The sequence below is a fragment of the Phocaeicola barnesiae DSM 18169 = JCM 13652 genome (assembly GCF_000374585.1).
In the GTDB taxonomy this organism is placed as follows: Bacteria; Bacteroidota; Bacteroidia; order Bacteroidales; family Bacteroidaceae; genus Phocaeicola; species Phocaeicola barnesiae.
Genome location: NZ_KB894643.1, coordinates 372,801 through 430,471, shown reverse-complemented (window position 1 = coordinate 430,471; position 57,671 = coordinate 372,801). Strand labels below are relative to the sequence as shown.

Annotated in this window: 34 protein-coding genes (2 of these 34 cut by a window edge); 28 read left to right on the top strand and 6 right to left on the bottom strand. The window is 45.3% G+C overall.

Annotated elements, in window-relative coordinates:
- From C510_RS0101745 to C510_RS15965, 15 genes are all read left to right on the top strand, one after another.
- A protein-coding gene (locus C510_RS0101745; protein WP_026320065.1) for a hypothetical protein crosses the window boundary here: on the top strand, nucleotides 1-606 show its 3' end. It extends 636 nt beyond the left edge of the window; only the last 606 of its 1,242 coding nucleotides appear in the window; its start codon lies off the left edge, out of view; it ends in the stop codon at nucleotides 604-606.
- A 299-nt stretch (nucleotides 607-905) separates the two neighbouring features.
- Nucleotides 906-2,018 carry a PDDEXK nuclease domain-containing protein gene (locus C510_RS0101735; protein ID WP_018709615.1) on the top strand — a complete coding sequence of 371 codons (1,113 nt, stop codon included), beginning with the start codon at nucleotides 906-908 and terminating at the stop codon, nucleotides 2,016-2,018.
- A gap of 732 nt (nucleotides 2,019-2,750) precedes the next feature.
- Nucleotides 2,751-6,134 carry a SusC/RagA family TonB-linked outer membrane protein gene (locus tag C510_RS0101730; protein WP_025892100.1) on the top strand — a complete coding sequence of 1,128 codons (3,384 nt, stop codon included), beginning with the start codon at nucleotides 2,751-2,753 and terminating at the stop codon, nucleotides 6,132-6,134.
- Nucleotides 6,135-6,155: 21 nt separating this feature from the next.
- Nucleotides 6,156-8,096 (top strand): SusD/RagB family nutrient-binding outer membrane lipoprotein, encoded by a 1,941-nt coding sequence (locus C510_RS0101725; RefSeq protein WP_026320064.1) that lies wholly within the window; start codon nucleotides 6,156-6,158, stop codon nucleotides 8,094-8,096.
- Nucleotides 8,097-8,353: 257 nt separating this feature from the next.
- Nucleotides 8,354-8,863, top strand: a complete 510-nt coding sequence (locus tag C510_RS15970) for a hypothetical protein (RefSeq protein ID WP_018709612.1) — start codon at nucleotides 8,354-8,356, stop codon at nucleotides 8,861-8,863.
- Nucleotides 8,864-9,212: 349 nt separating this feature from the next.
- Entirely contained in the window at nucleotides 9,213-11,111 is a 1,899-nt protein-coding gene (locus C510_RS0101715) for an SUMF1/EgtB/PvdO family nonheme iron enzyme (protein WP_018709611.1), read from the top strand.
- A 20-nt stretch (nucleotides 11,112-11,131) separates the two neighbouring features.
- Nucleotides 11,132-12,511 carry an alpha-L-fucosidase gene (locus C510_RS0101710; protein WP_018709610.1) on the top strand — a complete coding sequence of 460 codons (1,380 nt, stop codon included), beginning with the start codon at nucleotides 11,132-11,134 and terminating at the stop codon, nucleotides 12,509-12,511.
- A gap of 18 nt (nucleotides 12,512-12,529) precedes the next feature.
- Complete coding sequence (locus tag C510_RS0101705; RefSeq protein WP_018709609.1) at nucleotides 12,530-13,924, top strand: alpha-L-fucosidase; 1,395 nt, start codon at nucleotides 12,530-12,532, stop codon at nucleotides 13,922-13,924.
- A 12-nt stretch (nucleotides 13,925-13,936) separates the two neighbouring features.
- Nucleotides 13,937-16,291: a glycoside hydrolase family 3 N-terminal domain-containing protein gene (locus tag C510_RS0101700; protein ID WP_018709608.1), complete on the top strand. Its 2,355-nt coding sequence runs from the start codon at nucleotides 13,937-13,939 to the stop codon at nucleotides 16,289-16,291.
- Nucleotides 16,292-16,654: 363 nt separating this feature from the next.
- Nucleotides 16,655-19,894: a SusC/RagA family TonB-linked outer membrane protein gene (locus tag C510_RS0101695; RefSeq protein ID WP_026320063.1), complete on the top strand. Its 3,240-nt coding sequence runs from the start codon at nucleotides 16,655-16,657 to the stop codon at nucleotides 19,892-19,894.
- Nucleotides 19,895-19,908: 14 nt separating this feature from the next.
- Nucleotides 19,909-21,675, top strand: coding sequence for a RagB/SusD family nutrient uptake outer membrane protein (locus C510_RS0101690; protein WP_022340374.1), 1,767 nt, complete (start codon nucleotides 19,909-19,911; stop codon nucleotides 21,673-21,675).
- A gap of 252 nt (nucleotides 21,676-21,927) precedes the next feature.
- On the top strand, nucleotides 21,928-24,141 hold the full coding sequence (locus C510_RS0101685; protein ID WP_018709605.1) for a GH92 family glycosyl hydrolase: 2,214 nt from the start codon (nucleotides 21,928-21,930) through the stop codon (nucleotides 24,139-24,141).
- 23 nt (nucleotides 24,142-24,164) lie between these two features.
- Complete coding sequence (locus tag C510_RS0101680) at nucleotides 24,165-26,480, top strand: GH92 family glycosyl hydrolase (protein ID WP_018709604.1); 2,316 nt, start codon at nucleotides 24,165-24,167, stop codon at nucleotides 26,478-26,480.
- Nucleotides 26,481-26,492: 12 nt separating this feature from the next.
- Entirely contained in the window at nucleotides 26,493-28,775 is a 2,283-nt protein-coding gene (locus tag C510_RS0101675) for a GH92 family glycosyl hydrolase (protein ID WP_025892102.1), read from the top strand.
- Nucleotides 28,776-29,062: 287 nt separating this feature from the next.
- A complete protein-coding gene (locus C510_RS15965) occupies nucleotides 29,063-29,845 on the top strand; it encodes a DUF3858 domain-containing protein (protein WP_018709602.1) in 783 nt (260 codons plus the stop codon).
- 289 nt (nucleotides 29,846-30,134) lie between these two features.
- On the opposite strand, the gene C510_RS0101665 is transcribed toward C510_RS15965, so the two are convergent.
- The 3 genes from C510_RS0101665 to C510_RS0101655 all read right to left on the bottom strand — a co-directional run bounded on the left by C510_RS0101665 (nucleotide 30,135) and on the right by C510_RS0101655 (nucleotide 34,063).
- Nucleotides 30,135-31,088: an Rpn family recombination-promoting nuclease/putative transposase gene (locus C510_RS0101665; RefSeq protein ID WP_018709601.1), complete on the bottom strand. Its 954-nt coding sequence runs from the start codon at nucleotides 31,086-31,088 to the stop codon at nucleotides 30,135-30,137.
- A gap of 168 nt (nucleotides 31,089-31,256) precedes the next feature.
- Nucleotides 31,257-32,513, bottom strand: a complete 1,257-nt coding sequence (locus tag C510_RS0101660; protein ID WP_018709600.1) for a phosphoglycerate kinase — start codon at nucleotides 32,511-32,513, stop codon at nucleotides 31,257-31,259.
- 206 nt (nucleotides 32,514-32,719) lie between these two features.
- Nucleotides 32,720-34,063 (bottom strand): OmpP1/FadL family transporter, encoded by a 1,344-nt coding sequence (locus C510_RS0101655; protein WP_025892105.1) that lies wholly within the window; start codon nucleotides 34,061-34,063, stop codon nucleotides 32,720-32,722.
- Nucleotides 34,064-34,304: 241 nt separating this feature from the next.
- On the opposite strand from C510_RS0101655, the gene C510_RS0101650 reads away from it, so the two are divergent.
- Nucleotides 34,305-35,627 (top strand): MATE family efflux transporter, encoded by a 1,323-nt coding sequence (locus C510_RS0101650; protein ID WP_025892106.1) that lies wholly within the window; start codon nucleotides 34,305-34,307, stop codon nucleotides 35,625-35,627.
- Nucleotides 35,628-35,713: 86 nt separating this feature from the next.
- Nucleotides 35,714-37,039, top strand: a complete 1,326-nt coding sequence (gene ffh, locus C510_RS0101645) for a signal recognition particle protein (protein WP_018709597.1) — start codon at nucleotides 35,714-35,716, stop codon at nucleotides 37,037-37,039.
- A gap of 53 nt (nucleotides 37,040-37,092) precedes the next feature.
- On the opposite strand, the gene C510_RS0101640 is transcribed toward ffh, so the two are convergent.
- The gene (locus C510_RS0101640; RefSeq protein WP_235300931.1) at nucleotides 37,093-38,655 is read right to left on the bottom strand and encodes a DUF6377 domain-containing protein; all 1,563 of its coding nucleotides are present in this window, start codon (nucleotides 38,653-38,655) and stop codon (nucleotides 37,093-37,095) included.
- 514 nt (nucleotides 38,656-39,169) lie between these two features.
- Between C510_RS0101640 and C510_RS0101635 the strand changes: the two genes are divergently transcribed.
- From C510_RS0101635 to C510_RS0101600, 8 genes are all read left to right on the top strand, one after another.
- Nucleotides 39,170-39,394: a Sec-independent protein translocase subunit TatA/TatB gene (locus C510_RS0101635; RefSeq protein WP_018709595.1), complete on the top strand. Its 225-nt coding sequence runs from the start codon at nucleotides 39,170-39,172 to the stop codon at nucleotides 39,392-39,394.
- A gap of 5 nt (nucleotides 39,395-39,399) precedes the next feature.
- Nucleotides 39,400-40,209: a twin-arginine translocase subunit TatC gene (tatC, locus tag C510_RS0101630; RefSeq protein WP_018709594.1), complete on the top strand. Its 810-nt coding sequence runs from the start codon at nucleotides 39,400-39,402 to the stop codon at nucleotides 40,207-40,209.
- Nucleotides 40,210-40,239: 30 nt separating this feature from the next.
- Complete coding sequence (locus C510_RS0101625) at nucleotides 40,240-41,322, top strand: Gfo/Idh/MocA family protein (RefSeq protein WP_018709593.1); 1,083 nt, start codon at nucleotides 40,240-40,242, stop codon at nucleotides 41,320-41,322.
- Between the two features lie 34 nt (nucleotides 41,323-41,356).
- Nucleotides 41,357-42,832 carry a Gfo/Idh/MocA family oxidoreductase gene (locus tag C510_RS0101620; protein WP_022340358.1) on the top strand — a complete coding sequence of 492 codons (1,476 nt, stop codon included), beginning with the start codon at nucleotides 41,357-41,359 and terminating at the stop codon, nucleotides 42,830-42,832.
- Between the two features lie 52 nt (nucleotides 42,833-42,884).
- Nucleotides 42,885-43,775: a 3-keto-disaccharide hydrolase gene (locus C510_RS0101615; RefSeq protein WP_022340357.1), complete on the top strand. Its 891-nt coding sequence runs from the start codon at nucleotides 42,885-42,887 to the stop codon at nucleotides 43,773-43,775.
- 88 nt (nucleotides 43,776-43,863) lie between these two features.
- A complete protein-coding gene (locus C510_RS0101610) occupies nucleotides 43,864-44,772 on the top strand; it encodes a sugar phosphate isomerase/epimerase family protein (RefSeq protein WP_026320059.1) in 909 nt (302 codons plus the stop codon).
- Nucleotides 44,773-44,981: 209 nt separating this feature from the next.
- Nucleotides 44,982-47,852, top strand: coding sequence for a SusC/RagA family TonB-linked outer membrane protein (locus tag C510_RS0101605; protein ID WP_018709589.1), 2,871 nt, complete (start codon nucleotides 44,982-44,984; stop codon nucleotides 47,850-47,852).
- Between the two features lie 49 nt (nucleotides 47,853-47,901).
- Entirely contained in the window at nucleotides 47,902-49,617 is a 1,716-nt protein-coding gene (locus C510_RS0101600; protein WP_018709588.1) for a RagB/SusD family nutrient uptake outer membrane protein, read from the top strand.
- A 73-nt stretch (nucleotides 49,618-49,690) separates the two neighbouring features.
- Here the strand turns inward: C510_RS0101600 and C510_RS0101595 are convergent, their stop codons facing one another.
- On the bottom strand, nucleotides 49,691-50,890 hold the full coding sequence (locus C510_RS0101595) for an exo-beta-N-acetylmuramidase NamZ family protein (protein ID WP_018709587.1): 1,200 nt from the start codon (nucleotides 50,888-50,890) through the stop codon (nucleotides 49,691-49,693).
- A gap of 236 nt (nucleotides 50,891-51,126) precedes the next feature.
- Between C510_RS0101595 and C510_RS0101590 the strand changes: the two genes are divergently transcribed.
- A complete protein-coding gene (locus C510_RS0101590; RefSeq protein WP_018709586.1) occupies nucleotides 51,127-51,663 on the top strand; it encodes an HDIG domain-containing metalloprotein in 537 nt (178 codons plus the stop codon).
- Nucleotides 51,664-51,751: 88 nt separating this feature from the next.
- The gene (locus C510_RS0101585; protein ID WP_025892108.1) at nucleotides 51,752-54,505 is read left to right on the top strand and encodes a putative LPS assembly protein LptD; all 2,754 of its coding nucleotides are present in this window, start codon (nucleotides 51,752-51,754) and stop codon (nucleotides 54,503-54,505) included.
- A 134-nt stretch (nucleotides 54,506-54,639) separates the two neighbouring features.
- Here the strand turns inward: C510_RS0101585 and C510_RS0101580 are convergent, their stop codons facing one another.
- Nucleotides 54,640-57,195: an adenosylcobalamin-dependent ribonucleoside-diphosphate reductase gene (locus tag C510_RS0101580; protein WP_018709584.1), complete on the bottom strand. Its 2,556-nt coding sequence runs from the start codon at nucleotides 57,193-57,195 to the stop codon at nucleotides 54,640-54,642.
- Nucleotides 57,196-57,616: 421 nt separating this feature from the next.
- Between C510_RS0101580 and C510_RS0101575 the strand changes: the two genes are divergently transcribed.
- A protein-coding gene (locus C510_RS0101575) for a nitroreductase family protein (RefSeq protein WP_018709583.1) crosses the window boundary here: on the top strand, nucleotides 57,617-57,671 show its 5' portion. 686 nt of this gene lie beyond the right edge of the window; the window shows 55 of its 741 coding nt (coding positions 1-55); it begins with the start codon at nucleotides 57,617-57,619; its stop codon lies beyond the right edge, outside the window.

Sequence of the window (57,671 nt, the reverse complement as noted above, 5' to 3'; positions counted from 1 at the left end):
CTGGTACCTGAGTTCTATGTGGGATTGGATTATAAGGCAACGGGGCTGATAGCCGGTGTAGGAGCGCACTTGTCGTCTATGACACCCCGTACACAGTCTGTTTACAATGATAAGACTTATGAGGTGAACGAACGTGTCACCGGCGTTTCGGCCGAAGCACATGTCAAGTATACGCATGATTTGTGGCTGGTGGCAGCCAAGAGTGTTTTAGGCTCCAATTTGACCCAAACCAGTACTGTAGGTGGTTATGGAATCACAGCTACTGATGCACGGACCGGGGAGCAGGAGTATACTCCGTTGAGGGTTTCTCATACCTGGTTGAATGTGATGTACGGACGGAAATGGCGGGGAGGTATCTTTGGCGGTTATTTGAAGAACTTGGGGGCCAAGGAAAATGTTTCCGGATTGATTGGCACGGGAACGAATATCGACCAGTTGACTACGGCTACTGCCGAGCTGACTTATAATCTGCCGAACTGGAAGTTCGGAGCTGAATATTCTTGGATAGCGGCCTGGTATGGAAGTAACGATGCGAAAGGAAAGGTCATTGATACACATCAGGTAGACAATCACCGCATTGTTCTGACAGCTTTGTTCCAGTTCTGACAAGCGATACAACATTTTCTGATATTGAATCGTCATAACTTTCTCCTTAAGTGGAGAAGTTATGGCGATTTTCTGTATTTGAAAGTAACCGAAAAATACATTTTTGCGCAAGTCTTTTGTAACCTGCATCAGAATGCCACAGAAGAACAACCTCTTCAAAGCCGTCAAGCTGCTATGGAAATACAGTGTCAAGAGTATCTTAGATTATATTGAAAGTAGCTTTATCATAACTGATATTGTATGAATTTCATGTACAATCGAATAAAAAACGTAACTTTGTGAATATAACATTGGTGGTTATGGTTAAAAATACAGATAAACAAACAATTGATAAATTGTCAGATAACTTTCGTGGCTATGCGACATTGCTTCGCAAAATCAAGCAACGGGTACTGATAGCCCAACAACGGGCGATTTATGCAGCCAATGAAGAAATGCTTAGGATGTATTGGGATATTGGTGGCATGTTGCAGCAAAGCCAGGATGCAGACGGATGGGGCAAGAAAACCTTGCAACGGCTGGCAGGGGATTTGAAGAACGATTATTCCGAGATAAAAGGATTTTCAGTCCGCAATATGCAGTGTATGATGCAGTTCTTCAACGAGTATAATCAGGAACTTACGATGATAAAAGGGGATGCTACTTCAATTGCGCAACCACCGGTTGCGCAATTGGGGAAGTATAACTTTACTCTTCCCATCAAACATCTGGATTGGACGCACAACTTGATTATTATGCAACAAGTTAAGGATATTCGTGCCCGTTATTGGTACATGGTGCAGAGTATCACATCCCATTGGTCAAAGCGCTATCTGCAAGAAGCCATCAAACTTGATGATTACAGCAAGCACGGAGCGTTGGCTAACAATTTCACGGAAACCCTGCCTGTTCCGGAGGCAAATGATGTGAAATCAATGCTCAAAGACCCATATATATTTGATATGCTGACTTTTACAGACCAATACAATGAGCGCGATGTAGAAATCGGCTTGGTGAAGCATGTGGAGAAATTCCTTGTAGAAATGGGGGCAGGTTTTGCTTTCATGGGACGACAGTATCATATAGAGGTGTCTGGCGATGATTATTATATTGACATATTGATGTATAACGCCTTTCTGCACCGCTACTTGGTAATCGAATTGAAAGATACAGAGTTCATGCCAGAATATATCGGTAAATTGAATTTTTACTGCTCTGCCGTAGATGATATTCTTTGTCGGGAGGGCGATAATCGAACCATTGGATTACTCCTTTGTAAGAGCAAAGACCGTATCAAAGCAGAATATGCCTTGCGTGATATTCAGAAACCAATCGGAATTTCTGATTATGAATTAGGGCAAGCCTTGCCGAAAGACTTTCGGGGAAGTTTGCCTACGGTTGAAGAAATCGAAAAAGAATTGGAATCTGAATAGGCGGTAAACAAAAAATCTGCTATTTTCAAAAGTTTATGGCAGCTTGAAAAACGATTGTTCGTTTCAGATAAAATGAACGGACATTTTACATAAAATGAACGGACGTTTCAGATAAAATGAACGTTCGTTTTACATAAAATGAACGGACGTATTGGACAATTTGTCCGTTCGTTTTTTGCGGTTTTGTGATTAGGGTCTATCATGACTCCGCAGAACATCTGATAGTGTATGTTGCCGTTGAGATGTTCCACCAGGTACCTGTCGGAGAATCTCTTTGTTGGGATATTTCCCCCGTTTTGGCTGCTAAACCTTATTTTCGGGGGAATATCTAAAGATACAAAAAAGCCAACTAATTCGCAATACTTTGTGTATGAATTAGTTGGCCAATTTTGTTGTATTTACTGAATCTCCCTATGTAGTCTTGAAAGGTTATTTTTTTGCTTTTTTTTGCTGTAATATGGATTTATTTCATATATTTGCACTGAATACTTCTCTTCATAAGAAAAATAAATAAATTCAAAAAGTAGAATAAAAGATTTATATGAAAAATATAGAAGAGAAATAAGAAAAAGTTTATCTGCTTACATCTGTTTTTTAAATAAATATAAAAAGGTGTCTACAGGTTTTTATGGAATGGAAGGGACCAGGTAAAAGGTTCATTTATAGATGTTTGTAATAAATTTGATGAAATAGAACGAATGCTATTGAATCTCTAACTTAAAATATCAAACTATGTTAAAACGAATCAAGTCAGTCAGTATGTTGTTGGCTCTGGCGGGAGTTTCTTCTACAGGAGCAGCGTATGCAGTAGCTGTACCTGAAGTGGACGCTACTAAGAGTGTACAGCAAGAATCAACATGTACTGGAGTTGTGAAGGATGCAACCGGGGAAACCGTCATTGGCGCATCGGTTGTAGTGAAAGGTACTACTAACGGTACGATTACAGGTCTGGATGGTGATTTTTCTTTGTCTGGTGTAAAGAAAGGGGACATCATTCAGATTTCTTTCGTGGGTTATCAGACAATGGAGGTTCCTTTTAATGGACAGCCTCTCAATGTAACATTGAAAGATGACACTCAGACACTGGAAGAAGTCGTAGTTACTGCTTTGGGTATGAAACGTGCAACCAAGGCGTTGGGTTATGCAGTAACAGAAATGAAGGGTGAAGATTTGAACACCAACGTGGTGAACCCCGTTTCAGCTCTGCAAGGTAAAGTTGCAGGTGTAGATATCTCAGCAGGTGATGGTGGCCTTTTCGGTTCATCTAAAATTTTGATCCGTGGTGCTTCCACATTGGGTACAAACAACCAGCCTATCTACGTTGTGGACGGTGTGATTCTGGACAATGCGGTTAAGGTGGGTGATGCAGACTGGAGTACCAGTGATACCGACTGGGGTAATGAGTTGAAGAACTTGAACCCGGACGACTTTGAATCTGTATCTGTATTGAAAGGTGCTGCCGCAACCGCACTTTACGGTTCCCGTGGTTTGAACGGTGCTGTTGTTATTACTACCAAGAGTGGTAAAGGAAAGAAAGGTTTGGGTATCAATGTTACCCAAACATTTGGTATTGATCACGTTTATGGTGGACCGACGTTCCAGAATGTTCGTGGTGATGGTTACATGGCCGGATATTCAGATTATAAATCATCTGGTAATATGCAGGATACCGATTCATTCTATTTGAATTCGAATGGTATGCCATCTTTGACTCCTAATGTAGGACTCTCTTGGGGACCGAAATTCGATGGACGTGATATCGAATTCTATGATTATACTACGGTTCCTTATTCTCCGTATGAAGATAACTTTACGGACGCTTATGACAACGGTTTCAATACCAATACTAACATCTCTATCCAGGGATCTAATGATACCTCTTCATTCTATACTTCTTTGTCTTATAAACATGCCGATGGTAATACTCCGAACAACTCGTTCGAACGTATCTCTTTTTTGGCAAAAGCTTCTCACAAAATATCCAAAGATGTAGAAATTGAAGCAGGCATCTCTTTTGCTAATTCAACTCCGAAGCAGGGTGGTGAAACCAACTTTGGTGAAAGATTCATCGACGGTACTTTCAGTCGTCTATATGATACCCGTTATTGGAGAACCCGTTACAAAGGTTCACACGGAGGTCTGGCTGATAACGCATACAACGATGAATACGGTAATGCCCCGGGTAAATCAGTTTGGTGGTCTGTATACGAAAACGAATATACCCAGAAAGAAACTTCTGTACGTCCGAACATTCGTTTGACTGCTGATTTGAACAGCTGGTTGAAGTTTACTGCTGAAGCTAACTATAACTACTACTACAAACGTAACGAATCCAAAGAATTAGGTAGCGGTTATGCCAATGAAGGTGGTATGTACAAGTTAGGTCAGTATTCTAAAGAACAGACTAACTTGAATGCCAACTTGTCTTGGAACAAGGCTGTGAAGGATTTCAACATCAGCGGTTTCCTCCGTGGTGAATATTATCATAACTTCCAGCAGGAATTGCAGATGCAGACAAACGGTGGTCTGGTTGTACCGGGTCAGTTCTTTATCGGTAACTCTAAGAACGCTTTGACTTCTACAGGAACTATCTCTGGAACAAAGACTATTCTGTCTGTAGCCGGACAGCTGGCTGTCAGCTGGAAAGATCAGGTGTTCGTGGATGTAACCGGACGTAACGACTGGTCTTCTTCATTGGTTTATGCCGACCAGCACGGTAACTACTCATACTTCTATCCGTCTATTTCCGGATCTTGGTTGATTCATGAAACATTCCGTGGCAAGATGCCGGAATGGTTCTCATTCGCAAAGGTTCGTGCATCATGGGCACAGGTAGGTAACGATACGGATGCGTATACCATCAATACAGCCTATAACCTGTATGGTATCGACAATACCGTAGGTCTGCAGGTTCCGGATACTTACTATTCTACAGACTTGAAGCCTGAACGTAAGAGTTCTTGGGAAATTGGTGTTGACTTCCGTTTCTTGAGCAACCGTATCGGTATCGATGCTACTTACTATAAGGAAAATACCAAGAACCAGATCATGAAGATCAGTGTTCCGAGTGAATCAGGTTTGTCTTATCAGTTGATCAATGCCGGTAACATCCAGAACCAGGGTGTGGAATTGGCTTTGAATACAACTCCGATTGAAACGAAAGACTGGACTTGGGATTTGAACTTCACTTATACGAAGAATACATCTAAGATTGTAGAACTTCACCCGAACGTAGCCAACTACATTACTTTGGTAGGTGACGCTGCTTACGGTAACTACCGTATAGCATCAGTAGCCGAAGTAGGTGGTGAATACGGTTTGTTGAAATCAGATGCTGTTCCAAACTACGATGAAAAGACAGGTCTTCCTATTCTGGAACTTGCTTCTTATAACACTCGTCACTCTGTATACTATAGCCGTTCAGGTGTTGTACAGACTGTAGGTTCTATCCAGCCGGATTTCTTGGGTTCTGTAAATACCAGCTTGCGTTACAAGAACTGGACGTTACGTGCTTCTATGGATATGCGCTTCGGCGGTATGGTAGCTATCTATGGTTCTCACTATGGTACAGCATACGGCTTCTTGGAATCTTCATTGAACGGTACGGATCCTGAACACGGAGGTATTACCTTTACTTCTATCTGGGACGGAAAGGAATATACCGATGGTATCATCCCGGAAGCTATCATGCCGGGTGGACAGACTATCGACACTCCGAACGGTCCATATACCATTGCTGAAGGTGGTGAATTGTATGCCGATTTGGTTGACCGTAAGATTGTAGATCCGCAGCACGCTTCTTCTTGGAACTATTGGAATAACTCTTGGGGCCGTGCAGCTGTATGGAAAAACAACGACTGGTTCCATGAATTGAACTACATCGCTTTGCGTGAAGTTTCATTGAGCTATCGTATGCCGAACAGCATCGCAAGTAAGATCGGTGCTTCCAGCATTAACTTGACTGTAGCAGGACGTAACTTGGGTTATCTGCTGAACTCACTGCCGAACAACTTCAATCCTGAATCTATGCGTGGTACTCAGTCCGGTCAGTTCATGATTCGTTCAGTAAGTCCGTACACTGCAAGTTATACGTTTACTATTAATGCATCATTCTAACTATTGGAAAATTTAATGAATATGAAATCACATAAATTATTATTGGCAGCTCTTGCTTTCGGATCTGCCCTGATGACAACAGGATGCCGTGACGATTTCTCGGAGATGAACCAGGATCCATCTGCTGTGACCACAGGTAATATCTCTTTCTTGTTCGCAGAAGCTGTTAACCGTTTCGATCCGCAACCTTACCTGGAGTATTACTACAATGCTCCGATGAAATATGCTTGGGCCGGTATGGGTCTTTCTACCAGTGGTGCTTCTGAAAGTATCCTGACATTGACTATCGATGGCGACCAGGCAAGACAGTATATCAGTGTACTGCGTGTATTGCGTGCTATGGAAGCTGAATACGAAAAGTTGAGTGATGAAGACAAAGCCCTCAACGATGTGTATATGTCGGCAGCCAATATCATGAGTATCTATATGGGTATTTTCGCAACCGATATGTATGGAGCCATTCCTTACGTAGAAGCATGTAATGCTGCATACGGTGGCTCGTTGACTCCAGGTTTCGACAGCGTTGAAAGTCTTTATAACTTGTGGTTGGAACAGTTGAATAGCAGCATTTCTACATTTACCAGTAGTGAAGCTGTCATGAAGGCTGACCAGGATGTGGTTTATGGTGGCGATAAAGCTAAATGGGCTAAATTTGCCAACTCGTTGAAACTGCGTATCGCTGTCCGTCTGCTGTCTCAAAATGAAGCAAAGGCAAAACAGATTGCTTCTGAAGTGGAAAGCGCTTCTTGCGGTTATCTGAATTCTTTGGATGAAGACGTAAGATTCCATAAAGGTGATGTACGCCTGACAGGTGACCAAGGTTATGTAAATGACCGTATCTATCACTGGAGTAACGGATTTACAGGATGTGCCGGTACTGAATCAGTCATCAATTTCATGGTTGACAACAGAGACCCGCGTGTACGTTTCTTCTACAAGAAGAATTACTGGAACTCCAAGATCGTACAGGGATATTACGATGCAGGTCTGGCAATTCCTGACTTTATCGAAAAAGATGTGGTTTACGAAGTTGGAGCCGATGGCAAGAAAGACTTCGTACGTTGGGGAGGTCCGGGTGAACCTTGGGTACGTTATCATGGAATCACCGAAGCATGGATGGCTAGTACAGACAATACCGGTAAATACAAATGGTTCTTCCCGTCATCATATCCGAATGCTGATAAGGAATTGTATCTGCACAATTCAGACGGTGGTAATGCGACAGGTTATACTGTATATTCAACTCTGAACCAGATGATGATTATCGGTCGTCAGTATACTTCTGCTTCTGAAGTTTCTACCGCTACTTTGCCGGATGATACCTATACTTATACCACTAATGACCGTCCTTGGTACGGTATGTATCTGAGTGCAGCTGAAGTGAACTTGTATTTGGCCGAATTCGCTATGCTGAACGGTGATGAAAATAAGGCTAAGACTCACTATGACAGAGCTCTGTCATTCTCTGTTCAGTCATACGACGCATTGGCTGAAGCCAACCAGGTTACTTACTACAGTACTGTTCAGGGTTCATTCGGCTATGATCCGAACGAAGGTGCCATTGACCTGAAAGACGGTGAAATAGACGAAATGATGAGCCATGATGCGTATGCATTTACAGGTACAGCTCAGGAAAAGTTGGAAAAGATTTACTTGCAGGAAATGATTCACTTCACTCTCTATCCGAATGAAGTTTATGTAACTGCCCGTCGTTCCGGTTATCCGAGCTATAATTCAACTATTCTGCCGCGTGCACAGTACTCTGAAGTTCCGGCTACCAGCATTCCACGTCGTTTCCCGACAGGTGCTATCACAGACGATGACTTGTCAGGTGATGTGAAGAGAGCTGCATACGCTGAACAGGGTCTGACAGTGACTTCATCAGGTTTGTATAATACAGTTCTTGCTTCTGAACGCCTGTGGCAAGACAACGGTGCTCCTCAGTGGGGTGCAGGACGTTAATCGGTATTTAATTGATTAACTCTGAGATATGGAGGGGAGGAAGGTTTTCTTCCTCCCCTTTTTCTTATTTATCAAATCATGCAACTATGAAATACTTCACATGCTTGACTATACTGTACCTATGTACTCTGTTTACTGTTTCTGCCCAGCAGTTTAAAAGAATTTTTCTGCTCGATGATTTTACAGAAGCTCAGATAAAGTTTCGGAACGGGTCACAAACTGTTGTCTCATTGAATTATGACGCTTCAAACAAGACGATGCTTTTTAAACAAGGAGAGGACTTGATGGAAGTGACCAATGCTTCTACTATCGATACAGTATTTGTAGGTGATAGACGATTTATCCCGGCAGATAAAGGACTTTATGAAGTTGTATTCTTGAATAATGGAGTGGTGTTTGTCGATTGGCTATTGAAAGATGTGAATGTCGGTTCCAAAGGAGCACTTGGAGCAGTAACTCAAGGCAGTGTCCATAATCTGCAGATGAGTAATTTCGGATTGAGTGGTACGGAAATGTATACACCCTATAAACAGCAGAAATTGGGAAGCACCGATGTCTATCGCCGGAAAAGTGATAATACCTATTATATTAATAAGGAGAACAAATTGGTAAGACTAAAGACTTTGAAGCAAGTACTCAAGGTATTTCCTGCATATAAAGACGAAATCAATGCTTTTGTGAAAGAGAATGATATTGATATGAAGGAAACCCACGATGTGCTGGTGGTTCTGGACTATTGTCTAGGACTTCCGGTCAAGGAGAAATGATGCTTCTGCTGAGATAGTATCTTTAATCTGGATCTGTAATGATATCATTTCGGTACATACCTGCCTGAACAGGGTATGTACCGTTTTTTATTTGTCGCCGGACAGGATTATTCCCTAGGTTTGTGCATTATGCAATGATAGTTACCTTGTAAGGTCCCATGAATTTTGAGGATAACTGTTATGTCATTCTCTTACTTTTTTCTAAAAAAATCCACAAGTATTTAATAATTGAACGCATTTTTAACTTCAAATTTAAGTTGTTTCATTAATATGCGTATATTTGTCTAATAAATCTTTCTGATAATTAAAATCGGCTATGAAAAATATACAAACAAGCATCTGGTTGGTTATGGGAATGTTAGGTGTATGTCCCGGCTTTTCATACGCACAGTCATTGGTTGAAACTGTAGAAATTCCTGCGGGTACTTTCTATATGGGCAGTATCGGTGAAGGGGAGGATTTCGACGAGGCACCGGTACATCGGGTTACTATTTCACAGGCCTTCAGGATGGGAAAGACAGAAGTAACCAATGCGCAGTTTGAACTGTTCCGCCCGGAACACCGTGCATTGCGGGGAAAGGATGGTATTTCTACGGGAGACGATGAGGCGGTAGTGAATGTCACTTATCAGGATGCGGTGGATTTCTGTAATTGGCTGAGTGAAAAAGAAGGGAAGCCCTACCGTCTGCCTACCGAAGCGGAATGGGAATATGCATGTAGGGCAGGTACCTATACCGATTATTATACAGGCGATTATCTGCCGGAATCCACGTGCCGGAATCAGGTGATAGCAAGAAATTATAAACCTGTTTCTTTAAAAGTGGGACAGACTCCACCGAATGCTTTTGGGCTTTATGACATGCACGGCAATGTAGAAGAATGGTGTCTGGACTGGTATGCACCTTATACAGCTGATAATCAGACAGACCCGAATGGACCTGATACCGGAATGTATCGTGTAACCCGTGGTGGAAGTCATCATACGCCTGTCCAGTATTTGCGGAGTGCGAACCGAATGGCCATGCTTCCTGATGACAAGCATTCATTGACAGGTTTCCGGGTGGTTCAGTCTGAACTTTCTTTCCCGGTTAAGGACCGAAAAGGTTTTTTCCGTGAACCGATTCCTTTTGTCATTGAACCGGTGCTTCCTGGTGTTCCTTTTTATCGGCATAATCATCAGCCGTCTATTACATGGTGCGATAACGGTGATATGCTGGCAGTCTGGTTCTCTGCCAATCAAGAGAACGGTCGGGAAATGGTGGTACTGCAATCGCGTCTGAAGGCAGGAGCATCCGCATGGGAACCTGCAACGATGTTTTTCAAAGTTCCTGACCGGAACATGACCGGTAGTTCAGTATTCAATGATGGAAAGGGGACACTGTATCATTTCAATGGTGTAGAAGCTGCCGGTGACTGGCAAAATCTGATGGTTGTGATGCGGACAAGTCGTGATAACGGATATACGTGGACCGCTCCTCGGATTATAGCGCCTGAACATACCAAACGTCATCAGGTGATTTCCGGAACTATCCGAACATCGAAAGGGTGGATGGTACAGGCTTGTGATGCCGGACCGGAAGGAAATGATGGTGCAGCTGTGCTGGTGAGTAAAGATGGAGGAAAGACGTGGGCAGACCCGTGGAATGGAGCTCCGAAACCAGAGTTTGCTGAAGGAACAACAGGAAGTACCATTGCCGGTATACATGCCGGAGTGGTGGAGTTGAAGGACGGACGTTGGATGGCGCTGGGACGTGGCAATACGATTGTTGCTGCAGACGGTACCAGGCACATGCCGATGAGCATTTCATCGGATGGAGGAAAGACGTGGACCTATGCGGCTTCTCCTTTCCCGCCGATTGATGGTGGACAACGTCTGGTGTTGTTACGTCTGCGCGAAGGGCCGCTTTTATTGGTATCATTTACTGATCATCCGCAGCGTACCCCGGAAAAGGATAGAGGGATGATTTTTCAACGGGCTGACGGCACTACATTCCGTGGCTACGGTCTTTATGCAGCGGTTTCCTACGATGAAGGCAAGACTTGGCCGGTCAGAAAACTTTTGACCGATGGAAAATGTCGTTTCTTGAACGGAGGAGCATGGACGGGTAATTTCATGATGGATGCCACACATGCCGAGCCACGTGGCTATATGGCCGGTGTGCAGGCTCCCGATTCTACCATTCATATTGTGAGCAGTCGGTTGCATTATCAGTTCGATTTGACTTGGTTGGAACAGAAACCAGAATAATACCATAAAAAAACAGGAATATGAGAAAGTTTAAACAATTTGCAGCCTGCCTGATGGGGTTGGCTTTATCGTTGGGTGCTTATGCCCAGGACGATGCAAACAGTTTTGTGCATGAGCAGTCAGACGGTTATGAATGGCCGACAGATGCTGCAGTACTTAAAAAACTGGACCAGTGGCAGGATTTGAAATTCGGTGTATTGTTTCATTGGGGATTATACTCCGTTCCAGGCATTTGTGAGTCATGGCCTCTGTGTTCGGAAGATTGGATTACCCGTCCGATAGATTCATATTACGATTATAAGCGTTGGTACTGGGGATTCAGTGAAAAGTTCAATCCGACTGATTTCAATCCGGATCAATGGGCTGATATCATGCAGGCTGCCGGTATGAAGTATATGATTTTCACCACAAAACATCACGACGGATTCTGTATGTTCGATTCTAAATATACAGACTTTTCTATTGCTAAAGGACCTTTTGCAAACAATCCGAAGAAAGATGTGGCCCGTTATGTATTTGATGCATTCCGTCAGAAGGAGTTTATGATCGGATGTTATTTCTCGAAACCGGACTGGCATTGTAAATGGTTCTGGCATCCGTATTATGATACGGCTGGCCGTATGCAGAACTACAAACGTGAACGTCATCCGGATTGGTGGAAGAACTATCAGGACTTTACTTACAATCAGTTGATGGAACTGACTTCCAATTATGGAAAATTTGATATCCTATGGTTGGATGGCGGTTGGGTAACCGGTGATGAAGTAAGACTGGATGAGGTATTGGCTCATGCACGGACACATGGACATGAAGGACTGATTTCGGTAGACCGTACCATCAAAGGCAAGAATGAAAACTATCAGACTCCGGAGCGGAGCATTCCGGAAAAACAGTTGGATCACCCATGGGAAAGTTGTATCACCTTGTCACATAGCTGGGGATGGGTACCCGATGTCAAATTCAAGTCTCCGAATGAAGTACTTGCCTTGTTGGCAGAGATTACAGCAAAAGGTGGATGTCTGTTGCTGGGAGTTGGCCCTACACCGCAAGGATTGATTCAACCCGAAGTTGAGACTTGTTTGCGTCAGGTAGGTAAATGGTTGAAGAAGAACGGACAGGCTATTTATAATACCCGCATCACTCCGGATTATAATGATGGAAATACCTGGTTTACGGCTGATAAGGATGGTAAGACCCTCTATGCCGTTTATACAGTGAAGGATGGCGAGGAAATGCCGGCTGCCATTGAGTGGGAAGGAAATATCCCGACCGGTACTATGAAACTGTTGAACAAGAACGTATCGGTACGTTACCAATGTGACGGTAACAAAGTAAAAGTGACACTTCCGAAAGGATTGGCTAATGAACCGTTGGCTTTCCGTTTCACAGTTAAGAAATAATCTAATAACCGCTATATTATGAAAGGTATCAAACAATTGATTTTGTCTTGTATGCTGGGAGTAGGGGCTGTAACTCCTATGCAAGCCCAGCAGGTACAGGGATTTGTTCATGAACAGTCGAAAGCAACCGATTATGTCTGGCCTACCGACCAGCAGGTATTGGATAAACTGGATAAATGGCAGGATCAGAAATTCGGTGTATTGTTCCATTGGGGATTATACTCCGTTCCAGGTATTGTGGAATCATGGTCTATCTGCTCGGAAGATGTGGATTGGATTCCGAGAGATACAACCATGACTTATGAGGATTACAAGAAATGGTACTTCGGTTTGAAGGATAAATTCAATCCGGTGAATTTCAATCCGGAACAATGGGCAGATGTCATGCAGGATGCCGGTATGAAATACATGATTTTCACTACGAAGCATCACGATGGTTTCTGTATGTTCGATTCGAAATATACAGATTTCTCTATCGCTAACGGAGCATTTAAAGACAATCCACGGAAAAATGTGGCATATCACGTGTTCGACGCTTTCCGTAAGAAAGGATTCATGATGGGATGTTATTTCTCAAAACCGGACTGGCATTGTGAATGGTTCTGGAATCCGTATTATGCTACCCCGAACCGCCGGCAGAATTATAAAATCGAACAGCATCCGGATTGGTGGAAGAATTACCAGCAGTTTACGGAGAATCAGTTGAATGAACTGATGACTGATTATGGAAGTTTTGATATCCTTTGGCTGGATGGCGGTTGGGTGACCGGTGATGATGTGAATCTGGACCGCATTCTGGAAAAAGCCCGTCAGACACATCCGGGACTGATTGCGGTAGACCGCAGTATACGTGGAAAGAATGAAAACTATCAGACTCCGGAACGTGGAATACCGGAAACTCAGTTGAATTATCCGTGGGAAAGCTGTATTACTCTGAGCAATGACTGGGGATGGGTGCCGAATGCTCCGTATAAATCTCCGGAGAAGGTTATAGCTCTCTTGTCTGAAATTGTGGCTAAAGGAGGTTGTTTCCTGCTGGGAGTAGGTCCTACACCAGATGGTATTATCGAGCAGCCGGTAGTGGAACGTTTACATAAAGTCGGTGAATGGTTACGGAAAAATGGCGAGGCTATTTATAATACGCGTATTACTCCGGTCTATAACGATGGTAAGACTTGGTTCACCGCCAATAAAGATGGAAAGACGCTATATGCAATCTATACGCCCGCCGATGGTGAAACATTACCGGAGACTATTACCTGGAAAGGTAATCTGCCGAAAGGTAAAATGGTCTTGTTGGCCAATGGAAAGAAAGTAAAATATCGTACGGAAGGTGACCTGGTAACCGTTACGCTCCCGAAAGGGTTGGAAGACGGGCCATTGGCATTCCGTTTTGAATTGAAAAACAAATAAATCTTCTACTTTATGAAAAAACATACTTTATGGATGGTGGCTGCTTGCTGGATGTTGGGGTTGGCACCCCTTCAGGCACAGAAGCCTTTGTACAAGCAGGCTGATGCACCCATTGAGGATCGTGTAAAGGATTTGGTAGGGCGGATGACCCTGGAAGAAAAGGTTGGTCAGATTTGCTGTCCTTTAGGTTGGGAAATGTATACCAAGACCGGAAAGAACAGTGTGACTATATCCGAAAAGTATAAACAGCAGATGGACAAAGCTCCTATCGGTTCCTATTGGGCTGTACTGCGTGCAGATCCTTGGACACAGAAGACGTTGGAGACCGGATTGAATCCGGAACTGGCGGCAAAGGCTTTGAATGCCATGCAGAAATATGCAGTGGAGAATACCCGTCTGGGTATTCCGGTACTTTTTGCTGAGGAATGTCCGCATGGCCACATGGCGATAGGTGCTACCACTTTCCCGACTTCTATTGGTCAGGCTTCTACTTGGAACGAAGATTTGATTCGTCGGATGGGTGAAGTTATCGGTTTGGAAGCTCGTTTGCAGGGAGCAAACGTGGGATACGGTCCGGTCTTGGATATAGCCCGTGAACCGAGATGGTCGCGTGTAGAAGAAACCTTCGGAGAGGATCTTTATCTGACCGGTATTCTGGGTACGGCTTTTGTGCAAGGAATGCAGGGTACAGATGCAAAAGACGGCCGTCATGTCTATGCTACTTTGAAGCACATGGCAGCATACGGTGTACCTAGAGGTGGACATAACGGTAATCCGGCAGATATCAGTCTGCGTGCTTTATTGGATGAATATCTTCCTGGATTCCAGCGTGCTGTTGAAGTAGGAAAGGCGGCTACGGTAATGACTTCTTATAATTCGATTGACGGTGTGCCTTGTACCGGAAATCCTTATCTGCTGGATACAATTTTGCGTAAACGTTGGGGGTTTGATGGATTTGTTTATTCGGATTTGGTAAGTATTGATGGTATTGCAGGTACACATCATGTGGCAGCAACTGTACAGGATGCGGCTATCCAAGCAATTGAAGCTGGAACAGATATGGATTTGGGTGCCAGTGCTTATAGTAAATTGGTTGAGGCTGTGAAGAACGGTAAGGTGAAAGAATCTTATATAGATCGTGCCGTTTCGAATGTTTTGCGTCTGAAGTTTAAGATGGGCTTGTTTGAAAATCCATATGTCTCTCCGGAGCAGGCCAAGATGATTGTAAACTCAGAAGAACATAAGCAGGTAGCTCGTGAGGTTGCTCGAGAAGGAACAGTGCTACTGAAGAATACAGGAGTACTTCCGTTGAGTAAAGAACTGAAAAGTGTAGCGGTTATCGGGCCGAATGCAGATGTCATCTATAATTATTTGGGCGATTATACAGCTCCTCAGGAGCGTTCCAAAGTAGTGACTCTGCTTGATGCAATGCGTGAACGCTTACCGAATGCTACGGTCTACTATGAAAAAGGTTGTGCTATCCGTGATACTACAACCAGTGATATTCAGGCTGCCGTAGAAGCTGCTAGAAAAGCAGATGTGGTGGTGGTAGCTGTAGGAGGATCCAGTGCCCGGGATTTCAAAACGAAATACATTGAAACAGGTGCAGCTACTGTTTCTTCTGACGGGAACGAAGTGGTTTCAGATATGGAATGTGGAGAAGGTTTCGACCGTTCAACCTTGAACCTTTTAGGTGACCAGGAAAAACTGATCAAGGCTTTGGCTGCTACTGGTAAACCGTTGGTGATTGTTTATATTGCCGGTCGTCCATTATTGATGAATCTGGCTTCCGAAGTCGGCGATGCTTTGTTGATGGCCTGGTATCCTGGGGAACAGGGTGGTAATGGTATTGCAGATGTGTTGTTTGGTGACTATAATCCAAGTGGTCGTTTGCCGATGTCTGTTCCACGCAATGTTGGTCAGCTTCCGATTCATTATTCACAGGGAGTTCAGCGTGATTACATGGATGGTCCGGGTACTCCGTTGTATGCGTTCGGTTATGGATTGAGCTATACTACTTTTGCCTATAGTAATCTGAAACTGACTCCAGGTGACGGTAAAAACGTACTTCAGAAAGTGACCTGTACGGTAACGAATACTGGTAACTGCGATGGAACGGAAATTGCTCAGCTGTATATCAACGATGAAGTAAGTTCTGTGGTTACTCCTCCTGTTCGTTTGAAAGGTTTCCAGCGTATTGAACTAAAGAAAGGCGAAAGCCGCGAAGTTACATTCGAACTGACAGCAAAGGACCTGTCTATTTATGATCGGAACATGAACTTTGTAGTAGAACCAGGTAAGTTTAATGTTATGGTAGGATCTGCCTCAGACAATTTACCTTTGAAAGGAAGTTTTGAAGTGGAATGAATGACAGGTTAATGATGATTTGATTAAATTAAAAAGATAGTAAAAGGTCGGTATCTTATTAATCTTTATAAGGTATCGACCTTTTTGCGATAATAAAAAGAATCGAGTTGAGAAGATAAGATTTCCAATTGCTATTTTCTTTTCTATATAATTTATTGAAAAAAATTATTTTCTTGTGGTCGTTTTATCAGAAAAAGAATAAATACGTGTGCACAAATCAAAAAAATACATATCTTTGTTTCATGCAAAAATAAAAAATGAGAAAAATTTGCATTTTTAATATAAAAGGAAGGGGAAATTTAAGTTTTCTATGACTTATTCCTTATCTGGTATGACTGAATCTCTAACTTAAAATATCAAACTATGTTAAAACGAATCAAATCAGTCAGTATGTTGTTGGCTCTGGCAGGTGTTTCTTCTACAGGAGCTGCCTATGCAGTAGCTGTACCTGAGGTTGATGCAACCAGAGGTATGCAACAACAGTCAACTTGTACAGGTGTTGTAAAGGATGCTACGGGTGAAACTGTTATCGGTGCTTCGGTTGTAGTGAAAGGTACTACCAACGGTACAATCACGGGCTTGGATGGTGATTTCTCTTTGTCAGGTGTAAAGAAGGGAGATATTATTCAAATTTCTTTTGTGGGATACAAAACACAGGAAATTGCTTGGAATGGTTCACCTATTAATATCACTTTGCAAGATGATTCACAGGCTTTGGAAGAAGTCGTTGTTGTTGGTTATGGTACTCAGAAGAAGGTTAACTTGACTGGTGCTGTTGCCATGACCGAAGGAGACATGTTGGAAGATCGACCGATTGCAAATTTGGCACAAGGTCTGCAAGGTGCTATTCCTAACTTGAACATTACCATGCCGAGTGGTAACCCGAATGCAACGGCTACTTTCAACGTGCGTGGTATCACTTCTTTGAATGGTGGTTCTGCATTGATTCTGGTAGATGGAGTAGAAACCAATGACATTTCTTTGTTGAATCCTCAAGACATTGAAAGTGTTTCTGTGTTAAAGGATGCTTCATCGGCAGCTGTATATGGTGCTCGTGCAGCCTTTGGTGTGGTTCTTATCACGACAAAGAAAGGTAGTAAAGGACAGAAAGTAACCATAAATTATAACAATAACTTCTCATGGTCTGCTCCGTCACGTCTCCCGGATGGTATTTCTTCTGATAAATGGATTGATGCTGTACAGTTGGCTAATACGAATACGAATGGTAGCGGGTATTTCAGTCAGGCTTTGGTGGATGCTGTTCATGCATATTGTCAGGATCCGAGCCGTCCGTCAGCTTTCTTGGATGAAACAGGAGAATTTACAGCCAAAGGCCAGTGGGCTTATGCCGGAAATACCGATTGGTTCGATGAATTCTATAAGAGTGCTGCATTCATGCAACAGCATAATGCAAGTATTCAGGGAGGTACTGAGAAGAATACCTATTATGGTTCTATCGGTTATAAGGGTCAGGACGGTTTGTTAGCATTTGGTACAGATACTTATAAACGTATCAACATGTCGTTCAACTTCACGACTCAGGTGACAGATTGGTTGGAAATCGGTTTCCGTGCTAAATATAATCGTAGTGAATCAGATGAACCTAATACACAGGCTTATATGGGTAGTTCACCGTATTATGAAGTGTATCGTTCATTCCCATTTATTCCTATCTATTTACCGGATGGTGAACATTTTGCGGCTATGGAAGGTAGTAATTTTAACTACAACTATGCTGGTATCTTGGCAGAAGCAGGCCGTATTACCAATAATTACGATGATATCTGGTATACCGGTTCGTTCAACCTTACTCCGATAAAAGGTCTTTCTATCAAGGGAGATTATACAGGAAACCGTTACTTCCGTACGCAGCGTGAACACTTGAAGACAATTTATCAGTTGAATCCGGATGGCTCCCAAACAGCTAAGATGCCTACGAATAAGGCTGGATTGCGGAAATATGATGATACATACGAAGCCTTGAACGTGTGGGCTGAATACAAAGCTCAGATAAAGGATCACTCATTCTCAGTAATGGCCGGTTATAACCAGGAACGTAAGAATACCAGCAATATGTATGGTGTAGCTGCCAACCTGTATATGAATGATTTCCCGATTATCGATATGGCTAAAGATAAGGAAACATTGAGTGAGGCAGCTACTGTTTGGGCTGTTCAAGGTGCATTCTTCCGTTTGAATTATGATTATAAAGGCAAATATCTGGTAGAGTTGAATGGACGTTATGACGGTTCTTCCAAATATGCATCGGGTAGTCAGTGGGGATTCTTCCCGTCAGCATCATTAGGATGGAGACTTTCTGAAGAGAAATTCTTTGATCCTGCACGTGATTTGTTCCAGAATGTGAAAATTCGTGCTTCAATCGGTTCGTTGGGTAATCAGGTAACTAACGGTAACTTCGATTATATTGGAACTGTTGGTAGTGAGAACTTGAACTATATTCTGTCTGGTAGTATACCTACAGGTATTACGCCGGCTACATTGGCCTACAATAATGTAACATGGGAAAAGGTTACAACCGCTAACTTCGGTCTTGATTTGGGATTATTGAATAACCGTTTGACTGCATCTTTCGATTACTATGTACGTTATACGACAGATATGGTCGTGTCAAAAGCTTATCCTAATACAATGGGTACAAGTGGTGGTAAGGAGAATTTGGCCAGTATGCGTACCAATGGATGGGAGTTGACAATCAATTGGAATGATCAGATTGCCGATGTTGCCGGTAGTCCATTGAAGTATAATGTTGGAATCGGTCTTTCAGATAGTTATTCTACTATTACTAAATATGATAATCCGACAGGAACTTTGAATGATTTGTATGAGGGCAAGCGTTTGGGTGAAATCTGGGGATATACTACAGATGGTTTCATTATGACAGAGGCTGAGGCCGCAGAACAGGCTAAACGTCAGGCTTATATTTCAAATACTTGGATTCCGGGTGATATCCGTTATGCTGACCTGAATGGTGATGGTGTTGTAAATACAGGTGATAGCAATAAGGGACCTATCAATACATTGGATAATCATGGCGACTTGACAGTAATCGGTAACCAGACTCCTCGTTATCGTTTCAATATCAATCTGGGTTTGAGTTGGAAGAACTTTGATGTACGTGCCTTGTTTGAAGGTGTCTTGAAACGTGATTTGTGGCTTAGCAATGAAGTTTTCTGGGGATTCAGCGGTGTATGGAACAGCGCTATCAATGATTACCATGTTGATAATTCTTGGTCAGAAAGTAATCCTAACGCTTATTATCCGGTTCCGACATGGAGTAGTCGCAGTAGACAGACTCAGACAAAGTATCTGCAGAATGCATCTTATATCCGTCTGCGTGATTTGACTATCGGATATACACTTCCGAAGAAATGGCTGGAACCTGTCGGTATTTCTCAGTTGAAGGTCTTCTTCAGTGGACAGAACTTGTGGGAAGCTACAGGTTTGTATAAATATGTAGATCCGGATATGACTGGTAATACTTATCAGAAATCGTCAGATGGTATGGTCGGAACATTGAATTCAGATATGAAGAGTTATCCGTTCTGCCGTTCTTATTCATTCGGTATCAACTTAACATTCTAAAAAGATTTACGATTATGAAGAAAATAACTATATTGACAGGATGTCTGTTTACGATGGCATTGGCTAGTTGTGATTTCTTGGACAGAGAACCATTGGATGCCATCGGTAAGGACCAGTTCTTTACTACAGCCAATGCTACTGCACTGGAGCAATACTGTAACGATTTCTATCCGAAATTGATTGTTGGATATGGAGCCCCTAAGAGTTATGACTGGGGTATGCTGGGTGATGATTTTACAGGTGATGATGTTTTACCATGGGAACGTAATACTACCAGCTTTGGTTTGGCTACGGTTCCTTCAAGTGCCAGCGATACTCAGTGGAAATGGGAGAATATCCGTGCATGCAATGATTTTCTAGCTAATTATGAACAATCTCCGGAAAGTGATGAAGTAAAGCATAAATATGCCGGAATGATTCTTTTCTTCAAGACACTGGATTATTTTAACAAGGTTAAGGCTTATGGCGATGTACCTTGGTTTGAGAATGTGATGAATCCTGGGGATGAAGAAATGTACAAGGCCCGTGATTCTCGTGTATTGGTAATGGACAATATGCTTCGTGATATCAATCAGGCTATTGAATGGTTGCCTAAAAAGACAGATGTTACATTGATTAGTAAAGATGCAGCATTGGCCTTGAAAGCACGTATGTGTCTGTTTGAAGGTACTTGGCGTAAATATCACGGCATCGAGAATCCTGAGAAATTCTTGCAGGAAGCATACAGTGCTGCTTGTGAATTGATGAAAGCTGAATACGGTTATTCCTTGTATCAGGGAAGTAAGCCAGGTACGGCTTATCATGAACTGTTCTGTCTGGCAGACCAGGCTAACAATCCGGAAGTTATTTTGTCAAAAGCATACGATCCGGGAATTGATAAAGGTAACAATCTTACCCGTCAGATTTTTGTAGGTGAAACTCCACTTGGTATGAGTAAGAACTGTGCAGATTCTTATTTGTGTGCTACTACAGGCCTTCCTATTTCTCTGTGTAATTGCGAAGGACATACGAAACATACAACATTGATTGCCGAGTTGGCCAACCGTGATCCGCGTATGTTGCAGACTACAGCAACTCCAGATGTAACGGATACAGATCATTGTTATTATATGGATGGCAAGGCTCCTAATATTGCTTCTGTTACTGCTACTGGTAATCCGAGCAGATGCTCTACCGGTTATCCGATTGTAAAATTTTATAATGCGGCAGAGTACAGTGCTTCTCACTATCAGGGAACAGAAGATGCTCCTGTGTTCCGTTTGGGTGAAATCATGCTGATCCGTGCAGAAGCTGCTGCCGAATTGGGAACCATTACTCAGACTGATTTGGATGAGACTATCAACAAACTTCGTGCACGTGTAGGATTCAATCATCCGCTCACACTGAATGTCGGATTTGATGATCCGGTTATTGCCGCTGCATATCCTAATGTGCAGGGAAGCAATCCTAAGCTGATTCGTGAAATCCGTCGTGAACGTCGGATTGAAATGTTCGCGGAAGGTGTACGCTATGACGATATCCGTCGTTGGGCTTGCGGTAATTTGTTAACTGCTCCTCGTTTGGGTATTATCATTGAAGGTGCCGGATATTCAGAGGAAGAAATACAAGCACTGAAGGAAACTGTGGGTGTTAACGAAGATGGTGCTTTGACTATTTACGAAAAACGTTATGCCGGTCAGAGTCCGACTCCTGTTTTTGAAGATCCGAAACATTACTTGTCTCCTATTCCTACAGACGAAATCGGTAAAGCACCGAATTTGAAACAGAATCCAGGATGGTGATGTAGCAGATAAATAAATTTGATAGAAAAGATGTCCTAGCAAAAAATGTTGGGACATCTTTTTTTATGTAGCTAAGTTTCGTATCATTAGAATCTAAAATAGTAAAATATGATTATTTCTATCTTGGATTTTTATATTTAATTTGTAAATAAACAGCTATTTACTGACAATTCTTTATACGATGTTTGGCGGTATTTGTCAGTTTTCCTATCTTTGTTTCCAAACATCTAAAATTTTAATTTATCTTTTATTATGAAAGGACACATCGTTTCGTCTTTCTTCTTGATGGGGATTTTTGCCGCATGTACTACCACAGTGAAACAGACTACCGAGCCTGTAGATTATGCGGCAATGGTTAATCCTTTTATCGGTACGGATTTTACGGGAAATACTTACCCGGGGGCACAGGCTCCTTTCGGTATGGTGCAATTGAGCCCAGACAATGGACTGGGTGGATGGAACCGGATTTCCGGATATTATTATCCGGACAGTACGATTGCCAGCTTCAGTCATACACATCTTTCTGGAACTGGCGCAGGCGATTTATATGATATTCCTTTTATGCCTGTAACATTGCCTTACAAAGAAGACAAGGAGAGTGGGTTGGGCATTTATTCCAAATTCTCTCACGCAGAAGAAAAAGCCAGTGCCGGTTATTATCAGGTGAAATTGCAGGATTATGATATCAATGTAGAGTTGACCGCTACGGAACGATGCGGTATCCAACGTTATACTTTCCCGAAAGCACAGGCTGCTGTTATCTTGAACCTGAAACGGGCATTGAATTGGGATTTTACCAATTGTTCTTCCGTTCAGGTAGTAGACTCTTGTACCATCGAAGGCTATCGTTTCTCTGAAGGATGGGCGAGAGACCAGCATGTCTATTTCCGTACCCGTTTCTCCAAACCGTTCAAATCTGTTCAGATGGACAGTACGGAAGTGAAGCTGAAAGGCCAGAAAATCGGTATGGCATACGTGGCTCAGTTCAATTTCGATACGCAGGCTGGCGAGCAGCTAGTGTTGGCAACAGCTTTATCCGGTGTCAGTACCGAAGGAGCAGCCAAGAATCTGCAGGCGGAAGCTCCGCACAATGATTTCGACCGTTATGTGACCGAAGCCAAGGCTGAATGGAACAAACAGTTAGGTAAGATTGAAGTACAGGGCAATGATGCCGATGACAAGGTGAAATTCTATACGGCTTTGTATCACAGTATGATAGCTCCGACTATCTTCAGCGATGTAGACGGCTTTTATCGGGGTGCCGATAAACAGATTCATCAGACAAACGGATGGGTGAATTACAGTACTTTTTCTTTGTGGGATACCTATCGTGCTTCTCACCCGTTGTTTACTTATACCGAACCGGAACGTACCAATGACATGATTAAGACGTTCCTGGCCTTTTATGAGCAACACGGACGTTTACCGTTGTGGCCGTTGTGGGGAGCGGAAACCGAAATGATGATTGGTTATCATGCAGTACCGGTAATTGTAGATGCTTATTTGAAAGGTATCGGTGATTTCGACGCTGAAAAGGCATTGGAAGCTTGTGTAGCGTCAGCTGATATGGATAGTTACCGTGGAGTAGGTCTCTATAAGAAATACGGTTACATACCTTATAACTCTGCCATCAAAGGCGAAGAAAACTGGTCGATGTCCAAATCTTTGGAATATGCTTACGATGATTATTGTATTGCCCGTATGGCCGAAAAGATGGGAAAGACAGATATTGCCAAACGTTTTTATGACCGTTCTCAGAATTACCGGAAGCTCTTCAATCCGGAAACCGGATTCATGCAGCCGAAAGATGATAAAGGAAAATTCATCCCCGATTTCAATCCGGACGATTATACGGAATATATCTGCGAAAGCAATGCCTGGCATTACCTCTGGTCTGTACAGCAGGACCCGAAAGGTCTGATGGAATTGCTGGGGGGACAAGACAAGTTTGAAGAGAAACTGGACAGCATGTTTACGCATCATCCGGCATCCGATGAAGAACTTCCGATATTCAGTACCGGAATGATTGGTCAGTATGCACACGGTAATGAACCTAGTCATCATGTAATTTATCTGTATAACCTGACACGCAGTCCGTGGAAGACACAACAGTATGTCGCCAAGGTAATGCAGGAACTTTACCTGAACGAACCGGGTGGTATCTGTGGTAACGAAGACTGCGGACAGATGTCGGCATGGTATGTCTTCAGTGCGATGGGATTTTATCCGGTAGACCCGGTAAGCGGTCAGTATGAAATGGGTACACCGCTCTTCCCGGAACTGAAACTGCATCTCAATAACGGAAAGACCTTTACCGTCCTGGCTCCGAATGTAAACAAACAGAATATCTATGTACAGTCTGTCAAGGTGAACGGACAGGTCTACGACAAGACCTACCTGACTCACCAGCAGATTATGGATGGTGCGACCGTTGAATTTGAAATGGGTCCTCAACCGAAAAAATAAATTGATTCTCTGGAAAAACAGTTATGAAGAAGACATTCAAACACTATAAAAATTGGGCAGTTCGCTACTTTTCTGTTCTTTTGGTAGCAGGAGGCTGGTTGGCTGCCTGTGCACCGGCCGAACAGACTACGGTGGATTACACCGTTTATGTGGACCCGTTCATCGGAACCGGCGGACACGGACATACTTTCCCGGGACCGGTTGTTCCGCGGGGTATGGTACAACCTGGTCCGGATACCCGTCTCTATGATTGGGATTCCTGTTCCGGTTATTATTATAACGATTCGACTATCAATGGTTTTTCTCATAACCGTTTGAGCGGTACAGGGTGTTGCGATTACGGCGATGTCCTGTTGATGCCGACGGTAGGAGAGCAACGTTATGAACCGACTGGTTCGGCCAGTCAGCAGATGGCCTATTGTTCTGCTTTCTCACACGAAAAGGAAGTGGCTGTGCCGGGATATTATTCCGTATTTCTGGACCGTTATCAGGTACAGGCGGAACTGACCTCGACTACTCGTGCCGCTATTCATCGTTATACCTTCCCGGAAAGTACCGAAGCCGGTTTTATCCTCGATTTGGATTATAGTCTCCAGCGTCAGATAAACCGGGATATGGTGATTGAAATCCTGAACGATTCTACCATCCAAGGCCATAAGCGGACCATCTACTGGGCATTCGACCAGCCGATTTATTTCTATATGCAGTTCTCGAAACCTTTCACGACCCATACGTTGGTGACGGATTCGGCTGCATTGGACAAGGGAGGAGAGCTCTTGCCGCAGATGAAGGCCTTGCTCCGTTTTGACCGTACCCAAGCCGATGAACAGGTGTTGGTAAAAGTTGGTCTGTCTTCTGTAGACGCGGCAGGTGCAAAGGCCAATGTGGAAACCGAAATTCCTGACTGGAATTTTGATAAGGTACGGCAGGCGGCTCATGAGGCTTGGAATAAGGAACTGGCTGCCATTGATGTGAAGACAACCTTGGATGACCATCGGACCATCTTCTATACCGGTATGTACCATGCCATGATTGCACCGACGGTATTTACAGACGTAGACGGCCGTTACTTCGGGATGGACCATCAGGTTCATCAGGTAGAGCCGGGAGAGGAGTATTATACCATCTTCTCGTTGTGGGATACCTTCCGTGCCGTTCATCCGTTGCTTTCCATTATTCGTCCGGAGCTGAATGAGGCCTTTATCCGTTCGTTGATTAAGAAGAGTGAAGAGGGAGGTATTTTCCCGAAGTGGGATATGGCTTCCAATTATACGGGAACGATGATTGGTTATCATGCCGTTTCGCTGATTGCGGATGCCTATACCAAAGGTTACCGGAATTTCGATGTGCAGAAAGCTTACAAGGCTTCGCTTCGGGCTGCCGAATACGATACAACCGGTATCAAATGTCCGGACTGGATGATTCCGTATGTCATGCCAAAGGCCCGTTATTACAAGAATGCCATCGGTTATGTACCTTGCGACAAGGATAACGAAGCAGTGGCCAAGGCATTGGAGTATGCTTACGATGACTGGTGTATCGCTGTTCTGGCTAAAGAGTTGGGCGATTCTGCCAATTATCAGAAGTATCAGAATTTTGCCAAAGGTTATCAGACTTATTATGACAAGCAGACCGGGTTCATGCGCGGACTCGATTCACAGCGGAAGTGGCGTGAACCGTTCAATCCGAACGCTTCCAATCACCGGAATGATGACTATTGCGAAGGGAATGCCTGGCAATGGAGCTGGTTCGTTCCGCACGATCCGGAAGGGTTGATGGAACTGGTAGGCGGACGTGAAGAGTTTGTGCGTAAACTGGATGAGCTCTTTACTACCGATGCCAAACTGGAAGGCGAAGAAGTTTCTGCCGACATTTCCGGATTAATCGGACAGTATGCGCATGGGAATGAGCCGAGTCATCATATCACCCATTTCTATAATTATGCGGGCTATCCGTCGAAGACTCAGGAACTGGTGGATAAGGTGTTGCAGACACTCTATTTCAATGACCCGAATGGGCTTTCCGGAAATGAAGATTGCGGACAGATGTCTTCCTGGTATATCTTGAATGCTATGGGATTCTATCAGGTATGTCCGGGTAATCCGGTTTATTCCATCGGGCGTCCGCTCTTCGATGAGGTGACGATTCATCTGCCGAATGGGAAGGACTTCCGGATTCAGGCTAAGAACAATTCTTTGAAGAACAAGTATGTGAAATCGGCTCTACTGAACGGAAAAGCTTTGGAGAAACCTTTCTTTACACACCAGGAACTGGTGCAAGGCGGTACCTTGGTTTTCGAAATGACCGACCAGCCGACTGAATGGAATTCAATTAAATAAACAATAGGCGCTATGAAAAAATTATTCATGTTAGCATGTTTGCTGTCTTTGGCTCTTTGGGTGAAGGCAGCAAAGGATTACACCCAGTACGTCAATCCGATGATGGGTACCGAGTCGACTTTCGAGTTGTCGACAGGAAATACGTATCCGGTCATAGCTATGCCGTGGGGAATGAATTTCTGGACTCCCCAGACAGGTAAGATGGGCGATGGCTGGCAGTATATGTACACGGCTACCAAAATCCGTGGGTTCAAACAGACTCACCAGCCGAGTCCGTGGATTAACGATTTCGGGCAGTTCTCGTTGATGCCGGTAGTAGGAAAACCGGAATTTGATGAGAACAAACGTGCCAGCTGGTTCTCTCATAAAGGAGAGGAAGCACATCCGTATTATTATAAGGTATATCTGGCCGATTATGATATAGTGACCGAAATGGTTCCTACAGACCGTGCGGCCATGTTCCGTTTCACTTTCCCTGAAACAGAAGATTCTTATGTGGTCATCGATGCGTTCGACAAGGGGTCTTCCATCACGGTTATCCCTCAGGAAAACAAAATTGTAGGTTATTCTACCAAGAATAGCGGTGGTGTGCCCGACAACTATAAGAACTATTTCGTGGTAGTGTTTGATAAACCGTTCACTTATCAGGCAACTTTTTCTGATTCTACCTTACACGAAAAGGTATTGGAACAGACTGGCAACCATACCGGTGCCGTTATCGGTTTCAAGACAGCCAAGGGTGAAAAGGTACATGCCCGTGTAGCTTCTTCATTCATCAGTCTGGAACAGGCAGAACTGAATCTGAAAGAGTTGGGTAATGACAATCTGGAAACATTGGCACAGAAAGGTAAGGATACCTGGAACGATGTGCTGAGCCGTATCGAAGTCGAGGGAGGAACATTGGATCAGTACCGTGTATTTTATACCTGTCTGTACCGTTCTTTGCTGTTCCCTCATAAATTCTATGAAATCGACGCGAACGGTCAGGTGGTTCACTACAGTCCGAACAATGGTCAGGTATTGCCGGGATATTACTATACCGGTACCGGTGTATGGGACACATTCCGTTGTCTGTTCCCGTTATTGAATCTGTTCTATCCGTCAGTAAATAAGGAAATGCAGGAAAGCTTCCTGAATGCTTACCGTGAAAGCGGTTTCTATCCGGAATGGTCAAGTCCCGGTCATCGCGGATGTATGGTGGGTAACAATACAGCTTCTGTATTGGCCGATGCTTATCTGAAAGGAGTCTGTGTAGACGACACCAAGACCATGTGGGAAGGTCTGATGGCTGCCGTAAACGGTGTTCATCCTACGGTTAGTTCTTCCGGTCGTCTGGGTTATGAATATTACAACAAGTTGGGTTATGTACCTTACGATGTGAAAATCAACGAAAATGCGGCACGTACCCTGGAATATGCATACGATGACTGGTGTCTGTATCAGCTGGCCAAGAAACTGGACCGTCCGAAGAAGGAAATCAATCTGTTTGCGAAGCGTGCCATGAACTACAAGAACCTGTTCGACCCTGAGACCAAGCTGATGCGCGGAAAGAACGAGGACGGTACGTTTATGAAACCTTTCTCTCCGCTGAAGTGGGGCGATGCCTTTACAGAAGGTAACAGCTGGCATTATACCTGGTCTGTCTTCCACGACCCGCAAGGACTTATCGACTTGATGGGTGGTAAGGAGATTTTCGTACAGATGATGGATTCTGTCTTTAATGTACCACCTTTGTTCGATGACAGTTATTACGGTTTCGTGATCCATGAAATCCGTGAAATGACGGTGATGAACATGGGTAACTATGCGCACGGCAACCAGCCTATCCAGCACATGATTTACCTGTATAACTATGCCGGTCAGCCGTGGAAGGCCCAGTACTGGCTCCGTCAGGTAATGAACCGGATGTACACTCCGACTCCGGACGGCTATTGCGGTGACGAGGATAACGGACAGACATCTGCCTGGTATGTATTCTCTGCCATGGGCTTCTATCCGGTTTGTCCGGCATCCGACCAGTATGTGTTGGGCGCTCCGCTCTTCAAGAAAGCCACTCTGCATTTCGAGAACGGTAAATCGATGGTTATTGAAGCTCCGGCCAACTCGGATACCAACATTTACCTGAACAAGCTTCAAATCAACGGTCAGGAAAGTACAAAGAATTACATCGATTTCGAGACCTTGCGGAACGGTGGACGTATGGAATGTGAAATGACAGACCGTCCGAACATGCAGCGTGGGGTGAACGATGCGGACTTCCCGTATTCATTCACCAATGAATTGAAGAAAAAATAATTCTGATGATTCCTGTTTCCTTGTATCTTACCGTATGGTAATGTGATGGGGCACATTTTTAAATTTGATATGAATGAGTCTTCTGCTTGGTGAAGTGGAAGGCTCATTTTTTTTGTAGATGCATGCTGTGAAGATGGATATGTTCTCTTGAGGATTGGATTCATCGGATGTAGAACGTATGTTTTCCATGCAGTGGACATACATTCCGCGAATCAGAAATGTATGTTTCAGACATGGAAAACATGGATTTCTTCACCGAATCTGAGTGACTTTGTATTTTTGCATACATGACCCGATTGTATCGCTTAGGTTATTGCGGTGTATCTTTGCAGGAGGCCGGTTATCGGTTACGTCCCGCATCGGAAGTCATTCGTTCGGCATACGGAACGCTGGCAGAACTGGTGAATCTGGATGTCACCTTGCAGCAGGCGGCTGGACTGGAAGCGGAAGTAGCCGTTTGTGCTTTGCATCCGTCGACAATGGATAATCAGGGGTTGGCTACCATCGTATCGCTGGTAGCTCAAAGTAAACTGATGCCCGAGAAGGTTGCACTGACAGGCACTCAAGAAGCTTGTCTGCAACCCTTCCTGACACTGACCAACCTGGAAGGTAAACCGCTGATTATGGAAGCTTATCTGGGTGCCAAAGAGGTGCGACAGATCGATACGCTGAAGGTGGACGAGAAAAAGTGGCGGCAGCCTGCAGAAGGATGGGGGGTGGTTACTCTGCCAGACCCGGCACCGGTCCGCACGCTTTATGCGTATGCCGCCAATACGTCAATTCCTGAAAATATTCTTTTGCCGAGAACGGTGGATTGTACGCTGGAAACATTTGTTCATCTGCCTGAAGGGATGAAATGGACCGGACGTGCCGATAAGGAGGTCAGCAATGCCTGTGGAAAAGTTTCATTCAATTACGAGGTGATGCAGGATGGTGTGAAAGTAATCCGCACGATTCGAGTAGGCCGTCAGTTGCAGACTCCGTCTAATTACAAGGAACTGTATGCCCTTCTGGCAGAATGGAAGGATGCCCATAACCATACTCTGGTAGTAAAAGAAGTATCGGAATAGTTTGCTGGTGGAGTTGAAATATGAATCAGAAGGGTTCGTCAAATTTCTTCTTATGTAAGATGAATTTTTGATTTAGAACTTGACATTTTTAATTATACAGAGAATGAGCCTATAAGGACAAACTTACAGCTGAATCCTGTTTCCATTTACACAAAATCTTGGACAGTTCCCATAAAAGTCGGTATAATACGAGTCTACTCGTCGAAAAATTACCCATTTGGTCTTATGACTAATCATGCTCCATGAGGGTGCGCGGTGCATCCTCATGGGGTGGTCAGTTGATTATCAATTATAGTAGCTGGGTTATCTCTTCTTCCGACAAGTCGGTGAGGAGCATGATTTCTTCGATAGGGTAGCCTTTGGTTTTCATCCGCCGTGCAGTTTCGATGGCTTTCTCTTTCAGACCTTCTTTCAGACCTTCTTCCCGACCTTCTTTCAAACCTTCTTTCCGACCTTCTTTCCGACCGATTTCTCGTCCTTCTTGACGACCTTCTTCATGACCTTCTTTCTTGGCAATCATCATGGCCGTATCAATCATATTTTTCCAATCACGGTAAGCCTTCAGGCTGTCCTCGTAGGCTTCGTATTCCACTTTCGTGAACTTGGCGATTTCAGCGGCTTCGAAAAGACGGGTAAAGACACGTTCCTGCAAGGCCTTGGGGCGCTCCATCAGGCGTGACAGGTTCCGGAGGACGAAGAGCCATTTCTCGAACATAGTATGAAGTTCGTCTTCGGTTTTGTTGAATTTGGGCATTTCCAGGTAGATGAAGGTCAGTTTGTCGTAGAAGACTTCTTTGGTATGGTTATCCAGTAGTTGGACTTCGTGGTGAAAATAGTTGTCATCCTTCTCGTCGAAAGTGAAGTTCAGAATACCGATGATGTAGATACCTTTCAACTGGTAGTCCCAGTCTCCGCGCTGAGCCTGTTCACGGATAGGGAAGGTGGCGTAATAGATGCTGCGGTCCTTGAAATATTGTTGCAGGCCACGTTGCATTTCCACCAATATCTTTTCACCCTTCTCGTTTTCGCAATAGACATCGAACACCGCTTTGCGGTCAGCTTCGCTGGTGCCCAGGTGTTCAGTATTGAGGTAAGTCAGGTTTGTGATGACCTCTTTCCCGTGCAACAGGCTATTGATGAAACTGATAAGGAGTTCCTTATTTATTTCCGTACCGAAAAGCTTCTTGAAACCGAAGTCGGTATAAGGGTTGATGTATCTGTCTTTCAGGTCTCTGCCGTTCATAAGTGTAAGGAATAAGTTGTATTTTCACAAAGATAATAATTTAATGTATTTATCCAACGTGTAAATCGCTTTTTATCGATGAGTAACAGATGGTGGCAGGAGCGGATAAAATAAAAAAGGAGGCATTCGCCTCCTTTTTCATTTATGCTATGAATGATTTGTTCATGCTTATTTGTCGCCACGGATAGCTGCGATACCCGGCAGGATCTTTCCTTCGATAGCTTCCAGCAAAGCACCACCACCTGTAGAGATGTAAGATACCTGGTCAGCCATACCGAACTTGTTGATACAAGCTACAGAATCACCACCACCGATCAGAGAGAAGGCACCTTCTTTAGTAGCTTCAGCGATTGCTTCAGCGATTGCTTTAGAACCACCTGCGAAGTTGTCGAATTCGAATACACCGGCAGGACCGTTCCACAGGATAGTCTTGGCACCCTTGATGGCAGCCTTGAATTCTTCTTGAGTCTTAGGACCTGCATCCAGACCCATCCATCCGTCAGGAATGTTCTTGTCGTCGCAAACCTGAGTGTTGGCATCGTTAGCGAACTTGTCAGCAGCAACGCAGTCGCAACCCAATACCAGGTTTACACCTTTAGCTTTAGCTTTAGCGATGATGTCAAGAGCCAACTGAAGTTTGTCATCTTCTACCAGTGAGTTACCGATTTTACCGCCCTGAGCTTTAGCGAATGTGAATGCCATACCACCACACAGAATCAGGTTATCAACCTTATCCATCAGGTTTTCGATGATACCGATCTTAGTAGATACTTTAGAACCACCCATGATAGCAGTGAACGGACGTTTGATGTCTTTCAATACGTTGTCAACAGCCTGTACTTCTTTTTCCATCAGGTAACCCAACATCTTGTGGTCAGCGTCGAAGTAGTCAGCGATAACAGCTGTAGAAGCGTGTTTACGGTGAGCGGTACCGAATGCATCCATTACGTAGCAGTCAGCGTATGAAGCCAATGTTTTGGCAAATTCTTTCTGAGAAGCCTTCATTGCTTTCTTTGCATCTTCGTAAGCAGGATCTTCTTTTTCGATACCTACCGGTTTGCCTTCTTCTTCCGGATAGAAACGGAGGTTTTCCAGCAACAGAACTTCACCCGGTTTCAAGGCAGCAGCAGCTTCCTGAGCTTTGGCGCAGTCCGGAGCAAACTTAACCGGAGTACCCAGAGCAGCAGCAACAGCGTCAACAATCTGGCTCAAAGAATATTTAGCGTTTACTTTACCTTTTGGCTTACCCATGTGTGACATGATAATCAATGCACCACCGTCTGCCAAGATTTTTTTCAAAGTAGGCAGAGCACCACGGATACGAGTATCATCTGTAATTTTGCCTTCTTCGTTCAAAGGAACATTGAAGTCTACACGAACGATTGCCTTCTTACCGGCAAAGTTGAATTTGTCAATTGTCATCATAATCTCAATATTTTTATTAAAGTGTTTTTAATCGGATATTTGATAGCACTGCAAAGTTAAGAAAAAAATGTAACAGGCGTGACTTTGAAGAAATTATTTTCGTGTGATGTGTTATTTTATCTGAATATCAGTGACCGGAAGCAAAAAAAGGCCATCTGTCTATGGTGAAAAAAGACAGATGGCCGACAATTTATCAGATAAATTATTTAGAAATGATAGTTCAGACTCAAGCCGAAGACCTTGTTGGTACGGCTATAGACATCGGTACCCGGCATACCGGTTCCGTTGTAGTTGGCAGATGTCTTGGTATAGTCGTCGTAGGTAGTCCAGAAATAGGCGATGTCCAGGCTCAGGGCATCATTCAGACGAGCTCTGGCTCCGAATCCCAGGGAGTAGGAACTGCAATAGAAGCTGGTATCGGTCTGGAAGTCGTCACTCAGTCCGTAATTGGTTTTCTGGAAACCACCACTGATGGTCAGGTATTTGATGACATCCCATTCGATACCGGCCAGGTATTCGTGGGTACCGTGCTTCAAAGTCTTCTGACGGTCGTTGAGCATACCTGCCCGTTTGTCGTCGAAGAAGTGGTATTCTACCGAGGCACGCAGGGTAGGCAGGATTTCGTAACCGGCGGCCACGCTCAGGAAAGCCGGAATGTCGCTCGGAGTCTGTTCACCGTCGGCGTAGGGTTTGATGACCGCTTCCGGAGTGCCGACCGGTACTTCCAGTTTGTTGGTTTTGTTTTCGATGTTCAGATTGGTCTGGAATTCGTACTTGGCCGCCAGGTTCCAACGTCCCAGTTTCGCATCCAGGCCGATGATAGGCGTCAGTCCCCATCCGCTTTGGTCGCAATCCAGTTCAAGATTAGTTAAAGCCATTCCTCCGAATTCTTCTTTCATCTGAGCTTTCAGATAACCTTCATATCCGCTTTTTACGTAGTTCATACGTCCTCCTATAAAGGCACTTAACCAGTTGTTGAAACGGTAACTTACGCCTAGCTGTACACCGTAAATGTATTGCTTACCGTCCATGGCACTATTGATTTCATACATATCCGGAGTTACGGGTTTTCCTACCAGGCCTGTCAACTGGGCATTGGTATAGATACCTCCGATAGCTAGTGCATCGAACATCGGAAGTCCGTTGTCGAACGAGGCCTTTCCACCTCCTCCGGTGATGGCGAACGAAGCAGAAATGACCCATTTGTCTTTCTTGTAGGCTCCATGGAAACTCGGGATGATGGGGGCAGAGGCAGTACCTTTATAATAACGTTCGGTTGTATTTCCGTCCAAAGTCCAGAGTGGGGAAGTGGCTAGGATTTCGCGGGTCTGGTAGGCGCTTTGTCCGGTAAGTGACAGATGAAATCCGTCTTCAGGCAGGAAGGCCAGACCGGCCGGGTTGCTATAGACACCGTCTACATCGATGGAAGCTCCACGGGCTATCATACGCAGGAAAGCGGCATTCTGGTTGGTATTGGTCAAATAATCTCCGGCAAAGGTTGGAATTGAAACGATTAGTGACGCTGCACCAATCAATAGATTTTTTTTCATTAGAAACATAAATTAGCGTTAATGGCCGCAAAATTAATGTTTAATAGCACATCAAGCAACGGTTTGTGCAATTATTTTCGAGTGGATGCTTTTAAATGGAATAATTTCAAGTGAAACAATGTGTTTAAGGCTCTCTTTGAGATAACCGGATTGCGTAGGCAACGGATATTCTTCTTTGAGACTTTCAGTAGGCTTTTCGCTGGATTTTCTTATCTTTGGAACCTGAAAACAATGCTTTATGATGTATTCGCGGAAAGAAATCTGGCAAGTGACTTATCCCATTCTGTTGGGTCTGTTGGCACAGAATGTAATCAATGTAACCGATACGGCTTTTCTAGGTCATGTCGGTGAGGTGGCCTTAGGCGCTTCGGCGATGGGTGGCCTGCTTTATATCTGTATCTATACCGTGGCTTTCGGGTTCAGTATCGGTTCTCAGATTCTGATAGCCCGGCGAAACGGGGAGCAGAACTACCGGAATGTGGGGCCTATCATGTGGCAAGGTTCTGTTTTCAGTCTGATGATGGCGGCGGCATTGCTGGTGTTGATGTATGTATCTGCCCGCCCGTTGATTCGGGTGTTGATTTCATCGGATGCTGTCTTTGAAGCGACGTATGAGTTTTTTACCTGGCGCATCTGGGGGTTCCTGTTCGCTTTCCTGAATGTGATGTTCCGGGCGTTGTATATCGGCATTACGCAGACGAAAGTCTTGACCTGGAGTGCCGTAGTGATGGCAGTGGTCAATGTTTTCCTGGATTATGTCCTGGTGTTCGGTGAATGGGGATTTCCGGAAATGGGGGTACGGGGAGCGGCATTGGCTTCTGTCATTGCGGAGGCCTCCTCTTTGCTTTTCTACCTGTTATATACTTATTATAAGGTAGACCGGAAAAAATATGGGTTGAATCATTTCGGACGGTTGGATATGGAGCTGGTGTTCCGTATCTTGCGGATTTCGGCATTCACGATGGTACAATATTTTCTGGCAATGGCTATCTGGTTTGTTTTCTTTCTGGCATTGGAACGTCTGGGGCAACGGGAACTGGCCATTGCCAACATTGTGCGGAGTGTGTATGTGGTCATGCTTATTCCGGTACAATCTCTTTCTACGACAGCCAATTCTCTGGTAAGTAATCTGATTGGGGCAGGAGGAACCTCCCATGTCCTGCAACTCCTGCATAAGATAGCGCGGATGTCTTTCCTGATTATGGTGGTCTGTGTGGTGCTTTGTGTGGTATTCCGGCGGCTGGTCCTTTCGGTCTATACCGGAGATGCGACCTTGGTGACCGAGGCGGTACCTTCGCTTTATGTGATATGTGGAGCCATGTTGTTGGCTTCGTTTGCCTTTGTTTATTTCAACGGTATCTCGGGTACGGGAAATACTCAGGCTGCTCTGGTACTGGAAATTGTGGTTCAGGTGTTCTATGCGCTTTATGTCATAGGGGTGGGGATGGTACTCCGTGCTCCGGTGGAAATCTGTTTCACGACCGAGTTGGTTTATTACGTTCTGATGCTGGGGCTCAGCCTTGTTTATCTGAAAAAAGCAAAATGGCAGAATAAAAAGATTTGAGCGAAAGGAATTTTTTGTAATTTTGCACCTTGATTCAAAATGCGCTTGTTGCGCGGTAAACAGCTGATAATAAAAACTGAAAATATATGTTCGATAATTTAAGTGAAAGACTAGAACGGTCGTTCAAGATATTGAAAGGTGAAGGTAAGATTACCGAAATCAATGTTGCGGAGACCTTGAAAGATGTGCGTCGTGCCCTGTTGGATGCCGATGTGAACTATAAAGTTGCTAAAAGCTTTACAGATACGGTAAAGGAGAAGGCCTTGGGACAGAACGTACTTACGGCGGTGAAGCCGAGCCAGTTGATGGTGAAGATTGTACACGATGAATTGACCAAGCTGATGGGTGGCGATACCGCCGAAATCGAGTTGAAGAACCGTCCGGCCGTTATCCTGATGTCCGGTCTGCAGGGTTCCGGTAAGACTACGTTCTCCGGTAAGCTGGCCCGTATGCTCAAGACCAAGAAGAACCGCAAGCCGTTGCTGGTAGCTTGTGACGTATACCGTCCGGCCGCTATCGAACAGCTGAAGGTGTTGGGTCAGCAGGTGGAGGTACCTGTTTATTGTGAGCTGGATAGTAAGGATCCTGTTCAGATTGCTCTGCATGCCATCCAGGAAGCCAAGGCAAAAGGATATGACCTGGTGATTGTCGATACCGCCGGTCGTCTGGCCATCGATGAGCAGATGATGAATGAAATCGAGGCCATCAAGAACGCCATCAATCCGGATGAAACATTGTTTGTTGTAGATGCCATGACCGGTCAGGATGCCGTGAATACCGCCCGTGAGTTCAACGAACGTCTGGATTTCAACGGTGTCGTACTGACCAAGTTGGATGGTGATACCCGTGGTGGTGCCGCCTTGTCTATCCGTACCGTGGTGAACAAGCCTATCAAGTTCGTGGGTACCGGCGAGAAGCTGGATGCTGTTGACCAGTTCCATCCGGCACGTATGGCCGACCGTATCTTGGGTATGGGTGATATCGTTTCATTGGTAGAACGTGCCCAGGAACAATACGATGAAGAAGAAGCCAAACGTCTGCAGAAGAAAATCCAGAAGAACCAGTTCGATTTCAACGATTTCCTGACCCAGATTCATCAGATCAAGAAGATGGGTAACCTGAAGGAACTGGCTTCCATGATTCCGGGCGTAGGAAAGGCTATCAAGGATATCGATATCGACGACAATGCGTTCAAGAGTATCGAGGCCATCATCTACTCCATGACTCCGCAGGAACGTACGCATCCGGAAATTCTGAACGGAAGCCGCCGTACCCGTATCGCCAAAGGTAGTGGTACCAGCATTCAGGAAGTGAACCGCCTGCTGAAGCAGTTCGACCAGACTCGTAAGATGATGAAGATGGTGACGGGCAGCAAAATGGCCGGTATGATGCAGAAGATGAAAAAGAAATAAGTGAAGCGATATGTTTCAATAGAAAGGCGAAGCAAGTCCTGCTTCGCTTTTTTTTATTTGTGGGTGTCTGCTTTTCCTATTTGCATGACTTGATTTTCAAAATCATCCCTTTCGATTCTGGATTTGTTTCTCATCTTTGTACGATAGTTGTAGATGGTACTGATGGAGCACCGCAGAAAACTTGCCATCTTATTGCTATCGACCAATCCTAGCCGGAGTAACGCATAGATGCGTAGCTCCTTGTTCAACAGGTGTTCTGATTTAAGTGTGATTTTCTCGTTTTCGCTCAGCAACGCATTGAACTCCTCTATGAAGGTAGGATACAAACTTAAGAAAATACTGTCGAAATGTTTATAGAGAGCTTCCAGCTCTTCATCAATCTGGCTGGTCGACTTCAATCGTTTGACCAGCATTTCATAGTGGTGATTGATGGCCAGTTTATAGAGTTGGTTCTGGTAGTTCTCCATTTTACTGATGTAACTGGAACATAAATCGAAGAACTGGGCAATGTATTTTTCTTTGATGTTTCCAATCTCATGCAACTCTTCGTTTTTGTGGTTCAGTTCTTCATTCATCAGGTTCAGCCGGTTGTTTAATTCCCTCAACTGTTCGTTGCTCTGAGAAAGCGTTTCCTTGATGCGGGAGATTCTCCGTATCTGTAGAACAATATAAATAGCCAGTAGAATCAAGCAGAAGGAGATACAGCTGATGACAATCAGACTCGTTCGCAATTTGGCTTTCTGTTTGGTTTCTTCTTGTTTGTACTGGGCATTCAGGTCTGTATAGAATTGATAAATCTGCGAAGTACGGAAATGGATGCCTGAAGCTACGGCATCTTCTACGGCTATTTGCGCATAGGTGGAGGCCAGTTCCAGATTCTTGTTCTGAAACTCCATCATCGCCAGAATCTGTAATGACATGTTTTCTCTGGTGGCATTGCGTAAATCTGTAATGGCCGATAAGGTGAAATAAATTTGAGCCTGATCCGGCTGGTTCAGGGTCATGTAATTGAAGGCAAGCCCACAGGTTATCATGGCATAATGGGCACTTCCAATTTCTTCATCGGCCAACAGCTCTTTGAATTTCTTTTCGGCTTCAAGGTATTGTTTTTTGTTTCCTGCAATATTTGCCTGTAATATCTTATAGGATATGCTGGAGTGATCCATGACATGGATGAGTGAGTCATCATACAGTGCAAATTGTTTTTTAGCGTAGGCGTTGTCTCGGGAGGAAATGGAATAATACTCCCAGAACTGGTGGTAGGCGCTATAGTATTCGGCGCGGAGATTCTTGTCCAGTGAACTGCTGTTGATGCTTTGCAGGATTTTTTCAGCTTCCAGATACCTGCCTCTCATGGAACAAAGCAATGAAAGGTCTATTTTAGACCTGGTGAGTTCCGTAGACTTGTGATGGAGAGTTGATAATTCTAGTTTCTTCTCCGCATAATGGATTGCCGAATCGACATTGAATTTCTGATATTCTTTGGAGAGCTGGTCGTATATTTCGTATCGTTGCCAGTCGTCTTGTGGCTTGTTTGTCAACCGGTGTTTGATGGTTCTTATGCGGGTTTCCTTCTTATTTATATATTCTTGTCTGTGTTTGATACAATAGTTCAATGAATCCGACAATTGTCGGAGCAGAGTGCCGGTGTCGGGGGTTTGGGAGAAAATCGAGACCCAGCAGCATGCGAATAAGATGAAAAAAGCAGTGCGTTTCATAAGCCATCACAAAAACTAGATTTAATCGTACGAAATTATAAATAATTTGATTTTTACTCTATTTGTGTAGAGTGTTTTTTCTGAATATAATTTTAATGGACTGATAAACAGCATTCTGTAAAATGCTTCCAGTTTGAAAGTGTAGATGCCATTGGGGGCATTGGAAGTGTCTTTGGATGTATTGTATCATTTTTTCCTTTAGGTTTGGAACGGGTGCCATCTCCAAGTCTTCTCTATAAATTATTGCAGGAGAATACCTGTAACTTCCTGGAAATCGTTTCTTTAGAATTTTTCGGATACTACAAAAAATATTTCATTTTACACGGCCCTTTTCCCTTCCTTTATATTTGCAGCACAAGGTTTCAATGACGACCTTCAATTTTGAATACTAATTTTTAAATCTATTGCTGTTATGGGTACACTTTTATTTTTGGGTTCTGTAGGAACCTCTGAAATCCTGTTGATTGCTTTTATCGCTTTACTCTTATTCGGTGGAAAGAAGATTCCGGAACTGATGCACGGTTTGGGGAAAGGAATCAAGACGTTCAAGGATGGAATGAACGGTATCGAAAAGGATATCAACAAAGGTCTGGATACTGATTTGAACAACGAAACTTCACTTCCTGAAAAGAAATAACCGGTATGCGTGATGTAGTAGATCATATGGAAATGCCACTCTGGGAGCATTTGGAAGTGCTGAGGTGGACATTGATACGGATTCTTATCGCATGGGCCATAGGAGTGTTGACCAGTTTTATGTTTATACCTTCTCTGTTCAATCAGGTGGTGCTGGCTCCGTCCAGAGAAGACTTCTTCTTATATCGGTTTCTGGCGAAATTGAATTCATATACTTCGTTGGTCCCTGATTTTTTGGAGAAGCCTTTCCAGGTGGAGGTTATCAACATCAAGCTGGCATCCCAGTTTTTCATTCACATGTCTTTGTCTTTCTGGACATCCCTGCTGATTATTTTTCCTTATATGATTTATGAAATCTGGAAATTCATTTGTCCGGCTTTGTATGATAATGAACGTATCAAGATAAGATGGGCATTTGTCTTTGGTACATTTATGTTCTTTTTGGGATGTGTGGTAGGATATTCTGTTGTATTTCCTCTGACGTTGCGGTTCCTGTATACGTACGAACTGAGTTCGTTCATTACCAATCAGTTGACATTGGATTCATACATGAATAACTTTTTGATGCTGGTCTTTATGATGGGTATCATGTTTGAATTGCCTTTGCTGGCTGCTTTGTTCTCTAAATTAGGGTTACTGACCCGTACGTTTTTCAAGAAGTACCGGAGGTATGCCATTGTCATCCTTCTGACGGTAGCCGCGGTGATTACTCCGTCTTCGGATCCGTTCACGCTAATGGCTGTCTTTATTCCTATCTATATGTTGTGGGAAATGAGTGCATGGCTGGTAAAGGCGGATGATGTGCCGGAGGAATAAGCCTTTAAAAATTTTAATATCTAAAAGGTTATGAAAGATTCACAGATAAAAATAGGAATCATCGGATTGGGTAGAATGGGCAGATTCTACCTGGATGAAATGAAGAAAAGTGAGAAATGGAACATTGCATACATCTGCGATGTGAATCCTGAAGTCAGAAAAGAAGCGGAGGGTCTGGCTCCGGAAGGCACACGGATTGTAGCAGACGAGCAGGTCATTTTCGAAGACGAATCTGTCCAGGCCGTCGGACTGTTCACGTTGGCGGACCAGCGTCTGTCTCAGATTGAAAAGGCGGTCCGTTACGATAAGCATGTGATAGCCGAGAAACCGATAGCCGACTCCATCGAACGGGAGTGGCAAGCGGTAAAACTGGTGGAGAATAGTTCCATCATCGCTACGGTCAATCTGTATTTGCGTAATGCCTGGTATCATCATGTGTTGAAGCAGTTTGTCGAGTCCGGTGAGATTGGTGAACTGGCCATTATCCGTATCTGCCACATGACTCCGGGATTGGCTCCCGGTGAAGGGCACGAATACGAAGGACCTGCTTTCCATGATTGTGGAATGCATTATGTCGATATTGCCCGCTGGTATGCCGGATGCGAATATGAGACCTGGCATGCGCAGGGGATGAGAATGTGGAGCTATAAAGACCCGTGGTGGCTCCAGTGTCATGGTACATTCCAGAGCGGAATCGTATTCGATATTACACAGGGATTCGTATATGGGCAGTTGGCGAAAGACCAGACACACAATTCATATACTGACTTGATAGGTACTAAGGGGATAGCCAGAATGACTCATGATTTCAAGACGGCTGTAGTGGAATTACATGGAGTTACCCGCACCGAGCGGATAGAAAGACCTTATGGCGGGAAGAATATCGATGTGTTGTGCGACTTGTTTGCCCGGCGTATTCTTGAAGGGAAGCTTTCGCCGGATTTACCTCCGATGCGTGATTCGGCAATTGCGTCCGGATATGCTTGGAAATTCCTGCAGGACGCTACGATGCATGCCTTACCCGCTATCGGTGACAATGCCACACTGGAGGAAATCCGCCAACGGAGAAGGACGATGACAAACGGCTATGGGCTTTTAAAACACTTTAAATAAAAATATTGATAGTATTAACTTTAAATTGAATCTTATGGTAAAAGTATCTCGAAGAGAATTTTTGAAGACAGGAGCTGCCACGTTGGCTTCTTTCACAATCGCTCCTAGTTCTATCTTGGGTAAGAGTTTCGGACACATCTCACCGTCCGATAAGATGAATATTGCTGCTATCGGTGTCGGAGGTATCGGACATAGCAATATTAATGCCGTGAAAGACACTGAAAATCTGGTTGCATTATGCGATGTGGACTGGAATTATGCAAAAGGCGTATTCGATGAGTTCCCCAATGCGAAAAAATATTGGGACTATCGCAAGATGCTGGATGAAATGGGAAAATCCATTGACGGTGTCATGATTGCTACGGCCGACCATACCCATGCCATCATCACCGCAGATGCGATGACAATGGGGAAACATGTCTATTGCCAGAAGCCGTTGACCCATTCGGTATATGAGTCACGTTTGCTGACTAAATTGGCGAAATCGACCGGTGTAGTTACCCAGATGGGAAACCAGGGAGCATCCGGCGAGGGAACAGATCTGGTTTGCGAATGGATTTGGAACGGTGAAATCGGTGATGTCGTAAAAGTGGAATGTGCGACAGACCGTCCTATCTGGCCGCAGGGCTTGAATGAACCGGAAAAAGAAGAACGTATTCCGAAGACATTGAACTGGGACCTCTTTACCGGTCCGGCCAAACTGAATCCTTATAATTCGATTTATCATCCTTGGAACTGGCGTGGATGGTGGGATTACGGTACTGGAGCTTTGGGAGATATGGCTTGTCATATCCTGCATCAGCCTTTCAAGGCCTTGAAACTGGGTTATCCTACCAAAGTGGAAGCAAGTTCTACCCTGTTGCTGAATGCATGTGCTCCTCAGGCACAGCATGTAAAAATGATTTTCCCTGCCCGCGAGAACATGCCGAAAGTTTCCATGCCCGAAGTGGAAGTACACTGGTACGACGGTGGTCTGTTGCCTGAACGTCCGAAAGGATTCCCGGAAGGAAAGCCGTTGATGCCGGCAAACGGTGGTCTGACTATTTTCCATGGAACCAAGGATACGCTGGTTTGTAGCTGCTATGGAGAAAATCCGTTCTTGCTTTCCGGAAGAGTGCCTAATGCACCGAAGGTTTGCCGTCGTGTGACTACTTCTCACGAAATGGATTGGGTACGTGCATGTAAGGAAGATCCGGAATACCGTGTTCCGGTTAAGTCTGATTTCTCCGAAGCTGGTCCATTGAATGAAATGGTCGTAATGGGTGTATTGGCAGTCCGTCTACAGGGCCTGAACAAGACATTGGAATGGGACGGCGAAAACATGCGCTTCACCAATATCGGTGAAAACGAAACGCTGAAGACTTGTATCAAGGACGGCTTTACCATTCATAACGGACATCCGTCGTTCAACAAGACATGGACAGAGCCTATCAACGCGCAGGAATTTGCCGCCGAATTGATCAAGCATCATTACCGTGCAGGTTGGGCATTGCCGGATATGCCTAGATGATTATCCGGAATATCAACAGAATGATTATCAATAACTTTAAATATTTGTTCACATGAAAAAAATGAATTATACCTTGGGCGTATTGGCCTTGAGTTGTACTTTGGCGGCTTGTGGCGGCCAGAAAAAGGCCGATAATCAGGTAGCGGAAGAAACGGCAACTACAGCTACCGCTCCTACTACCACTATGTTGTCTTATTCCAAATCGTTGAAGGCGCCTGAAACAGATAGTCTGGCATTTCCGATTGACAAGGATGGTTACATTACAATCTTCGACGGAAAGACATTCAACGGCTGGCGTGGTTATGGTAAGGACAGGGTTCCTTCACGTTGGGTCATCGAAGACGGTTGCATCAAATTCAATGGTTCAGGTGGCGGTGAAGCACAGAACAACGATGGTGGCGATTTGATTTTCGGACATAAGTTCAAGAACTTTGAATTGCAACTGGAATGGAAGATTTCGAAGGGCGGTAACTCCGGTATCTTGTATCTGGCACAGGAAGTCACTTCGAAAGACAAGGACGGAAACGAAGTGCTGGAACCGATTTATATCTCCGCTCCTGAATATCAGGTATTGGATAATGCCAACCATCCGGATGCGAAATTGGGTAAGGACAACAACCGCCAGTCTGCTTCTTTGTATGACATGATTCCGGCCGTTCCTCAGAACCAGAAGCCTTATGGCGAATGGAACCAGGCTAAAATCATGGTTTATAAAGGTACCGTAGTTCATGGACAGAACGGAGAAAACGTCGTAGAATATCACTTGTGGACTCCTCAATGGACCAAGATGTTGCAGGAAAGTAAGTTCAGTGAAGATAAATGGCCGTTGGCTTTTGAATTGCTGAATAATTGCGGTGGCGAAAACCATGAAGGATTTATCGGACTTCAAGACCATGGCGATGATGTCTGGTTCAGAAACATCCGTATCAAGATACTCGACTAGTTTTCATTATATATTAAATTAAAAGTTGATGCAAGTTCCGGGCTAAGGCTGTTTTGAGCCCGGAACTGCTTAATTCCTAATCTTATCTATGAAAAGACAATGTTATTTTTGGATGCTTGGAATCCTGTTCTTGATTCCATTCCAGTTCGTTATGGCTCATCCGGAAAAAGAGGCCAAAAAAGAAATAACAATCCAGCTTTATTCCGTACGGAGTCTGATTAATGATGTCAATAAAGACGGCAAAGCTTCTGATGTGTATCTCAAGACATTGAAAAGTCTGGCTGATATGGGGTATACTTCGGTAGAGGCAGCTTATTACGGCGAAGGTAAATTCTATGGACGTAAACCGTCCGATTTCAAGCACGATGTGGAAAATGCCGGAATGAAGGTATTGTCTTCGCATTGTAGCCGTGCGCTGAATGCCCATGAATTGCAGACCGGCGATTTGTCTGAGGCATTGGCCTGGTGGAACCAGTGTATAGCCGACCACAAGGAAGCTGGCATGAAATACATCGTATTCCCTTATCTGGAAGTTCCCAAAACGGTGAAGGACCTGGATCTTTATTGCAAGTATTTCAACGAGATAGGTAAACGTTGCAAGGCAGCCGGATTACAATTCGGTTATCATAACCATGCCCATGAATTCCAGAAAGTGGAAAACCGTGAGGTGATGATGGATTATCTGTTGCAACACACAGACCCTGAATATGTATTTTTCGAAATGGACGTATATTGGGTGGTAAGAGGACAGAATAGTCCGGTCGATTATTTTCACAAGTATCCGGGACGTTTCAGAATGTTGCATCTGAAAGACCATCGGGAAATCGGACAAAGCGGTATGGTTGGTTACGACGCGATTTTCCGGAATGCGGATGTGGCAGGTGTAAAAGACATTGTAGCCGAGATAGAATCATATAGTACGGATGACGTACTGAAGAGTGTGAGAGAGAGCATCGATTATCTGCTGGATGCCCCTTTCATTAAGGCAGAATATTAACAACTACTATTGAGAATCAATCCTTTAATTTTTGTTTATTCTACAATATTTTGATTATGATATCTGGAAAGAAACATAACTTAGGCATGCGTTGTACTTCGTTCAGGCAAGTGACGGTATTGCTTGTCTCGGGGTTATTGGGGATTACAACGGTTAACTTGCAAGCTAAAGATTTATCGGCCTCCCATCGTGATTTGAATGAAAAATCAATGGCCCAGCAGCATCAGAAGGTGACGGTAGTCGTATCTGACAATGCGGGAGAACTGATTGGAGCCAATGTATTGGTAAAGGGAACAACAAACGGGAATGTAACAGATATTGACGGACGGGTCGTCTTGCAGGATGTACCGGCCAATGCCGTTCTGGAAATATCATTTATCGGCTATAAGACGAAAGAGGTGCCGGTAAAAGGCCAGAATCTCATCCGCGTCACCTTGTCCGAAGATTCGGAAACCTTGGATGAGGTGGTTGTGGTAGGATACGGAACCATGGAGAAGAAACAGGTGACCAGTGCCGTGACTTCTCTTTCCGCAAATGATATGATGAAAGGGGTTGGAGGAGCCGATATTACGACCTCCCTGCAGGGTAAGATCAGTGGATTGTTGTTGCAGAACAACGGTAGCGCGAATGCCGGAACGACTATCCAGTTGCGTGGTATGACTTCTATCAATGCCGGACGTTCGCCCTTGATTGTCATCGATGGTTTTCCGGGGGGTGATATCCGTTCCATCAATCTGGACGATGTGAAATCGATTGATGTCCTGAAGGATGCCTCTGCCGGAGCCATTTACGGAACACGGGCCGCTTCGGGAGTTATCCTGATTACGACCAAGAGTGGATCGAATACGAACGGGAAAGCCAAATTGACTTATAGTACAGAACTCTCCAAGAAGCAGGATTACGGAAAACCGGAAATGCTGAGCGCCGATGAATACAGGGCTCATAACGTCGGAATCGATTATGGAGATGATGTGGATTGGTGGGAAGAGTTGATCAATGACAACAATTTCTCTCAGAAACACAACCTGACGCTGGAGTTGGGAACGGAAAATGCCCAGATCTTCACTTCCTTCTTTTATCAGAAGAACGAAGGTATCGCCATTGATGATTCCCGACAGGATTACGGAGGGCGAATCAACGCGAATTTCAAATTGTTTGACGGATGGCTCGAAATCCGGCCGAACGTGGATTACCGTCAGGCATGGAGAAATAACAACTGGCCTAATTTCCAGCAGGCTTTGAGAAACAACCCGACTCGTTCTCCTTACGATCCGGATAGCGAGAGCGGATACAATGTATGGACGGGCGAGACCTTGGATTACAACGTGTTGGCCAATTCGGCCTTGTACGATTACGAAGGACTTGACAAGTGGTTCAAACCGGAAGTTTCCTTGAAATTGAATGTCAAGGCCATACCTGGCCTGTCGTACACGCAGACCATCGGTTATGAGAGCCGTCAGTGGGAGCTTCACCAGTTCCGTTCCCGGTATCACCTGGATGAAGTGAACAACAGCCGTACCGGATGGGCTAAACTGGAGTTCAGTAAGACCGAGAACCTGACTTCGGAAGGTTACGCCACATACGTGAAGGAGCTGGAAGGAGGACATAGCCTGAATGCCGTAGCAGGTTATTCTTACTTTGAAAACAACGGTGAAAACTTTTATGCCGAAAACTACAATTTCGATGTAGAAGGAATCCGTTTCTGGGATATCGGCAAAGGTTCGTACCTGAGTGACGGTAAAGCCGGAATGGGTTCCGGAAAGAACATCACGGAACGCTTGTTTGCGCTATATGCCCGTGCGAACTATTCCTATAACGACAAATATATGGTGACGGCAACCATCCGTCATGAAGGTTCGTCAAAATTCTCGGCTCAGAACCGGTGGGGAAATTTCTGGGCGTTGTCCGGTGGATGGCGTATTTCCAACGAAAAGTTCATGGAGAAAGCCGATTGGGTAAACGACCTGAAACTCCGCTTCGGTTATGGTGTGACAGGTAACAATGATTTCAGCTCCTCTTTCATGGCCAATGTCTTGGGTTCGGATGCTTACTGGATGCTGCCTAACGGAACCTGGGCCTATTCTTATGGTAAGACGCAGAATATCAACGAAAACCTGGGATGGGAAGAGAAAAAGGAATGGAACATCGGATTGGATTTCTCCTTCTTCGACAACCGTCTTTACGGTAAGTTCGACTACTATCGCCGCAAGATTGATAACATGATCTATGAGGTGAAGGTACCTCAACCTCCATTTACCCAAGGAACGCAATGGCAGAACATCGGAGCCATGGAAAGTAAAGGTTGGGAATTCGAAATAGGGGGTGATATCATCCGGAACAAAGACTTCGTGTGGACTTCCAAGGTGAATCTGGCTCATAACACCGGTAAGATTCTTACGTTATGGGGAAACAATACTTACTACAATGGAAACTCATTCCCGGCTCCGGGTACACCGGGCGATGCCGCCAGAATGGAGGAAGGTTCTACCATCGGTTCTTTCTACCTCTGGAAGTTTGCCGGATTTGACGATGACGGTAATTTCTTGTTGTACAACAAGGAAGGAGAGGTGATTCCTGCCGCCGAGAAGACCGAAGCGGACAAGCAATACATCGGCAATTACGTGCCAAAGATTATGCTGGGATGGAATAACTCATTCATGTACAAGAACTTTGACTTGAGTATCAATATGCGTAGCTGGATTAAGTTCGATGTGTACAACATGATCAACATGTATTTCGGTATCCAGGGAATCGACGAGTGTAATGTGCTGAAGGAAGCCTATGGAAAGTTCAACCACATCCGGGGTGAGAAACAGATATGCGACTATTACCTGGAAGATGGTACTTTCCTGAAGATTGATGCCATTTCTTTGGGATATTCACTCTCGTTGAAAGAGTATTCCAAATGGCTCGACAAGCTCCGTATCTATGCTACGGTAGGAAATGTGGGTATGTTCACCAAGTATAGCGGCGTGAACCCTGAGGTCGATATTGCCGGCTGGGATAAGGGTACGGAACGTTTCGACGGACTTTACCCGTTGGTAAGAACATATACATTGGGATTGCAAATCTCTTTCTGAGTATGATGGTTAAAATGATATTGACTGAACAAAGTTAAGATACATAGCTATGAAAGCATTTACTATAAAATCAGGAATTGTAGGAAGTCTGTTCTTTTTGACGATGGGAACTTCCTGTAATGTAGAGCCGACGTTTTATTCTCAAGTAGTGCCCGAAACGTTCTACTCTTCGCAGGAGGCGGTTTGGGAACGGTTTAACAGACCTTTCACCCATTGGCGATGGTGGATTGCCCAAGACAGGGCCCGGTGGGAGTTGCAGGAACTCGGTACGGATGAGTTCTGTGTCCCGACCCGGGGCAGCGACTGGTACGACGGGGCGGTCTATCAGAAGTTTCATCACCATGAGTATACCGAAGACATGACCAGCATTGCGAATGGATGGACGAATTTCTCGATGGGAATCGCATTGTCCTGGGACGCGCTGGAGGATTTGCAGAAGATTGACTTCGAATCCTTGGGTTTTGAGCCTGGAACCAAAGAGTCCATGTTGAGCCAGATGAATACACTGGTCGCTTCCTTTTACTTGGACGGGCTGGATTTCTTCGGGGGAGTTCCGCTCTATACGACTACCCAAAGTGAGGTCCTGCCTCGGTCTACCGATGTGGAGACATTCAATTTCATCGATTCGTTGCTGACCGAGTCGCTTCCGGAATTACCCGTGAAGACGGAACTGGGAGCCATGGAGACCAACACGGTCCATCAGGCCGTAGCCGCCGCTCTGAAGGCCAAGCTTTATTTCAATGCGGAGGCCTATATCGGGAAACCGATGTATGAGGAGGCCGCCCAGATTTGCCAGGATATCATCGATGGAAAGTACGGAAATTATGCATTGGCAACCGACTGGACCGACATCTTCGGTTTCCGGAATGAAACCTGTCCCGAAATCATCTGGACACTCCCCAGTGAGAATGCCAAGCTGGAGACCGACGGATGTTATTGGAAACCTTCCATGCCTTACAATTACAAGGGCTTCCTGGGTGGCCTGAAGGATTCCGATGCGGACAACGGAAGTTGTCTGATTCCTAGCCGTGACCCGAAAGGGAACCTGTATCACTTCAACTTGAGTAATAACTATGAAGGTTACGACGATAAGGATGTCCGTAAGCAGCAATATGTTTATGAGGAAGGTGGAAAGTACCGTGGCATGTTTGTCGTAGGCAAGCTGGTCAATCCTGATCATCCGGATTGGGTCTGTGTCGGAGCGAGAGACTATATCGGTCAGCCGCTTGTCATCCGTGACCAGATAGCTTGTTTTACCAAGGTCGGAAAGGAATATGCGAGTGTGGATGAGTTGCCTTCTACCATCGCTACGGGCGAAGAGGATTCCGGCGTACGTCTGATGAAGCGGAGTCCGAGACCGAATGCCGACGAGTATAAGGAGATGTACAATCCCGATATTCCTGTGATTCGCTTGAGTGAAATCTATTATACCCTGGCTGAGTGCAAGATGCGTGCCGGCGACAAGCAAGGGGCTGCCGATTTGATCAATGCCGTACGTAAGCGTAACTTTGCCGATGGCGTTGATCCGGACCCTGTAACCGCCGCCAACCTCGACAAGTACCGTATGCTGAAGGAATGGAAACTCGAATTCCTGGGCGAAGGACGCCGTCGTACAGACCTGGTTCGCTGGGGTGCCTATGTAACCGAAGACTGGTGGGACCACAAAGCGACTAATAATCAGTATCTGAATCGGTTCCCGATTCATTATAGCATCATAGGGGCAAATAATCTTCTGGAACAGAATCCTGGTTACGGTGGTAAATAACCAGGTGGAGTTTGAGTTTGTTTGTGTAGGTGGGAAGTGCTCTCGGTGAGTGTGTCCCACCTTTTTTTATGGGTTATTGGCCGGAAACGGAAGAAGCCGGTTCCGGATAGAGCAGGTATTTCTTCCGCAAGGTCCGGTACTTGTCCAGGTCGGCCTGCCAGGCGGAGCGGATTCCGGTTTCGTCTTTTCCTTTCAGGATGTCCAGACGTACCTGGTCGGTTCCCATCAGCAGGTCGAAGAAACGGGAACGGCTGAAGAATTTGTCACCTTGCCCGGCTTTCCGGTAGGCCTGGTAGAATCGGAGGACGTACTCCAACGAGAATCCGGCGGGGGGAGTCGTCTGGCGCAGGTCGAGTCCGTAGCAGGTCTTTCCGTTCTGTAGCGGATTCTTGTCAGATCCGGCCGTCGGCTTCGGTACGAACGAGTAGGGGAAATCCCGTGTAACGGGGCTTCCGACAACCTGGAAGGGGTTTGCCGTCCCTCTTCCCACGCTGACAGGAGTTCCTTCGAAGGGACACAGGGAAGGATAGAGGGCAATGGCCTGGTCGTTCGGTAGGTTGGGCGAGGGTTTTACCGGGAGCGAATACGGTTGGCCGTGTTGCCATCCGCTTACCGGAACGACGGTCAGCTCACACCGCAGTCCGTTTCCCAGCCAGCCTTCTCCGTTCATCATCCGGGCCAGTTCTCCGATGGTACATCCGTGCAATACCGGAATGGGGAACATGCCCACAAAGCTCTTGTAGCCGTTTTTCAGCACCGGTCCGTCGATGTAGTCGCACGGGTTGGGGCGGTCCAGCAGGAGGAGGGGCTTGTGTTGCTCGGCGCAGGCCTGCATCACATAATATAATGTGCTGATGTAGGTATAGAAGCGGGCGCCCACATCCTGGATGTCGAACACCACCCAGTCCGTCCGTTGCAATTGTTCCGGTTGAGGCTTCTTGTTCTTCCCGTACAGGGAATAGATGGGTACACCGGTACGGGCATCTTTCCCGTTCCGGACCGTTTCGCCCGCATCGGCCGTCCCTCGGAATCCGTGCTCCGGGGCCAGTATCTGTACGGGGCGTATGCCCAGGGCGCAAAGTGTGTCCAGCAGGTGTGTTTCTCCTATCCGCGAGGTCTGGTTCACTACCAGGGTAATCCGTTTCCCCTTCAGAAGCGGGAGATAGGCTTCCGTCCGGTCGGCTCCGGTGCGCAGGTCTTCTCCGTAGGCGGTCGTAACGGCCAGCCCGAAAATCCATATCCATGCGAGGAGGTATGTACAGAGATGTTTCATAGTGCTTTGTCCTTTTATAACGTTCTGGTAGACAAAGATAGACGATTTCCGGATGACGGCAAGCGTTCGGGAATTTTTTTGAATCGGATGCGGATGTTTTTGAATCTGTTCCCGTAAGTTTTGAACCGGAAGAATTCCGTTGGTATTTTTCCGATTATTTTTTATATCTTTGTTATCACGATAGCTAAAAATACGCTTACATCCGTAGTGATAAAAAGTAAAAAAAGGAAAAGTATATGAATCCGTATGCAATCATAGACAAGTATTATCCGTTGGATAATGAACTGAAACATATTCTGGTAACTCATAGCCGTTCGGTAGCCGATAAGGCTTTGGCTATGGCTCGGAAACATCCGGAACTCGAGCTCGATATACCCTTTATTGAAGAGGCGGCCATGCTTCACGACATCGGTATCTTCAAGACCGATGCCGATAAAATCTATTGCATGGGACATTATCCGTATATCTGTCACGGATACCTGGGAGCTGACCTGATGCGTGAGGAAGGCTTCCCGAAGCATGCGCTGGTGTGTGAACGGCATACGGGAGCCGGTCTGACACTACAGAGCATCATCAGCCAGGGGCTTCCGGTACCGCACAGGGAACTTGTGCCGGTCAGCCTGGAAGAGCAACTCATCTGTTTTGCCGACAAATTCTTCTCCAAAACCCATCTGGACCGTGAAAAGAGTGTGGAAAAGGCACGGAAAAGCATCCAGAAGTACGGAAAAGAGGGTCTGGACCGCTTCGATAACTGGTGCAGACTCTTTTTGTAGTCCTAAAAATACATTAAAAAGCCGGGCTTTTATGTTTATTTGAGTGAGATTGTGTACTTTTGTACGCACATTGCGTAAATATTTGATGATGACATCGTTTAAAAGAATAACATATCTGCTGACGGCTTTGTTTATTTTAGGATGTTCTTTTTCTTTCTATGCAGAGGCACAGCGTGTTAAGGGAAAGAGAGGACGTACACCTTCCAGCCTGTCAGTCTCGGATTCTATACAGGGAGATTCGTTATTGGTAGATTCGCTTGCATTGGATACGGTGGGGAGTGATACGGCAAAGAAAAAAGACCCGTTGGATGCCCCGGTGGTATACGAGGCGAGTGACTCCATCGTGTTTACCCGTGGAGGATTTGCCCACCTGTATGGAAACGGAAAGGTCAATTACCAGAATATCGAGTTGACTTCGGCCGTCATTACCATGAATATGGATAGCAGTACGGTATTTGCCCGCGGTGTGGAGGATTCTACAGGGGTGGCAACCGGAACGCCGGTCTTCAAGGATGGCGAAACGCCGTACGAATCTGAAATCATGCGCTATAACTTCAAGACGAAGAAAGGTTTCATCAATAGCATTATCACTCAGCAGGGTGAAGGGTATGTGACCAGTGAGGAGGCCAAGAAGGGTCCGAACGACGAGATTTACATGCGTCACGGAAAATATACCACGTGCGACGACCATGAGCATCCGCATTTTTACCTGAAACTATCGATGGCGAAGGTGCGCCCGAAGAAGAATGTAGTATTCGGTCCGGCCCAGCTGGTGGTAGAGGATGTGCCTCTTCCCATTGCCGTGCCTTTCGGTTTCTTCCCGTTCAACAGCAGCTATTCTTCCGGTTTCATCATGCCGACCTACGGTGATGAAATGAACCGTGGTTTCTACCTGCGTGACGGTGGTTATTATTTTGCCATCAGCGACCGGATGGACCTGAAAGTGCTGGGCGAAATCTTTACGAAAGGTTCGTGGGGACTTTCGGCGGCTTCCAATTATAACAAGCGTTACAAGTATAGCGGTACATTCAATGCCAGTTACCTGGTGACGAAGACCGGTGACAAGGGGATGCCGGACTATGCGGTATCGAAGGACTTCAAGATTCAGTGGAGCCACCGTCAGGACGCGAAGGCCAATCCGAACAGCACCTTCTCGGCCAGTGTGAACTTCGCCACCAGTAGTTACGACCAGTCGAACCTGAGCAGTCTTTACAATCCGCAACAATATTCGCAGAATACCAAGGCTTCCAGTGTGAGCTACTCACGTAACTTTCCGGAAATCGGTCTGAATATCTCCAGTACGTTCAACATTACGCAGAATACGCGCGACTCCTCGGTAACGATGACCCTTCCGGATGTCAACATCGCGTTGAACCGTATCTATCCGTTCAAACGGAAAAAGGCGGCGGGTAACGAGCGCTGGTACGAGAAGATTTCGTTGCAATATACCGGAAGTATGACGAATAAGGTAGATACGAAGGACAATCTGCTTTTTAAGACCCCGATGCGTCAGTGGGTGAACGGTATGCAGCATAAGATTCCGGTGACGGCTACCTTTACCTTGTTCAAATACATCAATCTGGTTCCGTCGTTCAACTATACCGAGCGGTGGTACCTGAACAAGATTACCCGAAGCTACGACCCGAGTCCGGCTTCTACAGACCATGTGAAACGGGATACCGTTAGCGGTTTCTACCGGTTGTACGACTATAACCTGGCTTTGCAGATGAATACCAAGCTTTATGGTATGTACAAGCCGTTGTTCATGAAGAGTAAGGAAATCCAGATACGTCACGTGTTCTCTCCTTCGGTAAGTTACACGTATACCCCGAATTTCGGAGCTTCGCGTTACGGATATTACGATACGTATACGTATACGGATGAAGACGGTGAGGTACGTACCGTAGAGTATTCTCCATTTGAAGGAATGAGTTACGGAGTTCCTGGAAAGACGATGTCCCAGAACATCAGTTTCTCGGTGGATAATAACCTGGAGATGAAGATGAAGTCGGATAAGGATACAACGGGCTATCGGAAAATCAGTCTGATTGACCAGTTGGGTGCTTCGCTTTCTTACGATATGGCAAACAAGAAGTGGAGTGACTTGAGTATGAACGTGCGTCTGAAACTGACCAAATCGTATACCTTCAATATGAACGCTTCGTTTGCTACGTACGCCTATCAGTTCGATGACCAGGGTAATGTGGTGGTAGGTGATCGTACCGAATGGTCGTACGGACGTTTCGGCCGTTTCCAGGGATATAGCGGTTCTTTCTCGTATACCCTGAATAACGATACGTTCAAGAAGCTGTTCGGCAAGTCGGAAGATAAGGGAGAAGACGATAAGAAGAAAGAAGAGTCCGAGGACGATGACAATGCGGAGAATGCAGAGCAGAAGGAAGAGGAAACCAATAATTCCGGTATGCGTAAGACGGAAAGTGCGGCGACGGATGCGGATGGTTACCTGGCCTTCAAGTTCCCGTGGAGCATCAGCTTGAGTTATAGCTACAGTATCCGTGAAGACCGGACGAAAGACATTAACATCAAGACAATGCGTTATCCGTATTCGTTGACCCATTCGTTGAATGTTTCGGGTAACTTCAAGATTGGTAGCCGTTGGAACATGAACTATTCTACCGGTTATGATTTTACGACGAAGGAGATGTCAATGACGACGCTGAACATTACGCGTGACCTGCATTGCTTCAACATGAGTTGTGGTCTGGTATTCGGTCCGTTCACCTCGTACAACTTCTCTATCCGTGCCAACTCCAGTATGCTGACGGATGCCCTGAAGTGGGATCAGCGTAGTAATACGGGTAGTTCGGTTACGTGGTATTGATATCGCTTTCCGGAGATGTTTCTTCCCGGCATGCTTCATGCCGGAACAGGATATAAAAGTTGAGGCTGTCTGTAATCCATGAAGGAAACAGACAGCCTCTGTTATTATCGGGAAGTGATAGTGCTGATGATGGTTTATCCGCAACGTGAAGAACCGCAGGTCTTGCAGATGAGGCAACCTTCCTGGTAAACCAAGGTTTCGTTGCCGCAATTCGGACATTTCACGCCTTTGGCTTCGGTACCGTCCTGAACATATTTCTTCAAGGCACGTTCCACACCGTTCTTCCAGGTGTTGATGTTCTCGCTATCCAATTGCAGGGAACCTACCAGTTTGATGACCTGGTCAATCGGCATCTGCCAGCGGAGGACGCCTGAAATCAGTTTCGCGTAGTTCCAGTATTCCTTATTGAATTTCTCGGACAGGCCTTCGATGGTCATCTTGTAGCCTCGCTTGTTCTCGAACTGGAAGTCGTAGTGTTTTACGCCGTCCTCGTCGTAGTTCTTGATGATACGTCCGTGAGTGACTGATCTCGGCAACAGGATACCTTCTTCGTCGTCCTGCAGACCGGTAAAGATTTCGTAGGGACGTCCGTCGAGCAGACCCACGAAGGCCACCCATTTCTCCTTGTTGTTCTGGAAACGTACTACATCGGCTTCCAGTACTTTCGGACGTACTTCCACCACTTGCGGACGTTTGAGCAACTTGTCTACGGCAGCCGTATCGGCCTTCTTTTCTTCTTTCTTCTTGGTAGAGAGGAGCACGCCGGCACGTGAACCGTCGCGGTAAACGGTACATCCTTTACATCCGGAACGCCAGGCTTCCACGTAGAGGCGGTTCACCAGTTCTTCGTCGACATTGTTCGGCAGGTTGATGGTGACGCTGATGGAATGGTCCACCCATTTCTGGATGCGTCCCTGCATCTTCACTTTCATCAGCCAGTCGACATCGTTCGACGTAGCTTTGTAATAAGGTGATTTGGCCACCAGTTCGTCTATTTCTTCCTGGGTATAGCGCTTGTCCGGATCGTATCCGTTGATTTTCATCCAGGTCAGGAACTTGTGATGGAAGACAATGTATTCTTCGAAAGCATCACCTGTTTCGTCGATGAAATCTATGTGGACGTTGGTATCGTTCGGGTTGACTTTCCGGCGGCGTTTGTATACCGGCATGAAGACAGGTTCGATACCCGAAGTAGTCTGTGTCATCAGGCTGGTGGTACCGGTCGGAGCGATGGTCAGACAGGCGATGTTCCGGCGTCCGTATTTCACCATTTCCTCGTACAGTTCCGGGTCGGCTTCTTTCAGGCGGTTGATGAACGGGTTGTTCTTTTCGCGTTTGGTATCGTAGATTTCGAAGGCACCGCGTTCCTTGGCCATGTTGATGGAGGAGCGGTAGGCCGCCAGTGCGATGGTCTTGTGTACCTTTTCAGAGAAATCGCTGGCTTCTTCGGTTCCGTAGCGTAATCCCATGGCGGCCAGCATGTCACCTTCTCCGGTGATACCTACTCCGGTACGGCGTCCCATACCCGACTTGCGGTAAATCTTTTCCCACAAGTGGCGTTCGGCACCTTTGACTTCGATGCTTTCCGGGTCGCTGTCAATCTTTTCCATGATTTTCTCGATCTTCTCCAGCTCCAGGTCGATGATGTCGTCCATGATGCGCTGAGCCAATGCGACGTGCTTCTTGAACAGATCGAAATCGAAATAGGCTTCCGGAGTGAACGGATTGACTACATACGAGTAAAGGTTGATGGCCAGCAGACGGCAGGAGTCATACGGACAAAGTGGAATTTCGCCGCACGGGTTGGTAGAAACCGTACGGAATCCCAGGTCGGCGTAGCAATCGGGCACCGATTCGCGAAGGATGGTGTCCCAGAAAAGTACGCCCGGTTCGGCCGATTTCCAGGCATTGTGGACAATCTTCTTCCACAAGGCGGCGGCATTGATTTCTTTCGTAACCGCGGGATGGTCGGAATCAATCGGGAATTGTTGGGTATAAGTCTGGTTGTCTACGGCGGCCTGCATGAAGGCGTCGTCCAGCTTTACCGAAACATTGGCACCCGTCACCTTGCCTTCCGTCATCTTGGCGTCGATGAAGGATTCCGAGTCCGGATGTTTGATGGATACGGTCAGCATAAGTGCTCCACGGCGTCCGTCCTGTGCCACTTCGCGGGTAGAGTTCGAATAACGTTCCATGAAAGGAACCAGACCGGTAGAGGTCAAGGCAGAGTTCTTTACCGGAGAACCTTTCGGACGGATGTGTGACAGGTCGTGACCCACACCTCCGCGTCGTTTCATCAGTTGCACCTGTTCTTCGTCGATGCGGATGATGGCACCGTAGGAGTCGGCCGAACCGTCCAGACCGATTACGAAGCAATTGGACAAGGAAGCTACCTGGAAGTCATTGCCGATACCGGTCATCGGACTTCCCTGAGGGATGATGTATTTGAAATGGTCGAACAAGTTGAACAATTCTTCCGCCTTGAGTCCGTTAGGGTATTTGGCTTCGATATGTGCCACTTCATTGGCGATGCGCCAGTGCATATCTTCCGGCGATTTCTCGTAGATATTCCCGAACGAATCTTTTACGGCGTATTTATTGACCCACACTCGTGCAGCCAATTCGTCTCCATTGAAATACTGCAACGAAGCGTTGAAGGCTTCGTCGTAGCTATACGTCTTTTTTTCCACGGTTGATATATTGATAATTGGTTTGTCGATTAAAGCAAAAGTGTAGAAGTTGTGCTTTCAATAACTACGACGGTACAAAGCTATAGATGTTTTTTCAATTCACAAAATAAAATCTCCGGAACTTACATGGACTATTTAAACTTTTCCAAAAAGCAAATTTAAAATGCTGATATACAACATACTATTTTTACAATGTTAATTAAAAGTTTTCCAAAACTGAAAACTTGCATAATTCAAAGTTTATGTTATAGCCTGTCAGAATGATGTCTTCTTCTGCCTGTTCCGGAGCATCCGGAGGAAATGGAAGTGCCTGTTTGTAGCCGCTTCGGACAGGACGGGGCCGGAGGTATGTTTTTTCGTTCCAAGGGTATGAAATTAGCTGAGATTTATGTAAGTTTGTAAGGAAATAAATCGAGTGAAAATGGAATCAATTAAAAACAGACGTACCATACGTAAGTATACGAGTCAGGACATCC

Excerpts from the sequence above, each read along its gene's own strand:
- C510_RS0101690 (WP_022340374.1), top strand. The coding sequence starts at position 19,909 with ATGAAGAAAATAACTATATTGACAGGATGTCTGTTTACGATGGCATTG.
- C510_RS0101675 (WP_025892102.1), top strand. The coding sequence starts at position 26,493 with ATGAAAAAATTATTCATGTTAGCATGTTTGCTGTCTTTGGCTCTTTGG.
- C510_RS0101590 (WP_018709586.1), top strand. The coding sequence starts at position 51,127 with ATGAATCCGTATGCAATCATAGACAAGTATTATCCGTTGGATAATGAA.
- C510_RS0101715 (WP_018709611.1), top strand. The coding sequence starts at position 9,213 with ATGGGAATGTTAGGTGTATGTCCCGGCTTTTCATACGCACAGTCATTG.
- C510_RS0101585 (WP_025892108.1), top strand. The coding sequence starts at position 51,752 with ATGACATCGTTTAAAAGAATAACATATCTGCTGACGGCTTTGTTTATT.
- C510_RS15965 (WP_018709602.1), top strand. The coding sequence starts at position 29,063 with ATGACCCGATTGTATCGCTTAGGTTATTGCGGTGTATCTTTGCAGGAG.
- C510_RS0101730 (WP_025892100.1), top strand. The coding sequence starts at position 2,751 with ATGTTAAAACGAATCAAGTCAGTCAGTATGTTGTTGGCTCTGGCGGGA.
- C510_RS0101595 (WP_018709587.1), bottom strand. The coding sequence starts at position 50,890 with ATGAAACATCTCTGTACATACCTCCTCGCATGGATATGGATTTTCGGG.
- tatC (WP_018709594.1), top strand. The coding sequence starts at position 39,400 with ATGCGTGATGTAGTAGATCATATGGAAATGCCACTCTGGGAGCATTTG.
- C510_RS0101625 (WP_018709593.1), top strand. The coding sequence starts at position 40,240 with ATGAAAGATTCACAGATAAAAATAGGAATCATCGGATTGGGTAGAATG.
- C510_RS0101615 (WP_022340357.1), top strand. The coding sequence starts at position 42,885 with ATGAAAAAAATGAATTATACCTTGGGCGTATTGGCCTTGAGTTGTACT.
- C510_RS0101650 (WP_025892106.1), top strand. The coding sequence starts at position 34,305 with ATGTATTCGCGGAAAGAAATCTGGCAAGTGACTTATCCCATTCTGTTG.
- C510_RS0101705 (WP_018709609.1), top strand. The coding sequence starts at position 12,530 with ATGAAAGGTATCAAACAATTGATTTTGTCTTGTATGCTGGGAGTAGGG.
- C510_RS0101680 (WP_018709604.1), top strand. The coding sequence starts at position 24,165 with ATGAAGAAGACATTCAAACACTATAAAAATTGGGCAGTTCGCTACTTT.
- C510_RS0101600 (WP_018709588.1), top strand. The coding sequence starts at position 47,902 with ATGAAAGCATTTACTATAAAATCAGGAATTGTAGGAAGTCTGTTCTTT.
- C510_RS0101695 (WP_026320063.1), top strand. The coding sequence starts at position 16,655 with ATGTTAAAACGAATCAAATCAGTCAGTATGTTGTTGGCTCTGGCAGGT.
- C510_RS15970 (WP_018709612.1), top strand. The coding sequence starts at position 8,354 with ATGCTTTTTAAACAAGGAGAGGACTTGATGGAAGTGACCAATGCTTCT.
- C510_RS0101665 (WP_018709601.1), bottom strand. The coding sequence starts at position 31,088 with ATGAACGGCAGAGACCTGAAAGACAGATACATCAACCCTTATACCGAC.
- C510_RS0101605 (WP_018709589.1), top strand. The coding sequence starts at position 44,982 with ATGGCCCAGCAGCATCAGAAGGTGACGGTAGTCGTATCTGACAATGCG.
- C510_RS0101635 (WP_018709595.1), top strand. The coding sequence starts at position 39,170 with ATGGGTACACTTTTATTTTTGGGTTCTGTAGGAACCTCTGAAATCCTG.
- C510_RS0101620 (WP_022340358.1), top strand. The coding sequence starts at position 41,357 with ATGGTAAAAGTATCTCGAAGAGAATTTTTGAAGACAGGAGCTGCCACG.
- C510_RS0101700 (WP_018709608.1), top strand. The coding sequence starts at position 13,937 with ATGAAAAAACATACTTTATGGATGGTGGCTGCTTGCTGGATGTTGGGG.
- ffh (WP_018709597.1), top strand. The coding sequence starts at position 35,714 with ATGTTCGATAATTTAAGTGAAAGACTAGAACGGTCGTTCAAGATATTG.
- C510_RS0101660 (WP_018709600.1), bottom strand. The coding sequence starts at position 32,513 with ATGATGACAATTGACAAATTCAACTTTGCCGGTAAGAAGGCAATCGTT.
- C510_RS0101735 (WP_018709615.1), top strand. The coding sequence starts at position 906 with ATGGTTAAAAATACAGATAAACAAACAATTGATAAATTGTCAGATAAC.
- C510_RS0101655 (WP_025892105.1), bottom strand. The coding sequence starts at position 34,063 with ATGAAAAAAAATCTATTGATTGGTGCAGCGTCACTAATCGTTTCAATT.
- C510_RS0101710 (WP_018709610.1), top strand. The coding sequence starts at position 11,132 with ATGAGAAAGTTTAAACAATTTGCAGCCTGCCTGATGGGGTTGGCTTTA.
- C510_RS0101725 (WP_026320064.1), top strand. The coding sequence starts at position 6,156 with ATGAAATCACATAAATTATTATTGGCAGCTCTTGCTTTCGGATCTGCC.
- C510_RS0101610 (WP_026320059.1), top strand. The coding sequence starts at position 43,864 with ATGAAAAGACAATGTTATTTTTGGATGCTTGGAATCCTGTTCTTGATT.
- C510_RS0101685 (WP_018709605.1), top strand. The coding sequence starts at position 21,928 with ATGAAAGGACACATCGTTTCGTCTTTCTTCTTGATGGGGATTTTTGCC.